Source organism: Halorubrum sp. Ea8 (assembly GCF_002252925.1).
Lineage (GTDB): Archaea > Halobacteriota > Halobacteria > Halobacteriales > Haloferacaceae > Halorubrum.
In genome coordinates this window covers 1-56,134 of record NZ_NHPF01000026.1, presented here as the reverse complement: position 1 = coordinate 56,134, position 56,134 = coordinate 1, and the positions used below count along the sequence as shown (strand labels likewise).

At 62.3% G+C, this 56,134-nt stretch carries 56 protein-coding genes and 1 tRNA gene (1 of these 57 cut by a window edge); 29 read left to right on the top strand and 28 right to left on the bottom strand.

From position 1 onward, the window contains the following. The 3 genes from DJ74_RS01800 to DJ74_RS01790 all read right to left on the bottom strand — a co-directional run. On the bottom strand, positions 1–95 hold the beginning of the coding sequence (locus DJ74_RS01800; RefSeq protein ID WP_094522080.1) for a basic amino acid ABC transporter substrate-binding protein. 709 nt of this gene lie to the left of the window's left edge; the window shows 95 of its 804 coding nt (coding positions 1–95); it begins with the start codon at positions 93–95; the stop codon falls past the left edge of the window. 146 nt (positions 96–241) lie between these two features. Beyond that, on the bottom strand, positions 242–1,078 hold the full coding sequence (locus DJ74_RS01795) for a COX15/CtaA family protein (RefSeq protein ID WP_094526138.1): 837 nt from the start codon (positions 1,076–1,078) through the stop codon (positions 242–244). 728 nt (positions 1,079–1,806) lie between these two features. Next, positions 1,807–2,262 carry a DUF5814 domain-containing protein gene (locus DJ74_RS01790; RefSeq protein WP_094526118.1) on the bottom strand — a complete coding sequence of 152 codons (456 nt, stop codon included), beginning with the start codon at positions 2,260–2,262 and terminating at the stop codon, positions 1,807–1,809. Positions 2,263–2,486: 224 nt separating this feature from the next. Here DJ74_RS01790 and DJ74_RS01785 point away from each other — a divergent pair. Together DJ74_RS01785 and DJ74_RS01780 are read left to right on the top strand one after the other, a co-directional pair. Continuing rightward, positions 2,487–2,559, top strand: a tRNA-His gene (locus DJ74_RS01785). A 55-nt stretch (positions 2,560–2,614) separates the two neighbouring features. Then, positions 2,615–3,721: a site-specific integrase gene (locus tag DJ74_RS01780; RefSeq protein ID WP_094526117.1), complete on the top strand. Its 1,107-nt coding sequence runs from the start codon at positions 2,615–2,617 to the stop codon at positions 3,719–3,721. A gap of 493 nt (positions 3,722–4,214) precedes the next feature. On the opposite strand, the gene DJ74_RS18530 is transcribed toward DJ74_RS01780, so the two are convergent. Both DJ74_RS18530 and DJ74_RS01775 read right to left on the bottom strand, forming a co-directional pair. Continuing rightward, positions 4,215–4,649, bottom strand: coding sequence for a hypothetical protein (locus tag DJ74_RS18530; RefSeq protein WP_141212651.1), 435 nt, complete (start codon positions 4,647–4,649; stop codon positions 4,215–4,217). Positions 4,650–4,742: 93 nt separating this feature from the next. Continuing rightward, positions 4,743–5,765: a metallophosphoesterase gene (locus tag DJ74_RS01775; RefSeq protein ID WP_141212650.1), complete on the bottom strand. Its 1,023-nt coding sequence runs from the start codon at positions 5,763–5,765 to the stop codon at positions 4,743–4,745. Between the two features lie 244 nt (positions 5,766–6,009). Between DJ74_RS01775 and DJ74_RS01770 the strand changes: the two genes are divergently transcribed. From DJ74_RS01770 to DJ74_RS01755, 9 genes are all read left to right on the top strand, one after another. Then, positions 6,010–7,011 carry a hypothetical protein gene (locus DJ74_RS01770; RefSeq protein ID WP_094526115.1) on the top strand — a complete coding sequence of 334 codons (1,002 nt, stop codon included), beginning with the start codon at positions 6,010–6,012 and terminating at the stop codon, positions 7,009–7,011. 336 nt (positions 7,012–7,347) lie between these two features. Continuing rightward, positions 7,348–7,764, top strand: coding sequence for a hypothetical protein (locus DJ74_RS18525; RefSeq protein WP_141212649.1), 417 nt, complete (start codon positions 7,348–7,350; stop codon positions 7,762–7,764). Next, a complete protein-coding gene (locus DJ74_RS18520; protein ID WP_141212648.1) occupies positions 7,764–8,039 on the top strand; it encodes a hypothetical protein in 276 nt (91 codons plus the stop codon). The genes DJ74_RS18525 and DJ74_RS18520 overlap by 1 nt, the downstream gene beginning before the upstream one ends. Before the next feature lie 814 nt (positions 8,040–8,853). Beyond that, a complete protein-coding gene (locus DJ74_RS01765) occupies positions 8,854–10,512 on the top strand; it encodes a hypothetical protein (RefSeq protein ID WP_217900308.1) in 1,659 nt (552 codons plus the stop codon). Between the two features lie 72 nt (positions 10,513–10,584). Continuing rightward, on the top strand, positions 10,585–11,970 hold the full coding sequence (locus DJ74_RS01760; RefSeq protein ID WP_094526114.1) for a hypothetical protein: 1,386 nt from the start codon (positions 10,585–10,587) through the stop codon (positions 11,968–11,970). 637 nt (positions 11,971–12,607) lie between these two features. Then, positions 12,608–13,294 (top strand): hypothetical protein, encoded by a 687-nt coding sequence (locus DJ74_RS18515; RefSeq protein WP_141212647.1) that lies wholly within the window; start codon positions 12,608–12,610, stop codon positions 13,292–13,294. Positions 13,295–13,458: 164 nt separating this feature from the next. Then, a complete protein-coding gene (locus DJ74_RS18510; protein WP_141212646.1) occupies positions 13,459–13,971 on the top strand; it encodes a hypothetical protein in 513 nt (170 codons plus the stop codon). 136 nt (positions 13,972–14,107) lie between these two features. Further along, complete coding sequence (locus tag DJ74_RS18505; protein WP_141212645.1) at positions 14,108–14,785, top strand: hypothetical protein; 678 nt, start codon at positions 14,108–14,110, stop codon at positions 14,783–14,785. A 91-nt stretch (positions 14,786–14,876) separates the two neighbouring features. Next, positions 14,877–15,425 carry a TATA-box-binding protein gene (locus DJ74_RS01755; protein WP_094526113.1) on the top strand — a complete coding sequence of 183 codons (549 nt, stop codon included), beginning with the start codon at positions 14,877–14,879 and terminating at the stop codon, positions 15,423–15,425. Here DJ74_RS01755 and DJ74_RS01750 read toward each other — a convergent pair whose 3' ends face one another. From DJ74_RS01750 to DJ74_RS18500, 5 genes are all read right to left on the bottom strand, one after another. Then, a complete protein-coding gene (locus tag DJ74_RS01750; RefSeq protein WP_094526112.1) occupies positions 15,426–16,148 on the bottom strand; it encodes a M48 family metallopeptidase in 723 nt (240 codons plus the stop codon). Continuing rightward, a complete protein-coding gene (locus DJ74_RS01745) occupies positions 16,141–19,107 on the bottom strand; it encodes a type I restriction endonuclease subunit R (RefSeq protein WP_094526111.1) in 2,967 nt (988 codons plus the stop codon). The genes DJ74_RS01750 and DJ74_RS01745 overlap by 8 nt, the downstream gene beginning before the upstream one ends. Continuing rightward, the gene (locus tag DJ74_RS01740) at positions 19,100–20,482 is read right to left on the bottom strand and encodes a restriction endonuclease subunit S (RefSeq protein WP_094526110.1); all 1,383 of its coding nucleotides are present in this window, start codon (positions 20,480–20,482) and stop codon (positions 19,100–19,102) included. Before DJ74_RS01740 ends, DJ74_RS01745 begins: the two co-directional genes overlap by 8 nt. After that, on the bottom strand, positions 20,475–21,980 hold the full coding sequence (locus tag DJ74_RS01735) for a class I SAM-dependent DNA methyltransferase (RefSeq protein ID WP_094526109.1): 1,506 nt from the start codon (positions 21,978–21,980) through the stop codon (positions 20,475–20,477). Before DJ74_RS01735 ends, DJ74_RS01740 begins: the two co-directional genes overlap by 8 nt. A 147-nt stretch (positions 21,981–22,127) precedes the next feature. Further along, positions 22,128–22,439, bottom strand: coding sequence for a hypothetical protein (locus tag DJ74_RS18500; RefSeq protein ID WP_141212644.1), 312 nt, complete (start codon positions 22,437–22,439; stop codon positions 22,128–22,130). Positions 22,440–22,608: 169 nt separating this feature from the next. On the opposite strand from DJ74_RS18500, the gene DJ74_RS18495 reads away from it, so the two are divergent. After that, complete coding sequence (locus tag DJ74_RS18495) at positions 22,609–23,370, top strand: C2H2-type zinc finger protein (protein ID WP_176451288.1); 762 nt, start codon at positions 22,609–22,611, stop codon at positions 23,368–23,370. A gap of 28 nt (positions 23,371–23,398) precedes the next feature. Here DJ74_RS18495 and DJ74_RS01730 read toward each other — a convergent pair whose 3' ends face one another. Next, on the bottom strand, positions 23,399–24,481 hold the full coding sequence (locus tag DJ74_RS01730) for a type I restriction endonuclease (RefSeq protein ID WP_094526108.1): 1,083 nt from the start codon (positions 24,479–24,481) through the stop codon (positions 23,399–23,401). Positions 24,482–24,890: 409 nt separating this feature from the next. Then, a complete protein-coding gene (locus DJ74_RS01725; protein ID WP_094526107.1) occupies positions 24,891–25,622 on the bottom strand; it encodes an MBL fold metallo-hydrolase in 732 nt (243 codons plus the stop codon). A 326-nt stretch (positions 25,623–25,948) separates the two neighbouring features. On the opposite strand from DJ74_RS01725, the gene DJ74_RS18985 reads away from it, so the two are divergent. Next, entirely contained in the window at positions 25,949–26,125 is a 177-nt protein-coding gene (locus tag DJ74_RS18985; RefSeq protein WP_176451287.1) for a hypothetical protein, read from the top strand. Positions 26,126–26,208: 83 nt separating this feature from the next. Then, a complete protein-coding gene (locus tag DJ74_RS01720) occupies positions 26,209–27,219 on the top strand; it encodes a hypothetical protein (RefSeq protein ID WP_254922122.1) in 1,011 nt (336 codons plus the stop codon). A 264-nt stretch (positions 27,220–27,483) separates the two neighbouring features. Here the strand turns inward: DJ74_RS01720 and DJ74_RS01715 are convergent, their stop codons facing one another. Continuing rightward, the gene (locus DJ74_RS01715) at positions 27,484–29,163 is read right to left on the bottom strand and encodes a Na+/H+ antiporter NhaC family protein (protein ID WP_094526105.1); all 1,680 of its coding nucleotides are present in this window, start codon (positions 29,161–29,163) and stop codon (positions 27,484–27,486) included. Positions 29,164–29,417: 254 nt separating this feature from the next. Between DJ74_RS01715 and asd the strand changes: the two genes are divergently transcribed. The 3 genes from asd (at position 29,418) to DJ74_RS01700 (ending at position 31,438) form a co-directional block, all read left to right on the top strand. Then, entirely contained in the window at positions 29,418–30,464 is a 1,047-nt protein-coding gene (gene asd, locus DJ74_RS01710) for an aspartate-semialdehyde dehydrogenase (RefSeq protein ID WP_094526104.1), read from the top strand. 56 nt (positions 30,465–30,520) lie between these two features. After that, complete coding sequence (locus DJ74_RS01705) at positions 30,521–30,733, top strand: hypothetical protein (protein WP_094522073.1); 213 nt, start codon at positions 30,521–30,523, stop codon at positions 30,731–30,733. A gap of 78 nt (positions 30,734–30,811) precedes the next feature. Next, positions 30,812–31,438, top strand: a complete 627-nt coding sequence (locus DJ74_RS01700; protein ID WP_094522072.1) for a class I SAM-dependent methyltransferase — start codon at positions 30,812–30,814, stop codon at positions 31,436–31,438. 17 nt (positions 31,439–31,455) lie between these two features. Here the strand turns inward: DJ74_RS01700 and DJ74_RS01695 are convergent, their stop codons facing one another. Further along, positions 31,456–33,447: a 3-hydroxyacyl-CoA dehydrogenase/enoyl-CoA hydratase family protein gene (locus tag DJ74_RS01695; RefSeq protein ID WP_094526103.1), complete on the bottom strand. Its 1,992-nt coding sequence runs from the start codon at positions 33,445–33,447 to the stop codon at positions 31,456–31,458. Between the two features lie 164 nt (positions 33,448–33,611). On the opposite strand from DJ74_RS01695, the gene DJ74_RS01690 reads away from it, so the two are divergent. After that, positions 33,612–34,208 carry a DNA-3-methyladenine glycosylase gene (locus DJ74_RS01690; protein WP_094526102.1) on the top strand — a complete coding sequence of 199 codons (597 nt, stop codon included), beginning with the start codon at positions 33,612–33,614 and terminating at the stop codon, positions 34,206–34,208. Positions 34,209–34,554: 346 nt separating this feature from the next. Here the strand turns inward: DJ74_RS01690 and DJ74_RS01685 are convergent, their stop codons facing one another. Next, positions 34,555–35,910 carry a RimK/LysX family protein gene (locus tag DJ74_RS01685; RefSeq protein ID WP_176451286.1) on the bottom strand — a complete coding sequence of 452 codons (1,356 nt, stop codon included), beginning with the start codon at positions 35,908–35,910 and terminating at the stop codon, positions 34,555–34,557. Between the two features lie 120 nt (positions 35,911–36,030). Here DJ74_RS01685 and DJ74_RS01680 point away from each other — a divergent pair, with 120 nt between their 5' ends. Then, a complete protein-coding gene (locus DJ74_RS01680; protein WP_094526101.1) occupies positions 36,031–37,299 on the top strand; it encodes a hypothetical protein in 1,269 nt (422 codons plus the stop codon). 73 nt (positions 37,300–37,372) lie between these two features. Continuing rightward, complete coding sequence (locus DJ74_RS01675) at positions 37,373–38,428, top strand: succinylglutamate desuccinylase/aspartoacylase family protein (RefSeq protein WP_094522068.1); 1,056 nt, start codon at positions 37,373–37,375, stop codon at positions 38,426–38,428. A gap of 101 nt (positions 38,429–38,529) precedes the next feature. On the opposite strand, the gene DJ74_RS01670 is transcribed toward DJ74_RS01675, so the two are convergent. Next, positions 38,530–39,048: a hypothetical protein gene (locus DJ74_RS01670; protein WP_094526100.1), complete on the bottom strand. Its 519-nt coding sequence runs from the start codon at positions 39,046–39,048 to the stop codon at positions 38,530–38,532. Positions 39,049–39,185: 137 nt separating this feature from the next. Here DJ74_RS01670 and DJ74_RS01665 point away from each other — a divergent pair, with 137 nt between their 5' ends. The 5 genes from DJ74_RS01665 (at position 39,186) to DJ74_RS01645 (ending at position 43,042) form a co-directional block, all read left to right on the top strand. Further along, positions 39,186–39,641, top strand: a complete 456-nt coding sequence (locus DJ74_RS01665; protein WP_094522066.1) for a YbhB/YbcL family Raf kinase inhibitor-like protein — start codon at positions 39,186–39,188, stop codon at positions 39,639–39,641. 76 nt (positions 39,642–39,717) lie between these two features. Next, positions 39,718–40,578: a TatD family hydrolase gene (locus tag DJ74_RS01660; RefSeq protein WP_094522065.1), complete on the top strand. Its 861-nt coding sequence runs from the start codon at positions 39,718–39,720 to the stop codon at positions 40,576–40,578. Then, a complete protein-coding gene (locus DJ74_RS01655) occupies positions 40,575–41,735 on the top strand; it encodes an SDR family oxidoreductase (protein ID WP_094526099.1) in 1,161 nt (386 codons plus the stop codon). Before DJ74_RS01660 ends, DJ74_RS01655 begins: the two co-directional genes overlap by 4 nt. Positions 41,736–41,911: 176 nt before the next feature. Continuing rightward, positions 41,912–42,493 carry a DUF2150 family protein gene (locus tag DJ74_RS01650; protein WP_094526098.1) on the top strand — a complete coding sequence of 194 codons (582 nt, stop codon included), beginning with the start codon at positions 41,912–41,914 and terminating at the stop codon, positions 42,491–42,493. Positions 42,494–42,559: 66 nt separating this feature from the next. Next, complete coding sequence (locus tag DJ74_RS01645) at positions 42,560–43,042, top strand: DUF456 domain-containing protein (protein WP_094526097.1); 483 nt, start codon at positions 42,560–42,562, stop codon at positions 43,040–43,042. Positions 43,043–43,107: 65 nt separating this feature from the next. On the opposite strand, the gene DJ74_RS01640 is transcribed toward DJ74_RS01645, so the two are convergent. The 5 genes from DJ74_RS01640 to DJ74_RS01620 all read right to left on the bottom strand — a co-directional run bounded on the left by DJ74_RS01640 (position 43,108) and on the right by DJ74_RS01620 (position 46,289). Then, complete coding sequence (locus DJ74_RS01640; protein ID WP_094526096.1) at positions 43,108–43,923, bottom strand: DUF63 family protein; 816 nt, start codon at positions 43,921–43,923, stop codon at positions 43,108–43,110. Continuing rightward, positions 43,923–44,372 carry a universal stress protein gene (locus DJ74_RS01635; protein WP_094526095.1) on the bottom strand — a complete coding sequence of 150 codons (450 nt, stop codon included), beginning with the start codon at positions 44,370–44,372 and terminating at the stop codon, positions 43,923–43,925. Before DJ74_RS01635 ends, DJ74_RS01640 begins: the two co-directional genes overlap by 1 nt. Before the next feature lie 86 nt (positions 44,373–44,458). Then, positions 44,459–45,379, bottom strand: coding sequence for a DNA adenine methylase (locus DJ74_RS01630; RefSeq protein WP_094526094.1), 921 nt, complete (start codon positions 45,377–45,379; stop codon positions 44,459–44,461). A 72-nt stretch (positions 45,380–45,451) separates the two neighbouring features. Then, positions 45,452–45,754, bottom strand: coding sequence for a hypothetical protein (locus tag DJ74_RS01625; protein ID WP_094523925.1), 303 nt, complete (start codon positions 45,752–45,754; stop codon positions 45,452–45,454). Positions 45,755–45,884: 130 nt separating this feature from the next. Next, entirely contained in the window at positions 45,885–46,289 is a 405-nt protein-coding gene (locus tag DJ74_RS01620; protein ID WP_094523926.1) for an abortive infection protein, read from the bottom strand. 263 nt (positions 46,290–46,552) lie between these two features. Here DJ74_RS01620 and DJ74_RS01615 point away from each other — a divergent pair, with 263 nt between their 5' ends. Next, positions 46,553–46,822, top strand: coding sequence for a hypothetical protein (locus DJ74_RS01615; RefSeq protein WP_170938215.1), 270 nt, complete (start codon positions 46,553–46,555; stop codon positions 46,820–46,822). 53 nt (positions 46,823–46,875) lie between these two features. Here the strand turns inward: DJ74_RS01615 and DJ74_RS01610 are convergent, their stop codons facing one another. The 3 genes from DJ74_RS01610 to DJ74_RS01600 form a co-directional block, all read right to left on the bottom strand. Continuing rightward, a complete protein-coding gene (locus DJ74_RS01610; RefSeq protein WP_094526093.1) occupies positions 46,876–47,913 on the bottom strand; it encodes an NAD(P)/FAD-dependent oxidoreductase in 1,038 nt (345 codons plus the stop codon). A gap of 102 nt (positions 47,914–48,015) precedes the next feature. After that, positions 48,016–48,594, bottom strand: a complete 579-nt coding sequence (locus tag DJ74_RS01605) for a universal stress protein (RefSeq protein WP_094526092.1) — start codon at positions 48,592–48,594, stop codon at positions 48,016–48,018. 160 nt (positions 48,595–48,754) lie between these two features. After that, a complete protein-coding gene (locus DJ74_RS01600; protein WP_141212642.1) occupies positions 48,755–48,985 on the bottom strand; it encodes a hypothetical protein in 231 nt (76 codons plus the stop codon). 132 nt (positions 48,986–49,117) lie between these two features. Here DJ74_RS01600 and DJ74_RS01595 point away from each other — a divergent pair, with 132 nt between their 5' ends. Further along, positions 49,118–50,527 carry an MFS transporter gene (locus DJ74_RS01595; protein ID WP_094526090.1) on the top strand — a complete coding sequence of 470 codons (1,410 nt, stop codon included), beginning with the start codon at positions 49,118–49,120 and terminating at the stop codon, positions 50,525–50,527. Positions 50,528–50,549: 22 nt separating this feature from the next. Here DJ74_RS01595 and DJ74_RS01590 read toward each other — a convergent pair whose 3' ends face one another. After that, a complete protein-coding gene (locus tag DJ74_RS01590; protein ID WP_094526089.1) occupies positions 50,550–51,170 on the bottom strand; it encodes a class I SAM-dependent methyltransferase in 621 nt (206 codons plus the stop codon). Between the two features lie 338 nt (positions 51,171–51,508). Here DJ74_RS01590 and DJ74_RS01585 point away from each other — a divergent pair, with 338 nt between their 5' ends. Next, positions 51,509–52,804, top strand: a complete 1,296-nt coding sequence (locus tag DJ74_RS01585; protein ID WP_254922121.1) for a putative manganese transporter — start codon at positions 51,509–51,511, stop codon at positions 52,802–52,804. A gap of 1 nt (position 52,805) precedes the next feature. Then, entirely contained in the window at positions 52,806–53,249 is a 444-nt protein-coding gene (locus DJ74_RS01580; RefSeq protein WP_176451101.1) for a universal stress protein, read from the top strand. A gap of 233 nt (positions 53,250–53,482) precedes the next feature. On the opposite strand, the gene DJ74_RS01575 is transcribed toward DJ74_RS01580, so the two are convergent. The 3 genes from DJ74_RS01575 to DJ74_RS01565 all read right to left on the bottom strand — a co-directional run. After that, complete coding sequence (locus DJ74_RS01575; protein ID WP_094526088.1) at positions 53,483–54,328, bottom strand: hypothetical protein; 846 nt, start codon at positions 54,326–54,328, stop codon at positions 53,483–53,485. Between the two features lie 103 nt (positions 54,329–54,431). Next, positions 54,432–54,788 carry a hypothetical protein gene (locus DJ74_RS01570; protein WP_094526087.1) on the bottom strand — a complete coding sequence of 119 codons (357 nt, stop codon included), beginning with the start codon at positions 54,786–54,788 and terminating at the stop codon, positions 54,432–54,434. Continuing rightward, positions 54,785–56,134, bottom strand: a 1,350-nt coding sequence (locus tag DJ74_RS01565) for a penicillin acylase family protein (protein ID WP_141212641.1), incomplete at its 5' end; no start/stop codon positions are given. The genes DJ74_RS01570 and DJ74_RS01565, both read right to left, overlap by 4 nt.

Below are 56,134 nucleotides of genomic sequence, written 5' to 3'. Positions count from 1 at the left end.
CACCCGGCGACGCCGGACAGCCCGACTGCGCTGGCGCCGCCGGTCAGCTTCAGATACGTCCGACGACTCACGTCGGTCTCCGTTCGATGTGACATACCGGTGTGAGAACGGGGACTGATTTCAACCTTTCCTCCGCGAGCGGGACGCCTCGTCCGCCGTCGGCCGAGTCCCGCCCGATCGATCGGGCGGGACTCGGCCGCGGAGGGGGGTCCGACGTCGGTCCGGTCAGTCGCCACCGCGGTCAGTCGCCGCCGATCGGTTCCGTCGCGGTGCCCGCGCCGTCGGCGCCGCGGGCGACCCACGCCGCGCCCGCCGCGAGCGCGACCGCGACGCCCAGCGCGGCGAGATTGATCCGCTCCCAGCCCGCGGTGTACAACACCAGGTCGCGCCCGAGGAGGAGCGTCGCGACGAGCGCGGCCATCGCTCCGGCGGCGAGGAGTCGGACCGTGGCGGCCGTGGACCGACTCACGCCCGCGTAGCCCGACCGGACCGCCTCGGTGGCGAACGCGACCGTCGCGACGAGTCCGAGATGCCCCGCGAGCCCGGTCGCGTAGAAGCCGGCCTGCGCGCCCGGCGAGTACGTCACGAACGGGACCGCCCGCGAGAACACCGCGCTGGCGACGATCCCGACGAGTCCGACGGTCGCCGCGATCCGGAGGAGCCGCGCCGACCCCCGGCCGCCGCCCCAGATGGTCGTCAGTCCGAGCAGCGTGAAGATCGTCAGCGCGACGATCAGGTGGGCCGCGTGCGTCGAGACGGTGTAGCCGCCCGGGACGAGACCGCCGACGGTGACGGTGATCGCGCCGACGGTGATCTGCAGCGGGAGGATGGCTACCGCGAGCGTCGCCGCGAGACGCGTCCGGCGGTCGAAGCTACCGAGCCACGTCCAGCCGGCGGTCCCGATGATGAGGAACCCGGTGATCATCGCCCACGCCCGGTGGAACCACTCGATGAAGTCCGGGTTGATCGTCAGCGCGGGGATGAGCTGGTCGGAGCAGAGCGGCCACTGGGCCTCGCACGCCAGCCCGGAGCCGGTCGCCGCGGTGTAGACGCCGAGCGCGAACAGCGTCAGCGTCATCCCCGTCGTCGCCGCCGCGTATCGTCTGAACGTCAGCCACGCGGGCCGAAGACTCATTGATCGAGTTCGGGCGCGAGCGCACTTAGACCGTTCGGAGGCTCCACGTGGACGGGAAGACGAATCGGCCGGAAGCCGGCGCCACGATTTATAAATAGGAACGCGGTGGCGCGTGCCGAGGAGCGCCCGGAGGGCGCGACTCGCTCGCGCGAGGGAGTCGGCCGCCCGAAGCAACGCGGAGGGCGGCCGACGAGGTTGGGGAGGCGTGAGGCGGCGGTGCGGTTGCGGTCCCGCGAGCGAAGCGAGCGGGAGCACGGAAGTCGCAGCACGCGCAGCGAACGGAGTGAGCGAGCAGGACCGTCTTCCGGCGGTCGGGTGGGGTTCAAAGCGGCAGTCGCGATTCTCGCGAGCAACGCGAGCGGGAAGACGGGAGACGAAGCCTCCCGGAAGGACGAAGCACGACGACGGAAGCAGCGTGGCGCTACGCGCCACGGGCAGCCGGCGGCGAAGCCGCCGGCGACACCACAGCGAGGGAGCGAGAGCGACCGAGCGAGGAGCGCAACGAGTCGCGCGAGTCCTCGCGGCTGGGGCTTTGGGGTGTCCACCGTTGATTCCAGATCAGTCGTTTATAAGTAAGCGGCTGGGGGTTCGGGAGCGTTCACCGCCCCACCGACGGAAACGATATATAAGTGAACGTTCGAACCGACGGAATCGCAGCTCCTCGTTTCGTCTTACCCCGACAGTTCTCGTTTCGCTCGCCGCGCCCGCTCGGACATCTCCTCGTTGCCCTCGACGTCGGCGAGGGTCTCGACGGCCTCCAGGTTCCGCACCGCGTCGTCGAGGAAGGAGAGCACGTCGCCGGTGTACGCGTACACCATGTAGTCGTCAGTCATCACGTCCACGATCGCCTGCGGGCCGAGCCCCTCGGCCCGAAGCTCCAGCACGTATCGCATGAACTTCTCCTCGGGACAGCCGCAGTAGGGGTTCGCCTGACAGTCGCAGTCGAGGAAGTCCTCGGCGAAGTCGAGGATGCGGTCGCGGGTCGTGGAGTCGAGCTTCGAGAGCCCGTCACCGGTGAACAGCATGTCGAGGGTCGCGCCGGCGAAGGCCCCCTTCGGGACGTTCGCCTCAAGCTGGGAGGCGAGCTGCCGGTGGTTCTTCACGTAGATCTTGTCGGTGAACGCCACGGTTATCGCGAGATACGCCGGCTGGCAGTAAAAACGGCGTGGTCGCCGTCGCCGTCGGTGAAACGGTCGTCCGAGGCCGAGCGCGGCCGGTCACCGACCCGGGTCGAGCGCGACCGATCACCGGCCCGGGCCGAGCGCGACCGATCGCCGAACGGCACCGGGTCACACGCCCGTCCGGGAGTCGTAACGGTTATTTATCAAAGCGGGGTAGATATCGACGCGTGTCCGGGTTAGGGTAGTGGACTATCCTTCAGCCTTGTGGAGGCTGAGACGCGGGTTCGATTCTCGCACCCGGACCTACACGGCGGAGCCGTGTGGCGTTTTCACCGGTTCTCAACACAACGAGAACCATATGTCTCAAGTCAAAAAGGCGGGTATCCGGGTGGTTCCCAAACCATCCGAAGCATACCTGTCACAACGTCAGTTGACCGACTACCGAGAACACCGAGAACGCCTCATCGGCTGGATGGTAAACATCGGGAAGGATCCCGACCACGGAGACGGATACGCCTACGACACCGCGAACGGACGAGCATACCGACTCGACGCCTTCTACCGGTTCGTGTGGGACGAAGAAGAACGCTATACTACCGAGATCACACACGACCACGCAGACGCCTACATGAGGAAGCTTGCCTACGGAGAGACTTCTCAGGAGAACAAAGCAAGCCATCTGAAAGCGGTCAAAATGCTGTTCCGCTGGCGCGCGCACACGCTTGACGGGGAAGAGTGGGAACCAGAGATCACGTTCACCACGAACACCGGGAACACCAATCCCAAAGACTTCCTCACCCGCGAAGAACGAAGTGCCGTCAGAGAGGCCGTGCTGGAACACGGGAGCGTCCCGAGCTACAACAACCTCACACCCGAACAGCGCGACCGATGGAAGATACACCTCGCACAGCGCTTTGAGAAGCCTAAGAGAGACGTTGGTCCCGACGAGTTCAAACAGGCCAACTCGTGGAAGATACCGAGCTTGTTCTGGACTGCGCTCGATACTGGCTTGCGTCCGGTAGAAGTCAAGCGGGCGAAAGTCGCGTGGGTGGACGTTAGGAACTCTCTCTTGCGGATTCCTAAAGAAGACTCTTCCAAGAACACCGACAATTGGACCGTCTCTCTCACGGACCGTACTGCGAACGCACTCGATAGATGGCTCACCGAGAGACAACAGTACGACAAGTATCTGGATTCGGATTCTCTGTGGCTCAATCGGTCGGGAAATCCGTACAAGTACTACTCTCTGAACCGTCTGTTTCGACAGATCTGCGAGACTGCGTGTATTCCCTCTGAGGGACGCACGTTCTATTCAATCCGTCACTCGACGGCGACCTACATGGCCCGAGAGGAAGACTTGGGAGCGGCACAGGCCCAACTCAGACACAAGAGCGCACAGACAACCATGCGATACGATCAGGCACCAGTAGAAGACCGACGGGACGCGCTGAACCGAATGGGATAGGAAGTGGCACCACCACTTTCAGGTTAATAGCAGACCCATGTATTTTCCAAATTATATAGTTAGTAAAAAATATCCATAAACGCTGGCTTTATATATTGATTCTAACTCGATATGATTGTATGTCAGATACATTCGCTCTGTCTGCTTCGCCACCGGATTGGGTTGGTGACTATCCGCGGGATGTAAGCAAACCGAAAGGAACTGCTACCGATGGGGTTGGGGTACTCCACGAAACCGATTCGACCGTTTTCCTGGAAAACTTTTGAAGTAGTTGAACTTGATGATGGATCAGAACAAATTCGATCAGGGTACTACACCAAATCTGGATGGAGAAACAAACCCCTGATGCTCCCAACTCAGGAATTTAACGATCTGGTCACGTTCGCTGAGGGTAGAATTCTATAAATAAACTTACGCGGACCAATATCGACACTGACTAAATTGGACATTTAAATTTTAAAATAGATAACAATAAAAGCATTAATTCCTGAGTTTATAGATCGCTCAAGTCAGCCATTAGATCAGAACTTCGCTCATTCCACTCATCTCGCTCTTCTGTCTCGCGCGCATCATCTTTAGCCTGATCTTGCGTATACTCATCCGGAAATTTGTAGTCATCTGGAACCTCTTCAAGCGAAACCGTGTAATCAAGGTCACTATCCCGGTATGTTAATTTTTTCTTGAATTTTTTGAATATAGTATCAAAGGATTCTGTAGTGTTCTTCCATTTACCCTTCAGAGTACCCGACGCTGGAATTAGTTCAACACAGATTACATCACCATCATCGCCCCGATGATATGCCGGATTGGATCCTCCGAAGAGTGGAATATTCCTGTCTGAATACACCTGTCCGGCGGGATTAGCCGGTTTTGAACTCCGACCACCGGTCAGTTTCACTAAGAGAACATCTCCCTTCTGTAATTCCATCTATATGTATTGTCTCAGGAGAATACAAAAGTGTACTTCTATCTCACCAATTTAAAATTATGATTTCTCTCCGAACTGATCTAATGAGCATAATCACAGATACAGTCTCTTTGAGCTGATTTGATCTCTTTGCACGGTAACTAACTCAGCACTCGGGTTGAGGTCATCATGTGATTCACCAACTTTCGCAGTTGCTCCTCCAGATAACGCTTGGAATCCATCATATTGGTGTTCCGAACGAGAATGTGTGTGTCCAGATATGATTAAGTCGAGCGCAACGTTGGAAGCCTCTAAGATACTATCGACTGAACAGTCCGGGTTGTTACTCGCTGTAAATGGAGCTATAGATTGGTGTACACAGAGTATTGTTTGAAAATCGCCTGTACCAGATTCAAGGTCAAAAACAAAATCACTCCAGTCAGACCGATAATCAACTCCGTAGACTGCCACAGCGTCATCGATTACTTCGTAACGCGGACCAAGATGTACAGCGAGACCATCATCAACGAACCGCTCCATAATCTGCCGGCCAGCTTGACGTTCGTGATTTCCGTAAATGAAATAGAATGGAATACCGTGCTCTGCCAACTTTATTAGACTTTCACGGCAGACTGCAACATCTTCATCCTCAATACCACTTCCAGGATTATGGAATATATCGCCACCATGGATAACGGCATTCACATTCTCCTGAATCGAACGCTCTATCGCAGTACGGAATCCATCTTCAGGGGATACCGGCCAACACGACCCACTATAGGTATGTTCTGATTTGCCAAGATGACTATCAGTCAAGTATAACAGATTCACTTGGCCACCGCTTTGGCGCATCCCAAGCTTCTCTATCCTAAGAGAAGAGGTACCATGAAGCACTTTTCCAGAGGGCCAATTGTTTATTGATACTCCACTCAGCCGATACCAGCAACCGTTCTGCCAATTGTAATTGCGTCCCTCCTCCGACTTCTCCCATACAATAAACGGGAACCGCGTCCCATTAGAGTCCTCTAAGCTCAGCTCAAACGCACGATTGTCTTCTTTTGCACGCGAGTAATCTCGAGCTCTAACAACGATTTCGTATTGATTGCCCTCCTCAAGATCTTCGTATAACGTTTCCACAACGATACTGTGTGGCACCGGGTGATAACCAGATTGATTACTGGACCAAATGAGTGATCAGTCGTTGCTATCGGCGTCTATCTGTTACGGGGTGAAAGTCAATGAGACCCAACAAGCCCTGTTGATGAGGAGATATATTTTGGTGTCAGACTCATACCCCGGAGTAATATCCTAATGTGTCTGTTTCAGATCGACACAACTGGATAGTTCGGAAGCAAGGAGAACGAACCGCTACGCGATCGACATGAAGAACCTGTCCGAGATGGACAGTCGTGCGTTCACTCTGACCCCGGATTCCTCGGAAGAGCAGACCCGCGCGATCAACATTCGTCAGGTGGAATTGCGAGACGGAACCTACGAACAACGTGTTGACGACAATCGGCTCGCAGAGATTAGAAGTTATTATCGTTCTATTCCGATCAAGAAATACACAGAGTCGGACGCCGGGGAGATTCTGAACCTTACGATGGCCGGGGTCCAAGAGCAAGAGCCTCTTCCCCCGAAGTTCGTGAAGGCTCGCCGGGACATTCCTCGTCTCATGGACTTCATCGACGCGGTGGCTCTGTTCCACCACGAGGATCGCATGGAAATCACGTCGGAGTACCCTCAGAAGCTCTTAGTGGCTCCGGCTGACGCTTGGTACGGGTTCAAAATCTTCGGGGAAGAGCTTGTTATGAGCGCGTTGAATCTCAAGCCCCTCGACCGGAAGATGCTCCACTTCCTCCGGGCACGAACCAACCAGAAGTATTCCGCAATGGATCTTCAAAAGGAAATGGGGCGGCCTGAGTACGGCGAGAACCGGGCTGTCTCCGAGATTCGTCAGTCCCTCGAAGACATGATCGAGAAGTTGTATGTCGAAAGACATGAAGAGAACCCGGTCGCGTATTCCGCGAGTCCCTTCGGACAGTCCATCGACGTGAGTGAGCAAGCAAAATTGGACTGGTCCAAGGTGGTTGAACGTGCCAAGGAGAAGGCGCGTGAGAACCTACCTCCGGATGAAGCTGAGAAGTACATTCAGGACCATTGCGAAGGCTCGGGTCTGATCGTCACCCATCCCATTTCCGGCGAGACGGTCAACATTCTGGAAGATACGGACTTCGAGGAAGAGCTTGAAGAGGCTCAAGAAGACGTTGACGAGGTAATGAACGAGCCCATGGACACCGATTGGAGAGATATAAGACACCTTGCGGACGACCAACCCAATCCAGCAACTACTGATGGAGGAGAAGCGACCAACAGAAAATAGACCGATGTTACCCGTAACTTGGAACTGGAGAACGAACACACAGTATAAACTGAGCCAAGTTTATCGTAGCTTCCCCTGATCCGACATATGATATATCGAGGCTCAAATGGAGATAATATGCAAGACAACACCCATGTCCGCTTGTAATAGAACGTTGAAATACGAAGGGTTATACGCGCTGGCAACCTTTGTAAAAGAGGGAGAGTCCTGACGGATGTTTTGCTCTGAGTAGTCAGATCTACGTTCAGCGATCAGCGATTACCAGTTCTAAGCTAATTCCGGAGAGAGTGCTGACTCTGGTGATCCTTCTTCAAGCGATAATTCCTCCGTAGCACGATGATTCAAAAAAGTATATTCGAATACGAGAACAGTCAGAAACCAGAATTTATAGATGAAGTATCAAATTTTGTTAGTATATTCACAGGCCAGAACGTCGGATACATTGCGCCAGATATTGGACGAGGTAAACAAAAGACAGGCTACTTAGCCAAGAGAAAGCGAACAAGCCGAAATAACCACTTCTCTAAGGATATAAACGGCTATCCTATCTCTGAAGAAGCTCTGGAGGCGTGTGAGTCGCACAACGCCACCGAGATATTCATTATCGAAGCGAAAACTGGCCGGGTACTTGAGTTCACTCTCAACGACTATCTACACGGTACCAAACTCGATGGAGACTCCGATAACAGCAAGCGATGTGTTCCCATCGAGACTCGCCGTCACAGCTGGAACGCAGACGAGATATTCCGATAATGATAGCAAGAGAAGACAGCGAACTATCGAGCCTTGAAAAAGAAGTCACGTTTCGTGTAAACAAGTCCGATCAAGTTGTGGTAGTTCATTCAGAAATCGGGAGCATCAACCGAGCATTACTCACTCGTGATGATTTCGAGCAAACAGCCAACCGGACAGATGACGACGGTGTGATCGTCGCACTAACTGGAACACTACCCATGGGGGCACTCAAGATCTCACAACATGCTCGAACAAGTGGCTCATTCAACTCCATCGTCTCGTCTCACGACTGACGTGTGATTCTCGCTCAATAACTGCCGTGCGAGCGCAGTCTTTAGAACTTGATAGCCGTACCTGACCCATGGGACGTTTAGAAATCAAATTTCACCAACGCCCCTGTGAGCCGACTCAGTGATTATCTACTGGACTTCCTCAGATCGGTAGCTCACTCTACAAACGTGTCTTCATAAACGGCTCACAAAGCAGTTCAACTGTACCAACCCACTATCGAATGTTCTGGATGAAATCACAGTCCATTCTAAGAGGCTTGCTGGACCCGTGGTGAAGCTCCCCCACCTTCTACGACCCATGGCCCACCTCAAATGAGAAATCGCTCAGGGTGGACGTGGGGACGGGGGGTGTGCTAATAGTCTCACAGGGGTCCCTTATGGAGTCCATTATGCTATCCCTGTTGAGTACATTACAGCAAAGTTGTTAGTAGAATCTTATAAGGAGAACACCCCGTATTAGAAACAGTTGTTAACAGCAACGACAGCTGTACCAGTAACAGAGTATAAGTAGAAAATGTACTGTCTACACAGGGTCCGTAGACGGGGTTCCTTCTCTCGTTAGAATACTTGGCCAGCTGATCTGATTGGTGAGTTGTTACTATGACCGTCTCTGCTGTTCAACCGTTCTTTCTCTTATTGTACCCCCACCAACCCTTACTGTGTTATGTTGCGAGAATCGCATGACAGTAGCGGGATAGTCTGATAGAAGTTCAGAAGAGTATATAAAAGAATTCTGCGGTGAGTCTGTATATCTGAGTTCAATAGAAACGAGAAGTCGTATCGACAAATTCGAGAAATATCTGAAATTATTACATTAATGTCAACTGATAATACAGCGATTGAACAGTCCAAGAATAGTGCGGCGAATAACGCAGTTCCTGAGAACTGGAACGATATACCGTGTGTTCAGTACGGATTTGCTGAAGGAGAAGGACCGAGACGGACTCCAACACTTCGGACGATCTTTGAGCGGATACCCGATGGTGCAGAGACAGCAAGTGCGGTCTACGTCCTCACTCGTGATCAGTATGAGCGCCAACAGAACCTCGAAAGCGGATACCAAATCGATGGAGAGTACACGTCGATCGCCACCGAACTCCAGGATGAATGCGAAGTAGACGATCGTGTTCTCTACCCTATCCATATTGAGAGCGACGAGCTACACAAAGTTGGCCCGGACAAGCTCATGGAATGGTTCGAGGAATTTGTCGAAGGATATCTTGAAATACCGTTTCAAACGTGCAAACGGTATTTCTCTGGTAACCGTTCGATCCACATTCATGTTCCTCGCTTCGTAAAGGAACATGGCCGAGGAGAGCTGAAAGAATTGGCCGAATCGTATTGTAAAGAAACTGGTGCAGAGTTTGATTGCGGGATCTATTCTTCCAAACCACTGTTCCGAATTCCGGGTGTGGAACACTCAAAAACGGGAGTCAGAAAAATAGAATTTGAAGGAGAATGGGATAAGGCCGTTCTCGCTGGTAAAGTTCAATCGGGTTCGGATGACACGCCCGAATCGTATGCAGACGTGCTTCGAGACGTATTCCTCTCCCAACCATCCCTAACGGTGAATTCAAGCCAGACAGTTCACAACGATCGGTATCGCTTGTTTCAGAACCTTGATGATGAGAAGTCGGTTCTCTCGTTCGAGACAGCTGAACCATGTATCGAGACTCCACTAATAGAGAAGGAAGAGTATCCAGACCAGAACAGGAACGTCCCAAAGTGGGCCCAATATAACGACAAAGAGTTCTCGCCGTATGCGCTTGCCACAGGTGGTTCTCGGAGTGTTGCAGTCGTGGAAGTCAAAGGATCTCCGTTTGCTCGACGAGACAAAACTATTGGAAACGGTAGCGAGCCAATCCACGCTCTGATTCCGGCTTACTTCTACGGAGCCAGAGGATGTGCCGGTAGAGAATTCACCAAAGAAAACGAACACGCACCACTTCAGCTCTCGAGATACGACTACAAAAATTGGGACTACGAACCAGGAGATCGTGTAGTGATTATCGGCGGGAAGAGCAAGCGATCAATCATCTTCAGTGTAGACTCGTTCCAAGCCTCCGACCTTGGTAACTCTCTTACCGGAGAAGACGGAACCCGTCAATCCGCGCTTGATTACCTGAAAAATGAGGGGTTCGATACTGGAAAGGCTGGCAAAAGCGAATCGAAGTCTTTCACAGAAAACAACCGACGACAAACATACTCTCAATCACAATCAAGCGGAAAGTCTGAGACGAAAGCCGCACGACTACAACGTCTGGCCGAGGATGACGGAATTCAACTCTTAGGCTATACGGAAGTCGCAAACGTGGCGAACCGCCTTCTCCTGATTGGAGGTTGGACTCTCGCATGGGACTGGCTTGAAGAACAGTATGGAGCGCAATTCAAACCGAAGAGGACATGGGAAAACCTGAAAGAGATTATTGAGTACTATGATAACATACATGTCTCAATTCCACCGAAGCCGAACTGAGTCTGGAATTCAATTACCTCGATGAGATGAATATGATAATAGCTTATCCGTACAATCTTTAATTACTGACTGATGGACAGAGCGACCAAGCGTGAGTTGTGGGATGAGTGGGTTTCTGAGACGATACTCTCCGACATTACCTCACCAGCCACACCGGATCCGGTTCCCATGGTTGACGAGTCCGGATCTCAACTGGAGATGACGGATGAATACGACACGTACCGATTGGGACGGGGGAACGGAGATTATCTGTACCTCTTGTATCTCCTTGACGAGCCCGTGAGCGGCCCGTCTGATATTATCCCGGTCTACATCGGAGAAACGAGTCAGGTCTCCAGTAGACTACTGGATCACTTCAGAAAGCTCCGTGACGCTCTCCCAACTTCTGAATGGGAGGGTGATGGCTCGTGGGGAAGTTACGGAAAATACGATCATATCGCGACGGTATTCGAGAAAGCAAATTCACCTCTGTATGCGTGGGTCGTCGATGTGAATGAGATCGAGACGGGGCCGTACGGATATTCCACATATCGACAGGAGCTTGAGGCAAAGACCGTCGGTCTTGTCCACTCACATCCCCAATTCAATCGGGTTTTCGCAAACCGGGATTTTGTTCCAAACAGAGTCGCCCACGAGATGGGGAAGGTTGGCCCCAAGTGGGTTGATTTAGAAAGCGATTCACCGAACGAAGAGGCGATGATGGTCGCTGATAGTGCGGGAGACGGCGTCAGCGGCAAAAGTAAAGCAGATCTCTGGCACGAGTGGGCTGAACAAACTATCCACAAAGAGATACATGACCCCGAAGAGGAGGATCCAATACCACTCTTCGAGACGGACGACGATCTCGTTGTTGAACTCACGGAGGTCGGTTCTTCTACGGTTCTCAAGCGTTCCGAAGCTATTGACACGCGGATTCGTCAAGAGGGGAAGCGTTGTGTTCACAGGACCGGGGTGAAGGATGGTCCAAATGGATTACTCTATGTTATGTATCAGCTTGAATCTGACACGCCTTCTCCCGAGCAGATTATCCCTCGATATATCGGCAAAGCAGAAGCGTACGGGAAAAAGAACGAGCTGAGTGCGAACTTCGAAGAGATCGCGAAGGACCGAAGTGGAACACGGAGCTTCGCTCGATGGGGTGACGGGAGTTACTGGCACGTCGGCGAGCTTTCGGATACCGTATTTGGCGTGGATTCGAAGAAACTCAGTTGGGCCAGCGAGTTATTTGAACAGGAAACACACCAACTCAAAGAGCAAACCTATTTGTGGATACGAGCGTGGGATCCTGAGAAGTACACGGGGCCGTACGGCTATTCAGCCTACTTAGCTGAAGTCGAGGCGTTGTTGATCGGGTTAGCCTACCAAACGCATCCTCATCAGTTACTCAACCATAATGAGGTTCCAAATGAGGCACCCGCGAACCAGAAGCAGTTCGAGTTTAACCCATCTTCCAGGTAACTCCAGCTCTCTTGGTACACCCGTCTACGGTATTGCTCGGTGAACCCCGAATGGGATACTGCTATGAGTATTGATTGACCATCTCGTCTGTACTTGTTATTGTACTACCCCCACAACCCTTCTGTGTTATGTTGCGAGAACCGCAACACGGCAACGGTACGAACGAATACGGCATCTATTATGCTTATAAAAGAAATCTACGGATCTACAACTTAGTGAGTGGTTTGAGTCAGAGACCAATCTATACCTCTCGTGCACACGCACCCATGCACAGGCGGCGTGTGTGCGCGACGTAGACAGCTTAGTCTATGAGACACAGTCTGGTCCAGAGATCTGTGAAACGCTCGCCAGAGAGTCGTGAGTCCCACGTGTGAGGCAAGGGATGGATAAGACACAAACAACGCCTCCATAGAAGTTTTATCGAAGAATACTCTTTATATACTCTCTTGATTCTTGTAGAACCTGTCGTAGCCTCGTCCGGCGTTTTTCGCACCATCACACAGAGTGGGTGGTGGGGGTAAGGAACAACACAAACAGAAGTACATACCGAACATAGACAAACACCGACAGGGTGACTTACCGTCTTATCAGTCGCCAAGTATACTTTAAGTAAATACGGGGGGAGTGAACGAATATTATGGAAGAACAAGAGATCGACCGATATAATCACGTCATGTATGCGTCGAAGTCGCATATCAATCAGTTCTTCACGGAGAACGTTTCTGAATCAGAGCGGATAGTAGTCTCAGAGTCAGAGAGTTCTGGTTCAACGTTTGAGATTGGTTTGGACTCACTTGTGAAATTGAACTCAGAATTCTCTGGAGAGATTGGTAGAGAGGAAGTGCATGAGATCAATTTCAATAACTCGTTTCTCCAAGTAAAGAAGGCAATCAATATGCTCTCAAAATCTGACGGGGTATATCCTATTTCGGCTCTCAAAGAGGCAGAACCGTCTCCGACAGGACTGTATCATTTTGACTGCCCCCTCCAGTTGTTGCCCAAAGAAGATGCATTCGACGATAGAATGTACGTAGAAGTGGTTGGACTGCAAGACGATGTGGAGTTTAGAGGAACAACATCTTGGGACAATTGGGGTTCGAGAAGCCACGCAACGAGAGCGATAGAAACGGAGGATCCATATCCGTTCAAGGGAGTTCTAAAGCCACTACATATCGAAGAAAAAGGACTTGAGACGATCACATACTCTGTTCAATATCTCTATATTCTTGCTCCGGATATAGACAAGAACAAAGAATGGAGAGAATATCAGCAGTTGTTAGATCTCCATCCGGGTCAGGATGATGACCAAGAAGCCGATTTGTAGCCTGTTCTCCTAAACAAAGTGAGGACGCCCCCATATACTATTCCGCATAAGAGAGACATCCGGAGTTCAGAGTTACCAGCTCTGGATTGTGAAAACAGCAGAGCAGTCTCCAGATACAAGCTATCCAACAAACAAGTTATTACACACAGTCATAGATTGGGTATATGGATCCTCTCGATAAAACTGTGCGATCCGTTTTGACTGATTTTGCGGATGAGGAATTAGACGGTTCTTGGAACGGCAGGAGAGAGCGAGAGGCTGTCAGTCTCTTCGCCTTCGGTCATCTGGTAGAACAGGCACGTTCTGGAGGAACAATAACGGATTCAAAACAGATTGGACTTGAGGTTCCAGTTCCACAGGTTACGATGGACCGCGAGAACGGCGATAATAAAAAGAATCAGGTTTGTAAGGATGTGGTCATTTGGCCTGAGCCTCGTATGACTTGTTGGGACGAGAATCAGGAGCCAACGGTTCCGCCCATGTCGATTATTGAATGGAAATTCGACCGAGCCAGTATCTATCGCGGTGATGTAGAGTGGTTAGAAACATTTACTCAAGAATATCCTGACTGTATCGGTTACGCTGTATCAGCAAATCAGTCAAAATCAAGATTCACTCTTTCCTGTACGAGGGTATCAAACCATCAAACACAATCGGAATGGTTGTTTATTCCCTGATAGCTCAGTATATTCGGAGACAAATCTAAAAAATTAGACTGTCCACGCCTACCTACTCATCACACAAAGAATAGGACTCAATTAGAATTAACCGGCGACCGACAGAATTGTATGTGTCTCTATGATGAGGTGTAGTATGATAGAAGATAGGTTGACAAACGCACTTATCAAGAAGTCTCGTCCATCTGACAATCATCCCGTTATGGATGGCCCGGAGATATATCCAGAAGCCCACTACCACCACTATGGAAATAGCGGAGTGGCAGATCTGTATGTATATTACAATAACTCGCAAGGTGCTCCCAAACGAGGACACGTCTTTGAGATCAAATCTGAATCAGCAGTCCGCAATGCGACTGGCGCAAATGAAATAATCCGACAATTCAATCAACTGAGGGAGTTCTTCTTTTTAGGTAGTGAGTATGAGGTTCCCAATAGAATTGATTTCGAGTTATGCTTTCTTCCAACTCAATATAATATTAAACATATACTCAAAAATGAAGCCATGTACGCCACTACGGTCCACCACGAGCGTAGTCGAGAGAACTCACCGGATACCTCTTTTATCGATAGTGTACCCGTTGATCCCGATAATGTCAAACTGAAAGCACAGGTTACAATTCGTCCCCCTGACTCTGAAAGCGTTCATCCTTGTTATTTATTCAAGGGAAGTCGAAACTACCTGAATAATCCATTTGCATACAACTCTGAGGGTACTCCAGTAGAGTTTGACTCATATACGGAATATGTTAAGCATCAAAATGAGGCGCTGTACAGAAACTACTATGATGCTATCCAGTTGTTAGATCGGTAGATGAGAGTCGAGATTCGAATTTAGTGTTGAATGGACATAGGATCGTATGAGAAACCTCCACCTTTTGTACGTCTCCGTTGACGACTAATCTGTGCCGTCTGTCGAGATCGTCAATGTTGTCGGGATGATTACATACCGTCAGGAGTTAGATCTCCAAGCCTTAGCTGAGACATTTTCTGAGCGCGATGAAATTGCAGACCTTACATACGAACCAGCCGACAATCACTGGTTACAGACTCGATTTAATCCAGACGATTCGTATGTTGCCTTCTATCGGTCTGGCCGATGTTCTGTCGCTGGTGCGGATTCAGTTGAGCATTTCCACGAGATAGCAAACAGAGTGACAGCTGTCATGCGAGATCTGTTGGAATTTGATTACGAACCAGAGCTGGAAGTGAGTAATATCGTTGCGACGGCTGAGCTTGATCTAACAGTCTCATTAGAGATTTTGGCGGTTCACCTCGGGATGGAATCCGTTGAATACGAACCAGAGCAATTCCCCGCGCTGTTGTTCCGCGGTTCGGATCACACTATACTCTTATTCTCAAGTGGAAAGGTGGTCTGTACTGGTCTTACTGAGATCTCAGATGTATCGAATGCAATAGCTGAAATGGCTTCACGGATCGAATCAGTCCAGTAATTAGAGGTCGTCTTTAGAAAAGACCAGCTGTGTTCCGTTGTCCTCTAACCAGTGAGCGTGTTGTTGATACTCCGGATCATATTTTTCGACGAGTGACCAGAACTCGTCAGTATGGTTTTGCTCACGGAGATGGGCCAACTCGTGAATGACAATATAATCTACAACGTTTGAAGGGGCCATCATCAACCGCCAATTCAAACCGAGAGTTCCAGTAGTAGAACACGACCCCCATTTCGTCCGTTGATTTCTGACCTCGATCTTGTCGTACTCGACTCCCATCTCCTCGGCGAAGTGATTGGCCCGGTCCTCAAAGAGTTCCCGAGCTTTCCGCCGATAAAGAGTCTCCAAAGCCCGCTTGATAGAAGTCTGTTCCACATGGTGCTTTGCCAGCCGAAATTCGTTCTCTACAATTTGTGAAGCTGGCCGCTGTTCCACGACAATCTCGTACTTTTCCCCGAGATACGGAAATCGTTCTCCTTCTTCAAATTCCCGATCAGGGATTTGCTCACGATAGGTGTCGTACTTTCGCTTCTTTTCCAGAACCCACACGGCGTTCTCCTTGAGAAGCTCCTCGGGGTCCGTGGTAGAGTCTTCTGGAAGAACCACCCGAACCCCATGTAAATCCACATCAATCCGTGGTTGCGTTGCCTCGTCGCTCTGGCGCACCTCATAGGCGACGTTCTCCCCTTGAAGTGTGACCTTCCGGGGTGCCGTTTCAGGCATAGTTGTTCACGAGATAATTCCGGATCGCGTCTACGAGTGGGTCGTCAATGAGGTCGGGCCGGTTGTACTCAAGCGCGACCACATCGAGGATCAGCTCCTCTACATCTTGTTCGGTCGCCTTGTTCGTCTCCCACCCTGAATAGCCACGATCCACGCGATCCTCAAACTGATCGACAATAGAATCTGCTATGTCGGCGGCCTTCCCCCGTTCAAATTCCTCGTCAAGCTCCTCTGTTATGTGATTCTCAATAGCATATTTGGCACGTTCATCGGCGTCGTCTCCGGCTTCTTTCTCGACTTCAATGACTTCTTCTTCAACTGATTTGAGTGCCTCTACAGCCTCCGGATCAGCCACGTCACCGCCTTGCCAACGTTCAACAATTTCTGTCACCCGTTCGCTTAAACGCTGATAGCGCGGGTTCTGACCCGTTCTCGGATGAAGATGATCCTGAGTGGCGTGAGCGATTTGGGAGGCTTTCACGCCGGGATTGTCCAGCCCTTCTACGTCTTCGAGAAATTCCTCACCGAGCTTGTACGTAGGGAAGTCGTCGCGAATCTCCCCTACGTCCACGTTTTCGTTGATTATCTGGCGTGTCTTCTCCCGCATATCGTCTTCGGGGGCTTCCTTCCCCGAGGTCGTCCGTTCAAAGGCCACCTGAATACGGCTTAACCACTTGTACTGATCCTGAATCCCTTCCTCAATCAGCCGACCATCGGGGGCGACAGATTCGTAGAGGTTCTGGAGCCGGCGGAAGCCCTGTTTGAATTCGCGGCGTTCGGGGTGCTTGCTGATCCGTGAGACGGCGGCGTTCGTAGCCTCTTGGGAATCGTCTTTCGGGATCCCGTCGAAAATGTCCATAACCGTCGCTAACTGGTCAACGAGATCGTCGAATAGCTCTTCCTCGTCACGGGCCGCGTATGCCTTCGTCTCGGCGTCGTAGTCGAGGGCGTCGTCAATGTTCTCAAAGACCCCTTGGAAGTCCACGATCTCCCCGTTCTGTTTCCCATCCGCTGGCCGATTTGTCCGGGCAATCGCTTGGAGGAGATTGTGGTCTTTCAGGTTCCGGTCCAAATACATCGTCTTCAGGATCGGAGCGTCGAAGCCCGTTAGGAGCATATTGTGAACGACGAGAAGGCTCGGATCCTCGTCGGGTTCTTTGAAGCTTTCAACGATACTGTCGCGCTCCTCGGGGTCCGTGTGGAACTTCCGAATGAGTTCGGGATCGTCGTTGGTGGATGTATAGAGAACTTCGACGGCGTCCTCTCCCCGACGCTCTCGCAAGCGCTCGCCATACATCGCCGCTGATCGCCGGCTCGGAGTGACAACCATCCCCTTCCAGCCGTTTGGCGCGACCTTCTCCTGATAATGGGCGTCAATCTCTTCGACGGCCCGATCAACCCGAGGTTCGAGTTCGGCCATGGTCCGGCTGGTGACGTTATCCGAAATGAACTCTCGCTTCTCCTCGGTCGTCATCCCACGGAATTCCTGTTCGAACTTCTCATCAAGGGCGTCTTCCGAGACCTCCCACTCCATCTCGTGCCGGAGGGTGAAGTAGACCGGGAGAATGAGGCCGTCTTCGATCCCCTGTTTGACCGAGTACCGATGGAGATAGTCCTCGCCTTCGGGACTGAACTCGGTGAACGTGTTCCGGTCCTTCTCTCGCTCCCCTTCCCGCACCGGGGTTCCGGTGAAACCGAAGTGCGAACTGTTGGGGAGTGCGGCGTCGAGACGGCTTCCGAGGTCGGCCTCCATGAATCGGTGGGCCTCGTCGGACATGACGATCACCTCGTCGTTCCCTTGGGTATTCGGCTCCACATCTTGGAACTTCTGAATAGTCGTGAGAACCAGTTGGCTACTTCCTTCTTCGATCAGTTCTTGGAGGTGATCGATAGATTTGGCCTCTGTCCATTTAGCCAGCGAGAGGTTCGAAAGCTGGTCCCGCATTTGGCTGTTGAGCTTGTCCGTATCGACGATGATGAAGACTTGCGGGTTGCGGGCTACCTCGCTCCGAGAGAGAAGGTTCTCGGCGGCATAGAGCATTGTAAATGATTTGCCACTTCCTTGCGTGTGCCATATGAGTCCCCGGTCGTGGACACCCTCACGGACTCTGTCGAGGATCCTGTTGACCGCGTAGTATTGGGTGTATCTCGGAATGATCTTGGCGTCGCCACCGGCCCGCTTCTCGAAAAAGACGAAGTTCTTGAGGACGTCTACAAGAGTCGCGGGATTACAAAGGGCTTGGACGGCCTGTTTCATCGGATTGTCCTCGTCGGCGTACTGTTCGGGGGCCTCGTTCCACAGCTCGTAGAATTCGTCAGGGGCACCCACAGAGCCGTACCGGAACTCCATGGTGTCGGCGGCGACGTTGAACAGTCCGGGTATGAACATCCGGGGAACGTCTTCCTCGTACTGATGGAGGTCGCTGATGGCGTCGTAGTAGTCGTTGTCCTGAGCTACCGACTTCAATTCCATCGTGACGAGGGGGATCCCGTTGACGAAGAGAGTCACGTCCGGGCGAATGGTTGCTCCTCGGGAGACAGAGAACTGATTGACAGCGTGGAATCGGTTTGATTCTAAGAAGTCGTCCGGATCGAAGTCAATTAAGTCAACGTAGACCGTGTCGTTGCCGCCGCGGGCGTTCTCGATTCCAAATGTCTTGCCCTTACTGAGCAGTTCGTGGAAGTTCTGATTGCCTTCCAGTAGGTTCTCGTAGTCAAGCTCCCGACGGAGCGAGTTGAGGAACCGATCGACGTTGTCCTCGGTGATCTCCTCGTTGATTTCGATTATTTGCTCTTTCAGTAGGTTCCAGTAAATGACCTCGTTACTCCGGCGGTCGTACTTTCCGTCGAGAACGTTCGCACCTCGGCTTCCGTCTTGGCCATGTACTTCCCAACCGACGGCGTCAAGCCATGAAAGGAGGGACCGTTCGACGCCGCCTTCGTTGGGGACGCTAACCATGTTGGGCGATTTCGTCGGGCACCTCTATGTTATTGTCGGTTGTTCTGACTTTTCCAGAGAGAAGATCCTGTTGGAGGCCGCGTTTTAGACGGATGAGTTGGTCGTGATATTCTCTCTCTTTCTGAATCTGTTCGGTATGTGAATCGAGAATCTTGACGATTCGATTCTGTTCCTCACGAGAGGGTAAGTGGACTGGAACTTTTTGGAGATCCTCAAGATTTATTCCCTGTACAGCTTGACCTTTTGTATGGCGCTGGAAATAGTTATGCGGTGTTGAGCTTTCAAGGTAATACCGTATGAATTCCGGATCTGCTCCATCTACTCTTATCCGAGCAGTATCCTGAGTGAGGTTCCCGCCTTCTAACTCTGCTGGCACAAAGCCCATTCGTCCTACCGTACCGCGAATAGTAAAGAGTAGATCCCCTTCATTGAGTTCTGCTCTGTCATACTTTTCATGTATTTCAGGATCTGTATGAAGTAGATCGTCTGTCTGTACCTCCCCATTAGTAATGTTCTCTACCTTGACCACCGGTACTCCTCCGGGATAGTGGTCACCCGGTTTCACTATTCCATAAGTGATTGAGGCGTCGTCCGCGACAATATCTTCTAAGGGGAGAACATTCCATCCTTTCGGGGCCGACCCATACTTTGTTTCTTGATAGGTATTGTCTCCAGTCGATCGGAGTTGGCCGTCAGAATCTACACCATAGCGGAAAATATCCTGTATTAAGCCGCTTTTGACTTCCTCTCTCTTGGAAATGATTTCCTTAGTCTTCTCAATCGCCCGGTCAACCGTGTAGAGTACGGTGACGATCTTGCGCTGTTCAGAGAATGGCGGAAGAGAAATATCTAATTCGCGTCGAAATACACTAAACGGAACACGCTGGCGTCCAGTTGAACCACGCATTCGTGAGACAGCATAGTTGTGAACTGGATACGATTTGGCAAGATAGTACAGGAACCAAGGATTGATTTGATCCGTTTTTGGGGAGAGTACGGCGTATTCTGTTGATCCGATCCCAACTGTAGTGTCCATCCTCGGAACAAACGCCGCTTTACCGTTTTCTGTACACGGAGTAATTCGAGCGAATAGTGTATCGCCAGTTGTGAACGTCTTCCCACTATACTCGGAAGCATTTCTTTTTCCGAAGTATTCGGGCCATGGAAGCTCTGTGTCGAGAGCGTCCATTTCTATGTAGGTGTTCGGTTCTGAGTCCGGTTTCGGGTTCGGATTCACGTCGTACACATCGGAACCATTGATAAGTTCCCATCCTTCCGGCACCTCACCCCAAAACCGACTCTCTCTAATCTCTATTTCCTCGCTCTCCGCGTCGGTAGACTCAGCAAATTCGTCCAACGTAGCTTCTTCACTCATAATCCAATACCTCCATGTGTTGGCTTATTTGAGACTCAATCTCACCTCGTTCTGCCTGTAGCTCTCTCAACCTCGCCAGTTCTTCCTTAACGTCTATCTCTTCTTCAGGCTCGGTCGTATCGACGTACAGAGCAATATTGAGGTTGTGGTCGTTCTCCCGAATCTCATCCAACGAAACAGTTCGACTCACACGTTCCTCGGTTGTCCACCCACGGAAGTTCTCAACAATGTGGTCAAGCCCATCCTCCGTTAGTTCATTCTGGTTTGAGAGTTCCTTGTAGAAATCCTCATCGGCGGCGTGGATGAACTGGACCTCGTTCTCCCGTTCCTCTGGCTTTTCCGTATTCAACACGAGAACGGCTGACGGGATCGAATTGTTCTGGAACAGGTTCTCGGGGAGTCCGACAATTGCCTCCACCATATCGTTCTCCAACATTGCCTTTCGATAGCGGCTCTCGTGTTTTCGGAATAGGACCCCATGTGGGACAACAATAGCCGCCTTGCCTCCGGATCCATCTTTTTCAGGAACCTTGAGTTGTTTTGCGATGTGTTGAATGAATGCGTAGTCACCACGATCTGCTCGGGGAAGCTTCTCGTGCCAGTCGAACCGGTTATAGGGATCGTCCTGTAGCTCGTCTTTCGCCCAATCCGCCGAGAAGGGGAAGTTAGCAAGAACCCGATCGAACCGAGTGAGTTCGTTTTCGTCCTCATTAGTGAACGCTGGCTTCGAGAGTGAGTCCTCACGTTCGATGGTTCCGTTTAGCCCGTGAATGGAGAGATTCATCTTCGCGATCGCGGCAATGTCCGGGTTAATCTCTTGTCCGGAGAATCGGAGTTTCTCGGGGTCGCCACTTTGCTCCTCACGGTAGTAGCGGGCCACCTCAATGAGCATTCCCCCGGATCCGACCGTTGGGTCGTGGAACGTTTGACCGTCCTCAAAGTCGTCTACGAGCCGCACACAGAGGTTGACGATATGCGGGGGTGTGAAGAACTGGCCGCCCGATTTCCCTTCTTCTTCGGCAAACTGACGAACGAGGTCCATGTACGCTTCTCCGAGCATATCCGGAGGGATACTGTCCCGGTCGAGGTCGTGTGTGGAGAGGTGTTCGACCAGCTTCCCAAGTCGATCGTCGTCAAGGGCGTCGGCGTCGATATAGTCGGCTCGGAAGACACCTTGTAGCTCGGGGTTCGCGTCGGTGACGGCGTCGAAAGCCTCGTTCAGCGCTTGGTCAACGTTGTCGCTGACGCTCCGGAGGTCGTCCCACAGATAGCCTTCGGGAACAACGGGAACGTCGTAGAGCTTCGGGCGTCGGGCGAGGTCTTCGTCACCGTACTTCTCGACGTTCTTTTCGTATTGCTTCTCGTATTCGTCCGAGATCGCCTTGTAGTAGACGAGCGGGAGAATGAACTCTTTGTAGTCAGTCGGATCGACGGCGTCTCGAATTATGTCGGCACATTTGAAGAGGTGAGAATCGAGGTCGGGGAGTGACAGCGACATAGAGGAGTAGTATGTTCAGGGGGTCATATCTCCTGTGGTGTAGTTGAGAGTAAGGTAGGTAGATAGTCGAAAAATTAGGACAGGGAGAATAAATCAGAGAGTAACTGTTAGGTAGCGGTATACGTTTAAAATATACTAATGAACAGATTACTTCCAAAACTTCTCTGGATCGGAGGATACAATTACATCTTTGCTGTCAATTGATCCAATACTAAAATTTTGTTTGGGGGTATTTATTTCTCTTAGACTAATAGATCTGTCTGAAAACCCAACAGGACGGATCTCCGTTGTAATGTTATCGCACTTGAAATACTGTGTATCTGAATCGGATGTTCCACCTTTGCGACTTCTAAGATAGAATCTGTTTCCATTTTGCCACTCTCTTAACCACCGCTCATCGTAGTAGACACGCTCCATTTCACTTGCTTCCTTAAGCCTGTCAAGCAGTTTTGAATCCATAACTCCCATTCTATAATAACAATTAATTAATTTTACCCAACAGTATCTTATAGATAATATCGAATCTCATACATTCCGCCACGGTGCGCTTTTCAGGTTCGAGTAGCCGTATTATAGTCGGATTTGCTCGCTCCAAACTTTTATTGTCAATACATATCTATGAATGCGTATGCCTTACCTCCAGAAGAGTACTGACCCAACAACCTTGATCAATAAAGAAAATAAGCCGAATCTGAGCTGTTCGGTTCCCTTTCGGCATGTGATCGAATCATTTCCAGAGCAGTTCCCAATTCCGGCCTCAATCATCAAACTTGGGTTACTGACAAGGCACTTAGAGGCTGAATCAGAGAGATATGAAGTTGATACCATGAATATAGATATTGAGTCTACCTCAACTACCGTTGTCCCACCACAGACATTGGCGCGGATAAGATGGTTATTATCTAATTATACTTCAGATTTGACTGACCCTGAAAAGGATAGAATCGGTGATCTGTGTTCAGCGTCCGGACTAAATCGACCACCAGAGATGGGATCTGATGATATACAAGAGATCAAGGCTACTTCAAAGACTGCTATTGATAGTGCCATATTCGACCTACAGAGTTCGAAAAATTTCGAATGTGAATACTGTGGAGATGAGTATGACTCTATAGCGGCATTAAATGGTCATCTCGCAAATTGTGATGATTATGAGAAGGAATACACCTGTAGCAAGTGCGGTGAGTCATTTTCAACAAAGCGTGGATTGAAAAAGCATAAAAAAGAGGATTGCGAGGAGAACCAATCATCTGAAAGCTCATCTAAAAAACGACCTTCGTTTGGTAAAGAAATTAGAAAAGATAGGGGTTCTGAACGTGTTTCTGGACGAAGCCCATTCGCAGATCCGAAGAAACTGAAGGATACCGGCCTCCATCAGGGAGGGGGATAATTGTCTACCGTTAGGAATGAACCTCTCACTACCACCCTCCCTCAAATTGAATCGTAAATTCGTATTGCTGTAATAATCGCTTGAGTTCTCGCTGTTTTTGTCCAGAGCTTAGGTTGACCTCAAGATAATACCCTCCAGCAATTTTCCGAGGTTGCTTCATCTGCTTCCCTTCAAAGCCGGTCTCTTCATGGATGATAGGACGTGTCTTTCCCGGTATGTACGGAAGTGGTTCAATTTTAGAAATGAGATTGTGATTTTCCATTAGATAATTAACGGCTTCAATAAACGCGTCAACCTGTTTTGACGCACCGAACTCCGCAAGCTCCTTCTCCCCATCAAAGACTGTAATCTGGTAAGACGCGTTGGAGTCCGTACCATTTTCTTCAACTATAGCTTGAGGTGGTTCTTCTAAGCCGTCTCGGTCAGGTGAATCTCCGTCACTATTGATTTCATTCTCAATATCACCGATTAGACGGTCAATCATCTCCTTTGCTTGAGACTCCGTCTGGGGAGTGATCTTCCCCGAAACCCGTTCAGAGAACAGTTCCGCAACTTCCGTCGCTAAATCATCCTTCTCTCTTTCAAGTGTCGTCCGTGCTTCGCGGAGTTCCTTGATTCGGTTGAGAATCTTTTCCCACTCGTTGCTCTGGATTGCGTCCTTGGTGAATGCTCTTAGTGTTGTGACCCTCTCAGGAAGACTCTGGAGGCCCGTTCTTCCGAGCGTATTCACGTTGACTTTGGTTTCAATCACTTCTCGCCGGTAGAACTCGTATTCTTTTCCGTTCGTGAGGATACCCAAATTCACGTCTTCGTTCTTGAGATAGGCTTCTAACTGCTCTCTGTGCTTGTCCGTAAGCGACGTGTCTACGCCTTTGGCTTCGAGGAAGGCAACGGGAGTGCCGTCCAGTATCAGAGCGTAATCGACCTTGTAGGTCTTCCCAAAGGCTTCTACAGAGTATTCCAGTTGGGTGTTATCGGGGATCGTCCAGTCGAGAAGGTCGAGAAAGTCACGTAGAACGGCGGCTTTCGTATTGGCCTCATCCATCTGTGGGGCCGCCTCAATAGTCGCTTGAGCGTGATCGACGTAGTCTTTCACCGCGTCCTCATCCATAGATGGTCGTAGTTCAGACGGTTATCATATCAAAGTATTCGATAGGAGGTGGAAAACTCTCTGAACCTTCGGTGACCCTTGCGGCACAAAGGCGCTGTTTTATATCGGGTGGTATCCTGTGTATTAGGTGAGAACCGGTATAGGTCCCATCCTTCAGTTCGCGCCCGAAGATCGCAATTGGGTCTGAGGGCGCTTGTGGAGGCTGAGACGCGGGTTCGATTCTCGCACCCGGACCTTCTCACGACGACCGCAGGGAGGAGTGACAAGGCCGGAAGGCGAAATTGAATCACGCGAGACGAGCGGAGCGAGTCTCGCCTCGGGTTCGATTCTCGCACCCGGACCTTCTGGCGGCGAGCGACACTCCGAGCCGCGAGGCTTCGCGGAGAACCGAAGCGGAGAGGTCGCCTGGCTAGAACGCGACGCGCTCGCCGTCTTCGGGGACCGCCACGCCCTCCGTCTCCGACCGGAGCTCCTCGCGCGAGAGCAGACAGTGGTTGATCGCCTCCATGTGGACCACGGCGACCGCCGCGTCGGTGGCCTCGCGGACGGCGGCGACGTCGTCGACGCCCATCGTGATCGGCGGCCCCTGATTGAACCGCGCCTCGCCGCCGTTGAGCACGACGGCGTCCGGCTCGAACCGGTCCAGCGTCTCCGCGACGGGCTCGTACCAGACCGTGTCGCCGGCGACGTACAGCGTCTCGTCGCCGTCGAGGACGAAGCCGGAGACGGGACCCATCTTCTCGGCCAGTTCCCCGTGGCCGTGGCGACCGGGGGTCCGGTGGAGGTCGACGCCCGCGAACGACGCCGCGTCCTCGACGGGTCGCACGTCGGTGAACCCCTCGTCGACGAACGCGTCGGCCTCGCTCGGCTGGCAGAACACCGGGACGTCCGGATCGAGCGCCTCCGTCGCCGCGTCGTCGAAGTGGTCCGGGTGGCGGTGGGTGACGATCACCGCGTCGTGCGACAGGTCGACGTCGGGCATCGGGACGAGCGGGTTCGCGCGGTCGTTCGGCGTGTCGTCGATGGGCGGCAGCGCGCCCCGAGACGCGAACAGCGGGTCGACGAGGAAGGTGCTCCCGTTCACGGTCGCGAGGACGGTGGCGTTGCGGACGAGAGTGACGCTGAGGTCGGGGGCGGACATACGGGTCCGTTCGGCGAGCGCGCGGTTGTGGCTTGCGGCGGGACAACGCCCCCGCGGCGGCGCTCGAAGGTCCGGAGAAGCCCGAGCGCCAACCGGGCCGGCTCTGAGCGGACGGAGATGGCGCCCTCGGAGCGGGAGAACCGTCGGCCTAGCCACCGCGACGCGACCGTCAGCACCACGTGGCCGTCGGCCGGAGTGGCGGTTCGATAGGCCGCGCCAAAATCCGTTCACGGCGCCGGAGTCGCCCGAACTGTTCGCGTAACGCACCGTGTATTTATGTGCCGGACGGGCGTCGTGTCCCCCGTCATGTACGGACGTGAGTCGCCGTGAGACGCCGGAATCGTATCCGAGCGGGAACCGGGGCCGACGCGGGCGGTCTCGCGGGCCGCAGGCGGCGCGACGGACCGCCGCTCAAGGAGGGGTTCGAGCACGACATGGGCGACCGGGAGGCGGACGCGACTCACTGCGTCTCTGGCTCGTCGGTGCGCGACGAGGCCCGATGACCGCCGAACGCGACGCGGACGGCGGCGGCACCGGCGAGGCCGCCGCCGATCGACCCGACACCGGCGACGACGACACCGACACGATGCGCGGGCGGGCCGGCGAGAGCCGGGTGAAGCTGTGGCTCCTGTTGCGCGCGGACCGGATCGTCGTCGCCGGGGTTCTGACAGTCCTCGTCTTCGCCGCGACGGTCGCGATCGCCGCGGGGATCTCGCCGTCGCTCGCCGGGAAGGTCGAGGCGAAGGACCCGATCGAGACGCTGTTCTCGGCGATGATCACGGCGATCGTCACCGGGGCGACGCTCGTCGTCACGATCGGCCAGCTCGTGCTCACGCAGGAGAACGGGCCGCTCGGCGACCAGCGCGACCGAATGGACGGCTCGCTCGCCGTCCGGGACAGCGTGGCGGCGCTCCTCGGTTCGCCGGCGCCGACGGACCCTGCCGCGTTCCTCGACGCGCTTCTCGGCGCCGCGTCGGACCGCGCCGACGCACTTCGGGAGTCTGTACGCGACCGCGGCGCGGACGGGTCCGGCGAGGCCGACCGCCGCGACGAGCCCGCCCTCCGGGAGGATGTCGACGGACTGGCGTCGTCGGTCGGCGAGAGCGCCGACGCCGTGCGCGACCGGCTCGACGGCGCTCGGTTCGGCTCGTTCGACGTGGTGTTCGCCGCCCTCGACTTCCCGTACGGCCGCGAGATATCGCGCGCGGAGCGCGTCGCCGCCGACCACGGCGAGTCGCTCACCGCCGACGAGCGCGACCTCCTCGGGGACCTGACGGAGGCCCTGTCGCTGTTCGGTCCCGCCCGCGAGCACGTGAAGACGCTGTACTTCCAGTGGGCCCTGATCGACCTCTCGCGACTGATCCTGTACGCCGCGGTGCCGGCGCTGGTCGTCGCGGGCGCCATGGTCGCGGTCGTCGACGTCGGGACGTTCCCGGGGCGCACGCTCGGGGTCGACCACCTCACGCTGGTCGTCGCGGGCGCGTTCGCGGTCACGCTGCTCCCGTTCTCGCTGTTCGTCTCCTACGTGGTCCGCGTCCTCACCCTCGCGAAGCGGACGCTCGCCATCGGACCGCTGGTGCTGCGGGACACGGAGTAGGCGAGCGCGGCCGCTCTCCGGGGGAGGAATGTCGCCCGCAACACTAACGACCGGTCTCATCTCCGGCGGCGTGCCGCGTCGACCGGGAAACCCTCGTGGCGGGCGGTCGCCTGCGCGGCGACGGGCGGGTCGCGTCAGCGACCGGATGTGACGCGCCTGGGTTCTCCGCGCTGTCATCGCTCCCATCGGGGAGTACTCGGGCGGGGACTGAGGGCGCGCGTCCGACGATAGCCGGCGGACGCGTTTAAAAGGTCCGCCGCGCGCTCAGTCGTCCTGCTCGGTGCCGGCGACGATCACGGCGCCGCTCTCGTCGTCCTGCCGCTCCGACACGGAGACCGGGTCGATCCCGCGCCGGGAGGCGTCGAACTCCGAGAGCAGGTAGACGAGGCCGGCGAGCAGGAGCGCGCCGAACGGGAGCAGGGCGAGCGGCGTTACCCGGGTGACCCCCCAGACGACGAGCAGGAGGACGACCACGGCCGCGACCGTGACCGCGTAGTAGATCTGCGTGCGGACGTGGTCGATCAGGTCGGCGCCGGTGAACGTCGCCGAGAGGACGGTCGTGTCGGAGATCGGCGAGCTGTGGTCGCCGAAGATGGCGCCCGAGAAGATGACGCCGACCATCGCCGCCACGAGCGTGTGGCCCGCCGCGCCGCCGCCGCTGATCTCCCACGCGATCGGGATCGCGATCGGGGTGACGATCCCCATCGTCCCCCACGAGGTGCCGGTCGAGAACGCGATGAGGCCGGCGACGACGAACACGAGCGCCGGCAGGAGGGAGGCCGAGACGGAGCCCACGGCGACGTTCGCGACGTAGGCGCCGGTGCCGAGCGCGTCGATCGCCTCGCCGATCCCCCACGCGAGCACGAGGATGGAGGCCGCGGTGAGCATGATCCCGAACCCGTCGATCGTGTACTCGGTCGCGTCGCCGACCCCGAAGATGTCGTAGGCCCGTCCGAGGACGAACCCGCTGGCGACCATCGCGAACGAGCCGATCATCAGCGCGACCTCGTAGGAGGCGTTGAGCGCGGCGTCCCACAGCCGCCCGCCGGCCGCGCCGAACTCGCCGGCGAGGAGGTCGCCGCCGAAGCCGACCGGCGAGAACTCGCCGGACCACAGCGCGGTCCCGATCGTCACGGCGATCAGCACCGCGACGGGCACGAAGAAGTTGGCGAGCCGCGGCGTCGACGCCGGGGGATCGCCGAGCTCGCCGGCGACGTCCTGCATCGGCACCGCCTCGTCTCGGGTCACCTTCCCGGCGGTCCACGACCGGTGTTCGGCCGTGAGCATCTCGCCGTAGTCGCGGCCCGAGCCGACGATCAGGAGGACCATTACGATCGCGAGGATGGCGTACATATTGAACGGGATCGAGGAGACGAACACCTCGAAGGTGCCGGGCCGGTTCGCCGCCGCGACCCCGGCGGAGTCGTACCCCTCGGCGATGAGCGAGAGTTGGAACGCGACCCACGAGGAGATCCCCAGCGTCGCCACCGGCGCGGCGGTGGAGTCGACGATGTACGAGAGCTTCTCGCGGGAGATCCGGAGGCGGTCGGAGACGTCCTTCATCGCCGACCCCACGATCGCGGTGTTCGCGTAGTCGTCGAAGAAGAGGACGATCCCGAGCCCCCAGGCGACGAGCCCGGCCTGTCGCTGGGAGTCGAGGCGGTCGAGCGCCCAGTCGCGGACCGCGGCGGTGCCGCCGAGGTTCCACACCATGGCGACGCCGGAGCCGAGAAGCAGGGTGAACACGAGGATCGTCGCCTGAAACTCGTCGGAGACCGCCGCGACGATCCACTCGAACGTCTGGACGATCCCGAGCCCGCCGGTGACGATGACGGCCCCGGACCAGATGCCGAGGAACAGCGAGAGCACCGCCTTCCGGGTGATCACCGCGAGGACGATCGCGAGCAACGGCGGGGCGACGGACAGCGCTCCGAAGTCGGTCATGGCCACCACCACTCACGCGAGAGTATTTAATACCTCCCCGACACGAGAGTTGACGTATCACCGGAAATATAACTTATAGGCGAATTTACATAGCTGTATATTGGCTGTGAGCGACCGTTCGTCGATCTGTGATCGCTCTCGACGATGGATCGTCGACCGGCTCGGTCGACGCTACGACGGCGGTCACCGCCCGCGACCGGCGGAATCGGCGCGTATCCGAACGCACTTACGTCCCTGTGACCGACCCACGCGCAATGTCTGTACGAGTCGGCATCCTCGGCGCCACCGGCGCCGTGGGTCAGCGGTTCATCCAGTTGCTCGACGATCACCCGACGTTCGACCTCGCGGCCGTCACCGCGAGCGCGGACAGCGCCGGGAAGACGTACCGCGAGGCCGCCAAGTGGCGCGTTGACACGCCCATCCCGGAGAGCGTCGCGGAGATGACGGTGACGGAGACGACGCCCGCGGGGATCGCGGACGACGACGTCGACCTCCTGTTCTCCTCGCTCCCCTCGGGAGTCGCCGCCGAAGTCGAGCCCGCCTTCCTGGAGGAGGGGTACGTCGTCTCCTCGAACTCCTCGAACGACCGCATGGCGGCGGACGTCCCGCTCACGATCCCGGAGATCAACCCCGGCCACCTCGACCTGATCGAGGTCCAGCGCGACGAGCGGGGCTGGGACGGCGCCCTCGTGAAGAACCCGAACTGCTCGACGATCACGATGGTGCCCACCCTCGCGGCGATCGACCGGTTCGGCCTAGAGAGCGTCCGCGTCTCCACGCTACAGGCGGTCTCAGGCGCGGGCTACTCCGGCGTCACCTCGATGGAGATCCTCGACAACGCCATCCCGCACATCGGCGGCGAGGAAAACAAGATGGAGACGGAGTCGCGGAAGCTCCTCGGCGAGTTCGACGGCGCGGAGGTCAACCTCCACGAGGCCGACGTCGCCGCCTCCTGTAACCGGATCCCCACCCTCGACGGTCACTTGGAGAACGTCTTCGCCGAGTTCGCCGAGGACCCCTCGGCCGCGGACCTCCGCGAGGCGATGCGCTCGTTCGAGGGCGTCGGCTCGCTCCCGAGCTCCCCGGACCAGCTCATCAAGGTGTTCGGCGAGGACGAGCCGGAGCGCCCGCAGCCCCGCCTCGACCGCACGTACGCGGACGGGATGGGCATCGTCGCCGGCGGCGTCCAGTCGACCGACGCCGGCGCGAAGTACAACTGCCTCGCACACAACACGATCCGCGGCGCGGCGGGCGCCTCGCTGCTGAACGGCGAGCTGCTCGTCGAGGAAGGGTACGTCTAAGCGAGCCGACCCGCGACCGTCAGAAACTTACTTCTCCGCGTTCCGCTCCCGACGCTATGTCAGAGACGACCCTCGAACGGTCCCTCCGCAGGGGCGTCGCCGTGCTCCTCGTCCCGCTGTCCGGCGCGACGACCCTCCCCGAATTCGTCGAGTCCGCGCTGCCCGGAATCTCGAACGTCCTCGGCGCCGCGCTGTTCGTCGCGGCCGTCGCGTACCTCGTCGTCAGCGTCGGCGGACAAGTGGTCTCGGCGGCCGACACCCCGCTGTAGTCGAACGGCGAAGCGAGGGACCGGCGGTCGCCTCCGGCGACCGAAGGCTTCAACAGCCGCGTCTCGGATTCGGCTCACATGGTGGACAAAGACGTCGTTCGTCGGGGCTACGACGCGCTCGCGGAGACGTACGCCGCCGACCGCGGTCGGGAGGGTCGCGGGAGAGCGATCCTCGCTCGGTTCCGCCGGTCGCTGCCCGAGTCGGCGCGCGTCCTCGACGCGGGGTGCGGGCAGGGAGCACCCGTGTTGCGCGACCTGAGCGCGTCTGCGACCGCGACCGGGCTGGACGTCTCCCGAACGCAGTTGGAGTTGGCCGCCGAGAGCGTTCCGGACGCGTCGCTCGTGCAGGGCGACGTGGCCGCGCTCCCCTTTCGCGCCGATTCCTTCGACGCGGTGACGGCGTACCACTCGCTGATCCACGTCCCGCGGGACCAGCGCCGACGGGTCCTCGAGGAGTTCGCTCGCGTGCTCGTCGACGGCGGACGGCTGCTCCTCTCGGAGGGAACGGACGAGTGGGCGGGGACGAACCCGGACTGGCTCGACACCGGCGTCGAGATGCAGTGGTACATCGCCGGGGCCGCCCGGACCCGCGAACACCTTCGAGAAGCGGGCTTCACCGTCGAGGCCGAGCGGGAGGCCGCCGACTCTCTAGACGACGGGAACGAGGGGCGGTGGACGTTCTTCGCCGCGGAGCTGGGGAGGTAGGCGGAGCGAACGGAACCTCACTTCCCTTCGAACTCCGGCTCGCCGTCGCCCATGAACGCCGTGACGCCCTCCATGAGGTCGTCCGTGTTCATCACGTGGCCGAAGCCCATCGCCTCCACCTCCAAGCCCGCCTCGCCGTCGGTGCGGCCGGCGTGCATCGCGCGCTTCGTATACTTCTGGGCGATCGGCGGGCCGGCGGCGAGCGACTCGGCCAGCTCGCGCCCGCGCTCGGCGAGTTCCTCGCCGGGGACGACCTCGTTGACGAAGCCGTAGTCGGCCAGCGTCTCGGCCTCGTAGCGCTCGGCGGTGAAGATGATCTCCTTCGCGCGCCCCTCGCCGACGATCCGGGCGAGGCGCTGCGTACCACCCCAGCCCGGGAGGAGCCCGAGGTCGTGCTCGGGCTGGCCGAGCTCGGAGCGGTCGGAGGCGATCCGCATGTCGGCCGCGGTGGCGAGCTCCATCCCGCCGCCGAGGCAGTAGCCGTCGATGGCGGCGACGACGGGGCTGTCCGACGCCTCTAGCTTCCCGAACGTCTGCTGCCCCTGCCGCGAGAGCTCGACGGCGCTTATCGGCTCCGCGCCGCCGGCGGCCATGCTCTGGACGTCGGCGCCGGCCGAGAAGGCGCGGTCGCCGGCGCCGGAGAGGAGGATCGCCCGTACCTCGTCGTGCTCGTCGAGCCGGTCGATCGCGTCCGCGAACTCGTCGAGCAGCTCCCCGCTGATCGTGTTCATTCGGTGCGGGCGGTCGATCTCGACGTGACCGACCCGGTTCTCGACGGCGACGTTGAGCGTGTCGTAGTCCGCGAGCGCGTCGTCGCCCTCGGCGTCTTCCCCGTCGTCGGTCCCGCCGTGGAACCCGCCCGCCTCGGCGGCCTCGCGCAGGTAGTCGGTCGCCTCGTAGCGCGCCTCGCCGGTCTCCTCGCGGAGGTCGTCGAGGACGTCGACCAGCTCGTCGAGCCCCTCGCCGTCGGCCAGCTTCGCGGGGCCGTCGGGGAAGCCGGCACCGAGCATCACGGCGCGGTCGATGGCGGGCGCGTCGGCGACGTCGTTCCCGATCAGCCCGGCGACCTCGTTGGCCATCACGGCGAGGAGCCGCTTCCGGACGTCCCCGTCGATCGCGTCCGAGGGGATCTGCGCGCCCTCGCCGTCCTCGTAGTCGTAGAAGCCCGAGCCGGTCTTCTTCCCGAGCGTCTCCGCCTCGACCTTCTCGACGAGCAGCGGGCAGGGGCGGTACGCCTCGCCGAGGGTCTCGTGCATGTAATCCAGCACGTGGTACCCCACGTCGATCCCGACCTGGTCGGCGAGCTCGAACGAGCCCATCGGGAGCCCCATGTCGAACTTCGTCGTGGAGTCGACCGCCTCCATCGTGGCGTCGCCGGACTCGACGATCCACGCCGCCTCGTTCATCAGCGGGACGAGGATTCGGTTGACGATGAAGCCGGGGCTGTCCTTCCGGACGCGGACGGGGGTCTTCCCCATCGACTCCGCGAGCCCCTCGATCAGTTCGAGGGTGTCCTCCGAGGTGTGCTTCCCGGAGATGACCTCGACGAGGTCCATCCGGACCGGCGGGTTGAAGAAGTGCATCCCGCAGAAGCGCTCGGGCCGGTCGGTGACCTCGGAGAGCTCGGTGATCGAGAGGCTGGAGGTGTTGGTGACGAAGACGGCCTCTTCGGGCGCGTACTCGACGACCTCGTCGTACACGTCCTTCTTGATGGCCATCTTCTCGGGGACGACCTCGACCACCACGTCGGCCTCGGCCAGCGACTCCTCGAGGTCGACGTACGCCTCGACGCGGTCGAGCGCCGCCTCGGCCTCGTCGTCGCCGATGCGGTCCTTCTCGGCGAGCTTGCCGAGCGACCACTCGATCTGGTCGTAGCCGTCCTGGACGAACTCCTCTTCGATGTCCCGCAGCGCCACGTCGTAGCCGGCGAGGGCGGCGACCTCCGCGATGCCGTGGCCCATATTTCCGGCACCGAGCACCGTCACGTGCTGGACGTCTTCCAGTTGCATACGGCAACGGTCGGAACCGTCATGGTTGAACGTTTCCATCTTCCAAACGGGAAACCCAAGGTAAGTTTATATCGGGTCCGACCCGCGGGCCGACGGGGTCGTCGAGAGCGTAACCGCGGCCGCGACCGAAACGGTCGGGTGGCTCCGGCCCGAACCCCGGACCGATGGACGACCGAGTCGCGGCGACCCTGCGGGAGGACCCGACGATGGCGGCGCTTATCGACCGACACGGTCGGCTCGCGATCGAGCCCGCGGCCGACGAGTTCGCGCGCCTCTGCACCTCGATCGTGAACCAGCAGCTCTCGACGGCCTCCGCGGCGGCCATCCGCGAGCGGTTCCTGGACGTCCTCGGCGGCGACCCGACGCCGGACCGCGTGCTCGCGGCCGACGAGGGCGCCCTGCGCGAGGCCGGGCTCAGCGGGACGAAGGTCGAGTACCTGCGCGCGACGGCCGAGGCGTTCCGCGACGGCGACCCCGACCTGACCCGCGAGGGGCTGGCCGACGCGAGCGACGAGGCGGCCGTGGGCCGGCTCACCCAGATCCGCGGCGTCGGCGAGTGGACCGCGCGGATGTACCTGATCTTCGCGCTCGGACGCGAGGACGTGCTCCCGCTCGGCGACCTCGCGGTGCGGAAGGGGATCGAACAAGTGTACAACGATGGGGCGGAGCTGACTCGGGGAGAAATGCGGGAGATCGCCGAGGCGTGGCGCCCGTACCAGAGCTACGGGACGCGGTACGTCTGGGCCGAGTACGAGTCGTGAGCTGTTGCCCCCGGTTCGACGGTGGATCGTTCAAACGTCCCAGCCGCTCGCTTATAAATAGGTGATTGCGGAGTAACGGTGAACACTTCCAAAGTCCCAGCCGTGAGGACTCGCGGGACCGCCGGAAGACGGTCCTGCTCGCTCACTTCGTTCGCTGCGCGTGCTGCGACTTCCGTGCTCCCGCTCGCTTCGCTCGCGGGACCGCGACCGCCCCGCACCTCACGCCTCCCCAGCCTCGTCGGTCGCCTGCGGCGACCGACTCCCTCGCGGTCTCCTCGCGGTCGCCGGTGGCGACCGCTCGGAGGCGCACCACCGTGATTCCTTAAATAGTCGACCGCGAACCCGTCTACTCCTCCTCTTCGAGGATCTCGCCGGCCTCGGTGCGCTCCGTCTCGTCGGTGTCGGCGCGCCGTCGGACGTCGACGCGGTAGTCCGTGAGGATGTCGCGGCCGAGGAGGAGCGGGTACTCCATGTGGCCGCGGTCCTCGACGCTGGCGGTGACGGTGTGCTGGTTCCCGCCGATACCGATCACGAGGTCGACGACGGGGCGGGCCTTCCCGCCCTTCACGCTGCCCGACTTCACGCGCGTCATGCTCTTGATCGGGCCGGCGCCGATCTCGGCGGCGAGCTGGGTGTCGATGCTCGTCCGGGTCGCGCCCGTGTCGGACTTCGCGAGCGCCTGCGTGGAGCCGGAGGTGCCGGTGACGACGACCTCCTCGATGTAGCCGATGTCGGGCTGTTCGGTCGGGCTCGGCTTCGGGGCGGGCGCGCAGGAGGGCCGCGAGTCGTCGAGCGTGGCCGCGATGCGCTCGACCTCGTCGTCGTCGACCTCGCCGCCGACCGTCTCGATAGCGAGCCGCGCGATGTGGGGGGCGGGGCTCGTGCCGGTCGCCTCGTAGAGCCCTTTGAACCCGGCCGTCGGGTTCACTTCGAGGACGTACCAGCCGTCGTACCCCTCGACGAGGTCGACCCCGGCGTAGTCGAGGTCCATCACGTCGGCCGCGTACAGCGCGGTCTCGGCGGCCTCCTCGGGCATGTCGTCGGTGGCGTCCTCGACCGCGCCGCCGAGCGCGACGTTGGTGCGCCAGTCGCCCTCGGGCGCGTAGCGGTACATCGAGCCGACGATCTCGTCGCCGACGATGTACACGCGCAGGTCGCGGTGCTCCTCGTCGTCGCGGTCGATGAGCTTCTGGAGGAACGCCTGCCGGTTCCCCACCTTCGGGTTCACCCGCTCGGTGAGGTCGACCTTCCACGTGCCGCCGCCGTGCGTCCCGATCGCGGTCTTGTAGACGCCGACCTCGCCGAAGCGCTCGCGCCCCTCGTTGAGCCGGTCGTTCGAGAGTGCGAGCAGCGCGTCGGGCACGCGGATGTTCCAGTCCGCGAGCGTCGCCGCCGTCGCGAACTTGTGGATCGACGCGAGCACGGCGTTCGGCTCGTTCAGCATCGGCCTGATGCGCTCGAACGTCGTCGCCAGCCCGAGCAGTTCGGCGGGCTGGTCGGTGTTCGACAACAGCAGGCGGTTCGCGATGACATCGACGGCGGGCTCCACCGAGACGTCGCCGTCCTCGACGCTGATCGCGGCGTTTTCCTCGCGGAGCCAGACGGGCTCGTGCCCCAGGTCTTCGACCGCGTTGCAGATCGCCTTCGTTTCCTTGCTGTTGTGCAGCGACAGCACTCCCACCCGGACCGGGTCCGAACTCATGCCCACACCTGCGTGGCCCCGGGTAAAAGGTCGCCCGATCGGTGAGGGTCGGCGGCGACAGGGCGAAGACATCGACCGGGGACGCGCACGGTTATTGCTCCGGCGACCGAACGCGGACGCGTGACCGCTATCGTCAGGGCGTTCGCTCGACGCCGCGCGAGGGTGTTCTGCACCGCACGTCGCGCCGACGGCGGTGGGACCGCCGACGCGCTCGAGGCCCTCGTCGGCGAGGTGCGCGCGGACGAGACCGACCCGGCGGAGAGCGCGCGACGCGTGCTCCGAGGGGCGGCCCCGAGCGGCGGCTTCGAACTCGTCCGCGGCGGCGAACCGCTGTCGGTCTCGGACGGGGCGACCGACCGGACCGTGTACCCGTTCCTGTTCGAGGGCGCCGGCGGCGCGGGCGACGACGCGGCGGCCGACCCGATGGCCGTCGACGGCGAGTGGCTGTCGCCGACGGCGTTCCTCACGCGCGAGGCGGCGCCGCGGCTGTGGGAGAGCTACCGCCGCGTCGCGCCCGACGTCGACCTGCTCCGGACCGACGAGACGCACGGCGCCGCGTGGCTCTCCGTCCGGGCGCTGGAGGTGGTCCGCGACACGGCCGGCGCGGTCGCGTTCGGCGCCCTGGACGGCGGGGTCGAGCGGATCGCGGACCGCGCTCGCGCGCTCCGCCGCGCCCGCCCGAGCATGGTCGTCGTTCGGAACCGGGTCGACCGGGCGATGATCGGCTCGGACCGGACCCCCGAAGCGATCCACGACCGCGCCGTCGACGCGCTCGACGACGCGCTCGACGCGGACCGCGAAGCCGCGGAGCGGGCCGCGGCCGCCCTCGCGGACGCGTCCGGGAAGACGGCGACGCTGTCGCGGTCCGGAACCGTCGCGCACACGCTGCGTCGGGTCGGGCGCCCGGTCGTCGTCGGCGAGTCCCGACCGAGCCGCGAGGGGGTGGCCGCCGCGGAGGGCCTCGCCGCCGCCGGCGTCGACGTCACGCTCGCGACCGACGCCGCGCTCCCCGGTCTCGTTCGTGAGAGTGAGGTGGGGTGCGTCCTGCTCGGCGCCGACCGGGTCCTGCCCGGCGGCGACGTCGCGAACAAGGTCGGGTCGTACCCGCTCGCGCTGGCGGCGGCCGAGGCCGCGGTCCCGGTGTACGTCGTCGCCGCCGCCGACAAGATCGCGACGGCCGACGAGGTCGTTCGGGAGTCGGGCGACGCGGCGACGGTGTACGACGGCGACCGCCCGATCGGCGTCGCGAACCCGATCTTCGAGCGCGTTCCGGGGGATCTGTTGACCGGGGTGATAACCGAGGACGGCCCGCTGGATCGGGCGGCGATCGCGGAGCGGGCGCGGGAGCACGCGTCGCGGGCCGAGTGGGTGACCCGACGGGATCCATGACCGGAGACCGCCGGTCCGGCCGCGGGGCGACCGGGTCGTCATATATATACCCCCCGCCCTGCTCCCTCGTGACATGAGCGACGATCGGATGTTCACGTACAACGGCGGCGCGGTGCCGCCGGGCGAGACGCAGAACATCCGCTACGGGATCAGCGAGACCTACCTCGGCGACCCGGTTCGGATCCCAGTGACGATCGTCAACGGCGAGCGCGACGGGCCGACGGTGTTCCTCACGGCGGCCGCGCACGGCGACGAGCTCAACGGGATCGAAGTGGTGCGCGAGGTCGCACACGACTGGGACCTCTCGTCGCTGTGCGGCACCCTCGTCTGCCTCCCCGTCCTCAACGTCCCCGGATTCATCGCACAGCAGCGGTACCTCCCGGTGTACGACCGGGACCTCAACCGCTCGTTCCCTGGCGAGCCCGGCTCGACGAGCTCGAAGCGGATGGCGAACCAGATATACTCCAACTTCATCGAGCCCTGCGACTTCGGGCTCGACTTCCACACCTCCACGCGGGGCCGGACCAACATGCTCCACGTCCGCGCGGACATGGCCGACGCCGGCGTGCACCGCCTCGCGATGGCGTTCGGCTCGAAGGTGATCATCGACAGCGACGGGCCGACCGGCACCCTCCGCGGCGAGGCGACGGCCGCCGAGATCCCCACGATCACGATCGAGATGGGCGAGGCCCACCGCTTCCAGCGCCCGCTCATCGACGACGCCCTCGACGGCGTGCGCTCCGTCTTCGCCGAGTACGGACTGCTCGAGACCGACACGGTGCGGTGGCCCGGCTGGCGGACCATCGTCGCCGGCGCGGGCGAGAAGACGTGGCTCCGCGCCGACTCCGGCGGCATCGTCGACACCCACTTCGAGAGCGGGTCGCTCGTCCGCGAGGGCGACCGGATAGCGACGATCACCAACCCGTTCAAGGAGGACGCGGTCGGGGTCGAAGCCCCCTTCACCGGACTCCTCATCGGACTCTTGGAGAACCCCGTCGTCTACCCCGGCAACCCCCTCTGCCACCTCGTCGAGATCGACGAGGCGGTCCGCCGCGCGATCGAGACCGGGGACTCGCCGACCCCGGTGGGGCAGCCGGAGTCGTCTGAGCCGTCGGAGCCGGCGGACTGAACCGTCGGAGCCGAGGGAGCCGGCGGACTGAACCGTCGGAGCCGAGGGAGCCGGCGGACTGAACCGTCTGAATCAGCGGACTGGGCCGCCTGACGACGCGGTCACGTCACGGTTGTCCCACCGAGCCGTCCGCGGTACGCGACCGCGACGGCGGCGACGACCGCGAAGAAGCCCGCGAGGAACGCGACCGGCTGGAGGAGGACCCGCTGGGCGACCACCGCCCCCGGCTCGCGCGCGACGGTCCGCGTCCAGAACTCGTAGCGCTCGCCTCGGTAGTCGACGATCACCAGCCCGTCGCCGAGCGTCGGCTCAGCGGGGTACGACAGCGAGTCGACGCGGGCGTCCGGTTCCCCGACGCCGAACCCGCCCTCGGCCTCGCGAGCGCGGTCGAACGCCTCTCGGGCCTCGGGGGTGAGGTCGCCGTAGTCGACGACGTCGCCGTCGCTCAGCCCCTCGGCGTCCACCCCGGAATCGGCCACCGACGACCCGCCTTGGACCGGCTGCACCGTATGGGTGTACGCCGGATCGGGTTCGCCGACGGCCACAGGGAGGTACAGCGGGTTCGCCATCAGGAGGACGCCGACCGCGAGGAGGCCGGCGGCCGCGAGGCGGGATACCATTCGGGACTCCCTTCGGCCGGGCCGGGCTTGAGGGTTTCCGCGCTCGCCGTCCGTCGGAACGGCGGATCCGCGGGAACGCTTTTGCCGTCGACGTGACAATCGCAACGTGTCCGGACCAGATCCGGACGGGTGATCACATGAGCGAGCTCAGACTATCGAGTACGGCGTTCGGTGACGGCGAGCGCATCCCCGAGGAGTACGGCTACGCGGAGCGGAACGTGAACCCGCCGCTGCGGATAGACGGCGTCCCCGACGAAGCGGCGGCGCTCGTGCTCATCGTCGACGACCCGGACGCGAAGGAGCCGGCGGGAACGGTGTGGGACCACTGGCTGGTCTGGGACATCGACCCCGGTCGCGAGGCGATCCCCGAAGGCTGGTCGCCGACGGCGGCGACCGAGGGGCAGAACGATTTCGGCGAGCACGGCTACGGCGGGCCGAATCCACCGGACCGCGAGCACACCTACCGGTTCCGGCTCTACGCGGTCGACGAGCCGATCGGCCTCCCGCCGTCCGCCGACAGGGAGGACCTCATCGACGCGATGACCGGGCGGATCGTCGCCAAGGCCCGGATCGAGGGGACGTATCCGCCGTGACGGGCGACGGCGGGCGTCGGAGCCGCAGCGACCTCGCGACCGAGTCCTATATTCCGTCGCGGGCGAACCACCGACCATGACCGAGGACCTCGACACGCCGGTGCTGGACAACCACCTCCACCTCGACCCGCGCCACGGGCGCGGGATCGACGCCGTCGAGGACTTCGTCCGGCTCGGCGGCACCCACCTGCTCGTCGTGAACAAACCCTCGTGGCACCTCGGCGTCGAGCCCGACGAGCCGGCCGACTTCCGGCCCGTCTTCGAGGAGACGCTCGACGCGGTCGCGGCCGCGACCGAGGTCCTCCCGGGCCGCGCCTGGCCCGTCCTCGGCGTCCATCCGGGCCTGATCAGCCGGTTGGTCGACGAACGCGGCTTCGCGCCCGAGGCGGCCCGCGACCTCATGCAGGGCGGCCTGGAGGTCGCGAGCGAGTTCGTCGCCGACGGGCGGGCGCTCGCGCTGAAGTCGGGCCGCCCGCACTACGACGTGAGCGACGCGGTCTGGGACGCCTCGAACGCGGTCACCCGCCGCGCGTTCGAACTCGGCGCCGCGCTCGACTGCGCCGTGCAGCTCCACACCGAGGCCAGCGAGGACCTCACCGACCTGGCCGCCGTCGCCGAGGAGTCCGGACTCGACCCGACGAACGTCGTGAAACACTACGCCGAAGGGCGACTCGCGGGCCCGACTCCGAGCGTGATGAGCGAGAAGGACCGGCTGGAGCGCGCCGCCGACTCCGGCGAGCCGTTCCTGATGGAGACCGACTTCGTCGACGACCCCGAGAAGCCGGGGATGGTGATGGGCCCGAAGACCGTCCCGCGCCGCGTCCGCTGGATGTTAGGGGAGGGGTACGACGAGGCGGTCCGCCGCGCGCACGTCGAGACGCCCGAGGCGGTGTACGGGATCGACACCGAGGCGACCCTAGAGGGACCGACGCCGTGAGCGACGCCGCCGCGGCCGCCCGCGCCGCGCCGCCCGAAGTCCTGTTCACTGGCTTCCCCGGGTTCCTCGGGTCGGCGCTCCTCGAGCGGGTCCTCGCCCGCGGCGACGGCCCGGTCGCCTGTCTGATCCAGCCGCGGTACCGCGACCTCGCCGAGCGGCGCGCCCGGGAGATCGTCGCTGCGGTCGGCGGCGACGCGCCCGGGAACGACGACGTGCCCGGCAGCGACCCCCGCGCCTCGGCCGTCCACCTCTACGAGGGCGACCTCACGGAGCCGAACCTCGGGCTCGGGTCGGCGCTCGACGACCCGGAGCTGCTGGGTGGCGTCGACGAGCTGTACCACCTCGCGGCCGTCTACGACCTGAGCGTCGACGCCGACCTCGCCGAGGCCGTGAACGTCCGCGGGACCGAGCGCGTCCTCGACGCGGCCGAGCGGCTCGACGTCGACCGTCTCCACTACGTGAGCACGTGTTACGTCAGCGGCCGGTACGACGGCGTCTTCACCGCCGACCGCCTCCGCGAGGGCCAGTCGTTCAACAACCACTACGAGGCGTCGAAGTACCGGGCGGAAGTCGCGGTGCGCGAGCGGATGGGCGACGGGCTCCCGGCGACCGTCTACCGCCCGGCGATAGCGGTCGGCGACAGCGAGACCGGCGAGACCGACAAGCTCGACGGGCCGTACAACCTCCTCCGACTGCTCTTCGCGCAGCCGAAACGGCTCGCGGTCGCGTTCTCGGTTCCGGGCGCGGCCGAGACCGAACTGAACGTCGTGCCGCGCGACTACGTCGTCGACGCGATCGCGGCGCTGAGCGCCCGACCGGAGACGGTCGGCGAGACGTTCCAGCTCTGCGACCCGGACCCGCTGACGGTCCCGGCGTTCGTCGCGGCGCTGAGCGACGCCGCCGACCGCCGGACGGTGAGCGTCCCGATCCCGAAGCGGGCGGCGAAGGCCGCGGCCCGCCTGCTCTCGGCCGCGGGGGTCGCCGTCGAGCCGGCGGCGATCGACTACCTCGACCACCCGACCCGCTACCGCTGTCCGAACGCCGAAGAGGCGCTGGCCGGGACCGGAGTTTCGGTCCCGCCGTTCGAGTCGTACGTCGACCGCCTCGTGGCGTTCGCCCGGGAGAACCCGTCGGTCGGCGACGATCCGATGACGTGACGGGCACGTCGAGCGCTCCGCACCAGAGAGCGCGAGCCGCTGGCGCGGCCGGGACGCGACCCGAACGCGGGACGGGAGCGCCGATCCCCCGAATCCCGCCGCCGAGCGGGTGAGACGCCCTCTCTCGCGGCGATCGATAGGAAAGGCATTTGAGTAGTCCGGGCGACGTACCGCACATGACCGACGACGACGCCGTCGAAACGTTCTATACCGACGACCGCTGGCAGAACTGGCTCGACCGGCTGGAGGAGGAGGACCTCGACCCCGAGAACGAGGACTCTGCGCGGCTCCTGTTGAACCTCCAAGACGACGCGGCGATCGCCGTCGTGAAGGTGCTCGCGGCGCTCGACGAGGACCGCATCGACGAGGACCGCGCGGTCGAGGAGATCCGGGGCGTGCGCGACATCGTCCTCGCCGACGTCGACTTCGACGACGAGGACAAGGTGATGCTGATCGACGGCGTCCAGACCTCGCTCGTCCCCGTCTTCTACGCGGCCGAGGAGTACGTCGTCGGCGGCGTCGTCGAGGGCGACGTGACCGAGTTCGTTCGCGCCGCGGCCGAGGCCGAGGCCGAGGACGACCTCGACGCCGCGCTCGGCTACGTCGTGCAGGCCGGCACCCGCGTCATCGACGGCGAGACGCTCGACATCGACGTCGTCGAGGACCTGGAGTACGGTCTCGTCTCCGAGTGGGTCAACGGGCTCGACTCCCTGCAGTCCGCGATCGAGGACCCGGAAGTCGTCGAGGAAGAGGACTGAGCTCGGCGGCGGACGACGGCCCCGTCCGAGATGAACCGTTTTGAACCCGCGCGACGTTAGCGAGGTATGGCGCTCCCCGCGGCCGATATCGCGATCGTCCTGCTCGTGATCTGGACGGTCAGCTCGTTCCTCCCGCTCGTGCCGAGCGGCGTCCTCGCGGCGCTGACCGTCGTCGGCTACGCGTACACCACCGGCTTCGCCGAGCCGGGGCTCGGCGTTCTCCTCGGGCTCGTCCTCGTCTCGCTCCTGGCCTCCGCGGTGGAGCTCGTCTCGGGGATGGTCTCGGGACGGCTCGGCGGCGCGTCGACGCGGACCATCGCCCTCGGCACGGCGGTCGGCGTCGTGTTGCTGTTCGTGATGGGCCCGATCGGCCTCGTCGTCGGGCTGGGCGGCACCGTCTTCCTCGACGGCCTCTACGAGCACCCCGGCGAGACCCGCGTCGCCGTTCGGCGGTCGGCCTACGCGGTGATCGGCGTCTTCGCCGGCCCCTTCGTACAGGCGGTCATGCTGGCCGGCGTCACCGCGGCGTTCGCGCTCTCGGTCCTCTGAGAGCGGCCCGGAACGGGGTCGCGAGGCGCCGCGCCGTCACCCGGCGGTCTCGGGCCGCCCGCCCCTCACGCCGCGATCGCGAACAGCAGCAGGTTGTGCGCCGCCGGCCCGAGCCCGACGGCGGCGACGAAGCCGAGCAGGAGGTATCCCTCCGACGGGCGGTCTCGAACGTACTCCGCGAACAGCCAGACCACGGCGCTCGCGACCGCGAGCTTCACCAGCAGGAACACCCACCCCTCGCCGAGCACCGGGACCGGCGGGATCCCGCCGAGTTCGAGGAGTATCCGGGAGACGGGCGTGCGTTCGCCGAAGCCGAGTTGGGTCGTGCCCACCGCGGTCGAGACGCCGTCGAGCGCGTGGCCGAACACCGCGAGCGCGCCGACCGCGCCGGTGACCGTTGTCTCGGGGCGCAGGCGCGTCAGACCGACCCAGACCGCGGCGGCGATCGGGACGGTCGCCGCCAGCGAGACGGTCGACCACCGCGCGCCGGCCGGGGATACTCCGGTCGCGAGCGCGGCCCCGACGACCGGAGCGAGGAGGAGCGCGCCCGCGGCGGCGAGGAGCGTCGGGACGCGTCCGGGCTGGGCGGTCGCCAGCGCGAGCCACGTCGCGCCCGCGAGCGACCCCACCGTGAGGTAGACGGTCGGGGAGCCGGCGAGCGGCGCGAGCACGCGCGGGAGCGCGCCGACGACGTAGAGCACGTGGGCCGCGGAGCCGAGCGCCATCCACGGCGCGAGCGCGAGCACGTGGCGCCCGGTGACTCGCGGGGGGCGCCGCCGGAGCGCGACGCCGACCGCGCCGGCCGCGAGCAGGACGGCGACGAGGTACGGGAGCGGTGGGAGGGTCGTGCCCGCGGGGAGGAACGGGATCGCGCCGGCCATCAGACGGACAGGACCGGCTGGCTCGCGTAGAGGAGGACGTACTCGGCGGCCTTCCCCAGCACCTCGCCCGGGTCGCCGGAGACGGGCTCGCGCGGGACGACGATGAAGTCGGACTCCAGCTCCTCGGCGGTGTCGAGGACGACGCTGCCGGGGTGAACCGTCTTCACCGACGTCGAGAAGCCGGCCGCGACGGAGTTGCTGTGGGGCACCCCGGCGGACTCCGCGCGCCGCGCGACGGAGTCCGTGAACGCCTCGGTGTCGTCGGCGACGTCGCTCTCGTCGATGACGCCGTGGTCGATCGCGCGGACCACGTCCTCGTCTAACACGTACAGGGCGTGGACGCTCGCGCCGTACTCGGCGGCGACCGCGATCGCGTAGTCGACCGCCTCGTGGGACTCCTCGCTCCCGTCGACGGGAACGAGGACGAGGTCGATATCGAGATCGGTCATACGCGGGACGTCGTCGGGGGAGTTCAAAAAGCCAGCCCCATGCGGTCGGCGCGCCGGAGCCGACGACGGCGTCGGCGGAGCGGGGCTCAGAAGCCGGAGAGCTCGCGCTGCGGCGCCTCGCGCCGCTCGTCCGGGGGCACGTTCGTCGCGACGATCTCGTCGACCGCGTCCCGGTTGTCCGCGTCGCTGTTGATCGCGCGGGTCGCGTCCTCCAGCTCGACGCGGAACCCCGCGTCGGCGTACGGCCCCTCCATCACGCCGCTGTTGCTCACCACGACCCGGACCCCCGCCTCGTCCAGTTCGCTCGCGACGTCGAGAAGCCGGCGCTGGTCCTCGCGGTCGAACCCCTCGGCGCTGTACTCGTTGAAGCTCGCGGTCGCGCTCATCGGCTCGTACGGCGGGTCGAAGTAGACGAGGTCGCCGGGATCGGCGACGTCGAGGACGTAGGCGAAGTCGCCGTTGCGGAGCGTCGCGTCCGCGAGCACGTCGCTCGCGCGGCGGATCCGGTCCCGCTGGACCCAGTCCGGATTCGCGTACCGACCGATCGGGACGTTGAAGCCGCCGTCGGCGTTCTCGCGGTAAAGGCCGTTGTAGCAGGTCCGGTTGAGGTACAGCAGGAGGGCGGCCTCCTCCAGCGGGTCGAACGACCCCTCGTAGGGGCGCCGGTTGAACCGCGCTCGCTGCTGGTAGTAGTAGCACTCCACGTCGTGACCGCGTGGAGTCTCCTCTGCGAACGGGAGCGACGGGTCCGGGTCGGCCTCTGGGTCGTCGAACGACTCCAGCCGCTCGATCAGCGCCTCCGGTTCGTCGCGCACCCGCTCGTAGAAGTTGATCAGCCGCGGGTTCGCGTCGTTAATCGTCGCGTCATCGGGCTCCAGGTCGAAGAAGAGCGCGCCGCCGCCGACGAACGGCTCGTGGTAGCGGCCGTACGAGGCCGGGAACCGAGCGTACAGCTCGTCGAGCAGCTGGCGCTTGCCGCCGGCCCACTTCAGGATCGGCTCGGCCATGCGATGTCGAGACTCCCCCGCGGCGGCGTATAAACGTCTCGGGCTCGGTCGTCGGGGTACTCGCCGCCGGATTCAGTCGTCGGCGGGCTCGACGTCGGGGTTCGGGAGGTCGGCGACGTGGGCGGCGGCCTCCTCGAAGTTCGGCCCCGGGGCGATCGTTCCGGCCTCGCGGTCCCACTCGATGTACCCGGCCTCCTCCAACGCTGGGAGGTGGCTCTCGACGAGCTCGTCGGCGATCTCGTCCGACCGGCCGCGGACGCGGAGGTCCGCGACCGTCGCGACAGTTCCGTCGAAGAGCCCGGCGATCGTCCGCCGCGCCTGCGCCGCGTCGAGCACCGTCGGCCGACCAGAGGAGGTATCGTGTGTCGTTGACATCGCTGTTCGTATCTGTAGATGAACGCGAGGCGAAATAAAAGTACGGGCGGTGGGGCGACAGGCGAGGGAGGCGAACGACGGAGACCGGGCCGGAGACCCGTCTCGGAGGGTGGAGAGCCGGCCCCGTGACCTACCGCACCCGCAGGGTCCGGTGCAGCGTGTAGCCGGCGATCACGAGGAACACGAACGGGCGCCCCGTGAGCGGGTGCGCCAGCAGCGACCCGGTCGCGAGGACGAGGTACCCCTTGCCCGGCGGCGACCACGGGGTCCGGTCCCGCATCGCCGCCAGTTCGGCGGCGAACGCGTAGAGGAAGCCGCCCGCGACGGGGATCCACAGCGCCGCCGCCAGGAGGGTCCCGAGCGACGTGCCCGCGACCGCGCCGACCGAGCGGGGCAGCCACCCGACCGCGGTCGCGTACTCCGGGTCCGTGAGCCCGCGGGCGACGACCGACGCCGGCAGGTACAGCGCCGCGACCGCGACCGTCGTCCAGAAGGGGACGTTCGAGCGCGACCGCGAGGCCGGCGATTTGACCATACGGAACCGCGGGGACCGCACGGGAGAAACCCTCCGGTTCCGGGCGCGGACCGAGCGTCACCGCCGCACCGACCGACCCGTTTCGGGTGGAAACGTTCCAGTTTCGATAGAGGTATACGAAACTGTGGCATGGTACTCGTTACACGGCGTTAACAATCGTTTGAAACGCTCTAAGCGAATGACCCGTGGTACCAATACTCAGAAACTATACGTAATATGAAAGGTTTTTACTCCCGCGCGACCAACGGGTAGATATGCAACCGATGAACGGCGGATACACGGCGCGAGCGGTGATGGCCGGATCCGACAGCCCGCCCAACGGGGGCCTCGTCGTCTCGCTCGCGTTCCTGGCGCTGGTCGCGCTTCCGCTGGTGGTGGCCTCCTACCCGCTCGTCTCCGCGGGGCTGCTCGCCGGCGTCGTCGCGCTCGTCGCGCTGGGGCGCTCGCTCTCCCGCCACGTCGACCGCGGAACCGTCCGAACGATCAGCCTCCCCGGACTCGGCACGGTCGAGTACCGATTCACGCGAAGCTAACTCGGTCGCCCCCGCTGTTTTCCCCCCTCCAACTGTTCGGTCGAACGCCGACGCTACAGCCCGTACACGACGCGTTCACCCGTGTCCAGCCCGTTCGCGAGCGCGGCGTGGATCCGCCCCTCGCCGGCGACCCAGTCGCCGAGGAGGAACAGGTCCTCCCGCCGGGCGGAGTCGATCGGCCCGCGGTCGACGCCCGCCTCCGGGAGCGCGTAGCGCCACCCCTGGTGGTCGGTCCACGCCGGGTCGGCCAGCCGCTCGTCGCCAACGACTGAGGCGGCGTGCTCGGCGAGGTCGGCGACGTTCGCCGCGGGGTCGTCGTCGTAGCGCTCGGCGGACCACTCCGGACCCGCCTGAACGACCAGCAGCGTCTCGCCGTCCGGGACGTGCCCCGCCTTGCACTCCTCGCGTGAGATCCAGCCGACAGGGTGCTCTTTGTCCGTGTTGACGAGCCCGTAGTAGGGGACGTCGATCGCGAACGGGTAGTGGAGCACGGCGGACCACACCGACCGGTACGCCACGTCGCCCACGGCGTCGACGAGCGCCTCGCGGACCGGCGACTCCCACTCGGCGTCGCGGAGCAGCTCCGCGGTCTGCGGCGCCGGGGGATTGAGTAGCAGGACGTCGAACGGGCCCCACGTCTCCCCGTCGGCGTCGTCGACCTCCCAGCGGTCGTCGGCCCGTCGGACGGTCTCGACGCGCGTCCGGCGATGGACCGTCGCATCAGTTCGGCCGAAGAGCCGCTTGGCGATCTGGGTGAGGCCGCGTCGGTAGCTCCACTTGTGATCGTCGGCGTCGCGGCCGGGCGAGACCTCGCCGTCCGCGTCGAAGGTGTACACCGGCTCGGTGATGTCGACGAGCCCCTCGTCGTCGAGCCTCTCCGTCATCAGTTCGACGACGCGTTCGTCGTCGGACTTCAGATAGTTCGCGCCGTAGTCGTAGGTCAGGTCGTCGTGGCGACGTGTCGCCGCGCGGCCGCAGATGCCGCCGGACTTCTCGAGCACGGTCACGTCCGCGTCGGGCGCCGCTTCGTCGACGACGAACGCCGCGGCCGCCGCGCCCGCACCGGCGCCGACGATACCGATATCAGTCATAACAGTTGTAGGGGACGCGGTCACTTAACCCGTCGTCTCGCGGACCCGCGGGCGGAGCGCAGGGAATCGGGCCGAAAAGGGGAACGGCGAGAACGGGCGCGGTCAGTCGTCGGCGCCGACGACCATCACGGGCGCGGCGGCGCCGCGCTGGACCCGAGTGGGGAGCGTCTCCGGGTGGACGAGCCGGTCGAGCCCAGTGCGGCGCGCGGAGCCGACCACGATCAGGTCGGCGTCGTGGGCGGCGGCGAAGTCGAGCACCTCCTCGTGTGCCGTCCCGTACCGGAACCGCTTCTCGACGTCGACGCCGGCCGCCTCGCCGCGGGCCGCGGCGTCTTCGACGAGCGCCTCGCCCGTGCGCTCGCGGCGCTCGACGACCACGTCCCAGTGCTCTGTGGTGTCGACGACGTAGAGGGCGTCGACGGTCGCGCCGTGCGCGGCCGCGACGTCGAGGCCCGCGTCGACCGCGGCGCGGCCGGCCTCGTCGTCGCCGGTGACGACGAGCACGCGCTCGAAGAGGGACCCTCCCCGTGCAGTCCCTTCGGCGGTCGGAGCGGCGGGGTCGTCGGTGGCGGTCGGAGCGGCGGTGCCTGCGGCGTCGACGTCGGTGGAATCGATGTCGGCGGGGTCGGCGGCGTCGACGTCGGCGGTGTCGATGTCGGCGGTGTCGATGTCGGCGGACATGGTGGTGGTGCCGGATTTGCCCTTTCGGAGGCTCCGGTCGTGTTCGTGTTCACCTTGGAGCGTCCTTCTCTTAACAATTTTCGACAGTATAGACGATTATCATTATCTATCCGGTGACGAACTCCAAAGAGGATCCCGATTCGCGATGATCGATCCGGATTTATTCGACGTGCGTCCAAGTAATCGACGGCGAGTCGAAGCGGTTCACCGCGTCGGACCCCGCCGCGCTCCCAGACGCCTTCTCGCCGGACCTGACCTCGCTCCCAGACGCCTTCGCACCGACCTCGACCTCGCTCCCAGACGCCTTCGCACCGACCTCGACCTCGCTCCCAGACGCCTTCGCACCGACCTCGATCTCCCTCCGTAGTCGACCCGGCAAGGACGGCTCCAACGACGCGTTTTAATCGGTCAGTCCGAACAGTACCGGTACGCACGCGAGCGGCGCGAGGCACCGACCCCGCGGCGCGACCCGAGGCACACCACATGACACCGAACACCACCACGCGGCCGACGGACAGCAACGATGGGTGAGGACGGCGGCAACGGAGGCGGCGGGGCCGCCGACGGGGGTCCGGTCGACGACGACGCGGACGCCCCGGCCGACGCCGCGGCGGATCCCGTCGGCGACGACCCCGCGGTCGACGAGGCGACGGGCGAGGTCGACTACGCCGGCCGGGCGTCGTCGATCCTCGGGTTCTCCCGCTGGTGGCAGATCGTCGCCGCCGCGGGGATGATGGCCGCCGTGAGCCCGTACCAGTACGTCTGGTCGTCGATCGAGCAGCCGCTCGCCCAGGGCCTCGACATCGCGTTGCCGGCGCTCGGCGCGGTGTTCTCCTTTTACGTCGTCTTCCAGTCACTCTCGCAGTTCCCCGCCGGAAAGTGGCGGGACAGCCGCGGGCCGGGCGCGCTCACCTTCCTCGCGGCGCTGCTGGCCGGGGGCGGGTACATCGGGCTGGCGTACGCGACGGCCGTCTGGCAGCTGTACCTGCTCTACTCGCTCGGCGCGGTCGGCGTGGGGATCGTGTACACGGTCGCGGTGAACACCGCCGTCAAGTGGTTCCCGGACCGCACGGGACTCACGACCGGTATCGGCACGATGGCGTTCGCGGGGGGGAGCGCCCTCGTGGTGCCGTACGTGCGCGCGAACGCGACCGTCGCGGCGTACGGCGACGTGCTCCGGAACGTCGGGCTCGCCATCCTCGTCGTCACCCTCGTCGGCGCGTACCTCCTGCGGGACCCGCCGGACGACTGGCTCGGACTGGACGACGACGAGGACGGGAACGGCGACGGACTCGCGGCCTCGCTCCGCGGTCGCGCGTACACGACCAGAGAGATGCTGTCGACGTGGCAGTTCTGGCTGCTGTACGCGATGTTCGTCGCGATGGCCGGCGCGGACCTGATCGTCATCGCCAACGTCGTGCGGTTCGCCGAGCAGTTCGGGCTGGCGGCGGTCGTCGCGACCGCGGCGGCGACCCTGCTGCCCGTCGCCGCCGGCGTCTCGCGGATGATCCTCGGCGAGGCGTCGGACCGCTTCGACCGGAAGAAGGTGATGGCCGTCTCCTTCGTGCTCGCCGGGGTGTTCCGGCTCGCGCTGATCGCCGCCGGGCGCGCCGAGGCCGGGGTCGCCTTCGTCGCGCTGGTGATGGCGGCGATGTTCTTCTCCTCGCCGCTGTTCGTCTACTTCCCGTCGGTCATCGCCGACTACTACGGCGCCCGGAACTCCTCCGGGAACTACGCCGTCCTCTACACCGCGAAGGTCGGCGGCGGCGTCTTCGCCGGGACCGTCACCGGCTACCTCGTCGCCGCGTTCGGCTGGGTCCCCACGTTCGCGCTCGGCGGCGGCCTGGCGGTCGCCGCCGGACTGGCGGCGCTCCTCCTCCGCCCGCCGAGCGGCTCCGGACTGGAGTCCGAGGCGGCGACGCCGGCGGACTGACGCCGGGGCGCAGTCGCCCGAATCAGTCGCCGCCCGGCGGCTTCCGTCCGACGACCGCGTAGAAGGGGTCGGTCCCCGGGCTCTCCGCGATCCGATTCTCCACCGCGAGGCCGCCCGCTTTTAAGTAACGCTCGACGAGGTCGGCGCGCTCGTCTATCGAGGCGGCCCGCCACGCCCGGACGGCCTTCGTCGGGAACATCCGGTTCGAGAAGCTCACGACGAGGACGCCGCCGGGTGCGAGGACGCGCGCGAACTCCGCGAACACGTCGCCCGGGTACTGGAGGTACTGGACGGACAGGGCACAGCAGACGGCGTCGAAGGCGCCGTCGTCGAACGGGAGCGTCGGGTCGGCGTTGAGGTCTCGGACGACGAACCCGTCGAGCCGGTCGTTCGCGGCGAGCTCGGCCTCGTTGAGGCCGTGGCCGACGACCCGGTCGAACTCGGTCGGCGGGAGGTGCGACACCCAGCTGCTCATCGCGTCGAGGACGCGGTCGCCCGGCTCGAACAGTTCGCCGTACAGCGCCGTCAGCCGGTCGAGGAACGCGTCGTCGGCGTGGGTGACGAACCGCGGCTCCTGATAAAACGTCTCGTCGGGGCGGTCGTCGCGCTTCAGCCGGTCGCGGTCGGAGAGGACGGTCGTCACGGGAGCAGAACTCCGTGCCGCGAACAAAAGAGGCCGTCGCCGGCGACGGCTCGTGAGACGCGCGAGCGGCGGTCTCACGGTTTCCTCCGGTTCGTTTTCGGTCGACCAACCGGCCGCGTGTACGACAGCACCGGAAACAGAATTAGATGAGACTAATTTTCTTATTAGTCCGCCAGTTTTTTATTATTCAACTCTTCACAGATAGTCGATCAACGACTCATGACGCGTTCAGAAGACACGATATCTTCCCGAGTCGACGCTCCGCGTCGGCTCCGGTCGCTTCGCGTTCGCGTGAGTACGCGTCTCGGAGCGGGAGCAACGACGCTGAGGGCGGGCCGATGATGCTGCTCCAGCTATCTGCGGAGCTGGTCGGCTCACCGCTTCGAGAGGTTCTCAACATCTTCATCGGCGCTTGGCGCGAGGGCTTCGTCCAGGTCTCGGGGTTCGTCGGTGCGACCATTCTCCTCTTCAGTCTCGTCCAGTATCGGTTCGACGGCCGGATCACCTCGTGGCTGGAGGAGAACGATCGCGCCCAGCCGCTCGCAGGTGCGCTGCTCGGCGTGACCCCCGGCTGCGGCGGCGCCATCATCGCGATGCCGCTGTACATCCGCGGGACGGTCAGCTTCGGAACCGTCGTCGCCGCGCTGGCGGCAACCGCGGGCGACTCCGCGTTCGTCATCCTCGCGCTGGCTCCCGAAGCGGCGCTGTACGCCTACGGGCTGGCGTTCGTCTCGGCGATCCTGTTCGGCTACGCGATCGATTTCGGTGGCCTCGGCGTCGGCAAGGTCGACGCCGCGGTCGAGCAGATGGGTCGCCCGCTGACCGACGGCGGGTTCGCCACCGAGAACGTCGCCGCCGGCGGGCCGAGCCTCCCCGACTACGAGCAGCCGGACGGTCACGAGGGGGACCACGAACACGGCCACAGCCGCGACCACGGGAGCGCCCTCCCGAGCTACCTGCCGGAGTCCCGGCTCCTCGAGCGCGTCAGCCACGCCGTACACGTGCTCTGGTGGGTCGTCCTCGCCGGCGCGCTCGTCGCTGGCGTCCTGTACCTCGCGCGCGGAGCGGCGGAGCCGGCGTGGGCCGTCACCGCGACGTACGACGGGCTGTTCACGCTCAGCGGACTGATCGGCACGACGCTGTCGTTCTACCTCTACTTCGTCGGCCGCCACTACATCGGCCAGAGCGAGGCCGGTCGCGTTCGGGACACGTTCGGCAGCCTGTACAACACCTTCCAACACGCCGCGATGGAGACCGCGATGGTCACCGTCTGGGTCATCGCCGGCTACCTCCTCTACGAATACGGCCTCCTGATCACCGGGGTTGACATCCAGGGCCTCGCGGCGGCGGCCGGTGCGGCGGCGCCGATGGCGGGCGCCCTGCTCGGCCTGATACCCGGCTGTGCGGCGCACATCGTGTTCGCTCAGCTCTACGCCGTCGAAGAGGCCATCCCGTTCTCGGCGCTCGTCGCGAACGCCATCAGCCAGGACGGCGACGCGCTGTTCCCGCTGATGGCCATCGACATGAAGGCCGCCATCGTCGCGACGATATACACGACGATTCCGGGCGTGATCACCGGCGTGCTCGTCTACTACTTCTGGCCGTACGCCCAGTTCGGCTTCGGGGTGCTCTGAGGTGTACGACGACATCCTCGTTCCCGTCGACGGGAGCGACCACTCGATGGCCGCCGCTCGGCAGGCCCTCGGCCTCGCCGAGACGTACGGGGCGACCGTCCACGCGCTGTACGTCGTCGACACCGAAACGAGCTGGCTCGCGGTCTCGAAGCGCGACGTGCAGAACAGCCTTCGCGACCTCGGGCAGAGCGCCGGCGAGGAGGCGCTGGCCTCATTCGAGCGCCTCGCGTCCGACTACGACGCGACCATCGACACAGAGATCCTCGAGGGGAGCGTCGACGTCGCCATACTCGGCCACGCTCGCGACCACGACGTCGACCTCGTCGTGTTGGGGACTCACGGCCGGAGCGGTGTCGCGCGGCGAGTCGTCGGCAGCGTCGCCGAACGCGTCGTCCGCGGTGCGACGATGCCGGTGATGACCGTCCCAGCCGACTCGGCGCGGTAGCTCCGCGCAGTCGGACGCGGCCGCGCCACCGAGGCGCCCGCGCGAGGAGTTCAGTCCGAGGAGCCCCCCACAGAGATCGACCGCCACCATCGCCGTTAACGGTTTGAACAATCCGACGAGCGCGGCGGGAATCGCGATCCCGTTGGAGAGAAAGGCGAGACGGAGGTCCTGCCCGGCTCGGCGGTGTGCCGCGTCCGCGATCCCGGCGCGCTCGCTCTTTTAACTTCGCTCGGTCACCGGGCGCGCGTCATCGCCCGCTCGATCCGTCGCGTGAGGTCGTCGAGGCGGTCGCCGATCGATCCGACCGCCGAGAGGACGGGGTACCTCGCGGTCGTCGACTGGTAGAGGTACGTCGGGAGGTCGGCGACGTCGTCGCCGAGCCGGAGGTCGCGCCCGTGCTCCGCGATCACTCGCTGACGGCGCGCGGCGATCCGGTCGCAGTCCTCGACGAGGACGCCGGCGCGGGCCCGGCACGCGTCGAGCGCGCCGAACCCGCCCTCCGGGACGGCCGCGTCGAGCGTCGCGATCTCTCGCCGGATCGCGGCGAGCCGCGACCCCGCCCGATCGATCGAGTCGGCCTCGACCTCGAGCCGCTCCACGAGGCGGTCGCGCTCCTCGATCGCGGATTCGACCGCGTCGATCAGGGCCGGCTCGTACTCGGGGTGGTACCCCGCGCTCCGCGTGAGCGCGTACGCCAGTTCGGGACCGAACTCCGCGGCGACGCTCCGCTCGTAGGTGTCGTCGTACTCCTCCTCGTAGTGCGGGACCGACATCACCGTCTCGGCGTACGCGTCCCTGACGGCCGCGAGACCGGATCCGGGCGGTCCCGCCGGACCGCCGGCGCCCGCGTCGGCCGCGGCGCCGGAGCCGCTCGCGGGGCCCGCGACCCCCCGAAACCCCGCCGCCGCTGACGATCCGTCGGGTGAGGTCGCCTCCGTCGAGACCGATTCGACCCGGCCGCGGAACGTCCGAAACGCCTCGCGCTCGTCGATCACGCGGCGCCGCTCGATCCGGAGCGCTTCCCGCGCGTCCTCCAGGGCGGCGCGGGACCCGTCCACAGCATCGTCAGTCGCTGTCATACCGCACGCCTCGCGAGTCGTCCTCGTAAACGCTTATATGAGGGGTATCCGGCGCCGTAGAGCGCTCCCGAGCGCTCAATAGCGCTCCCGAGGCGCCGGCTTTTTAAATAATTCCTCTCGCCAGCGACCCGAGCAGGGGCAGGCCGAGCGCGGCTGCGGCCGCGACGTAGATCACGGGCCGCATCTCGGGCAGTGCCCCGGCCGCCGGCCCGAGCGAGACGGCGAACGCGCCGAGCGCCAGCAGGCCGGCCCCGAGCGCGTACGCGACGCCCCGTCGGAACGTGGGCGCGACGAGCGACGCGGCGACGCCGGCCGCGACGAGCCCGATCCAGTGGACCGACGCCAGCGCGAGGCCGAGGGCGACCGCGCCCGCGAAGGCGACGAGGCGGAGCCGAGGGTCGCCCCGAATCCGGGCGAGCGGCGACGGCGACCCGGCCGACTCGCCGAGGCGGTCGCTCACGACGACTCACCTCCGAACGAGACCGTCTCGCCCGCCTCGCTGTCGGGGTCGAGCGACATCGGCTTCTGGTCGTTGGCCAGCCAGTCGCGGAGTTGGTCGCCGTAGTGCTCGGAGAAGTAGTCGCCCGAGTTGCCGCCGGGGAGCACCGCCGTGGCGCCCTCGCCGGGGCGAACCACCATCCGCCAGCTCGACCCGACCGCGTCGTCGACGCGGTAGTTCATCACGGTCGCCGGCGAGCCGTCGGCGGGGAGCGTCGGGTAGTTCAGGAACGGCGCCTCGCCGCCGAGCGGGTGCGCGATCGCCGCCGTCGTGTTCCGGTCGCCGTACGTCTCCCACCCCGCCTCGTCGATCTCGTCGAGCGCCGCCGAGAGCGCCGCGACCATCGTCGCCTCGCGCGAGCGGTCGGCGAACAGCGGGTCGTCGGCCGGGAGCCGCGCGAGCACCCAGTCGTTCGGGTAGTACGCCTCGCCGAGGTCGGCGTCGTCGAAGGCGGGGGCGAAGACGAGGTCGCGGAACCGGTCGAGCCACCGGTCGAACACGAGCGCGCCGCGGGAGTCGGCCGCCATCCGCCGGTCCCAGTCGCCGAGCGTCGCGGCGGCCGCGGCGAGGCGGTCCGAGCCGTCGGCGGCGTCGCGCTCCGCCACCGCCGCCACGAGGTCCGGCACGAGCCGGTCGGCCCGCCCGTCGCGCACGTCGCGCTGGAGTTCGCGGTGGAAGGCGGGATCGACCGGATCCTCTCCCGCGACCCCCGCGTCGAGGCGCTCGGCGATGCGCGCGCCGCGGTAGGGGGCCGCGTAGTCGACGCCCACGTAGTGGGTCGGGTCGTCGATCACGCGCTGGTTGGCCGTCGAGAGGACCTCCGGGTCGATCGCGTGCGGCTTCTCTTCGAAGGGGACGAACCCCTCCCACGTCGAGCGGCCGAACGGCTCGAACCCAGCCCACTCGCCCTCGCCGGCCGATCCGTCGAAGACGCGGTCGCCGGCGACGGCTTCGCCGTCGACCCGCCGGATCGGGAGCTGGCCCGTCGCGTAGTACATCGTCCGCCCGTCGGCGTCGGCGTACACGAGGTTCTGCGTCGGGAGGTCGAACTTCCGAGTCGCCGCCAGCGCGTCGTCGAACCCGTCGGCGCGGCCCAGCTCGTCGATGGCGAGCGTCGTGCGCGTCGCGGCGTGGCCGGTCCACGCCACGCCGACGTGCCGGCCCTCGCGCTCGATGAAGGGACCGTGGACGGTGCGCCTCGTCTCCAAGATGCGGTCCTCGCCGCCGGAGACGGGGATCTCGCGCGACTCGGTCTCGAACTCGCGCCACTCCCCCTCGTAGCGGTAGCGCTCGCCGGCGTCGTCGAC

Excerpts from the sequence above, each read along its gene's own strand:
- DJ74_RS01605 (WP_094526092.1), bottom strand. The coding sequence starts at position 48,594 with ATGTCCGCCGACATCGACACCGCCGACATCGACACCGCCGACGTCGAC.
- DJ74_RS01780 (WP_094526117.1), top strand. The coding sequence starts at position 2,615 with ATGTCTCAAGTCAAAAAGGCGGGTATCCGGGTGGTTCCCAAACCATCC.
- DJ74_RS01635 (WP_094526095.1), bottom strand. The coding sequence starts at position 44,372 with ATGACCGATCTCGATATCGACCTCGTCCTCGTTCCCGTCGACGGGAGC.
- DJ74_RS01620 (WP_094523926.1), bottom strand. The coding sequence starts at position 46,289 with ATGGTCAAATCGCCGGCCTCGCGGTCGCGCTCGAACGTCCCCTTCTGG.
- DJ74_RS01585 (WP_254922121.1), top strand. The coding sequence starts at position 51,509 with ATGATGCTGCTCCAGCTATCTGCGGAGCTGGTCGGCTCACCGCTTCGA.
- DJ74_RS01730 (WP_094526108.1), bottom strand. The coding sequence starts at position 24,481 with ATGGATGAGGACGCGGTGAAAGACTACGTCGATCACGCTCAAGCGACT.
- DJ74_RS01595 (WP_094526090.1), top strand. The coding sequence starts at position 49,118 with ATGGGTGAGGACGGCGGCAACGGAGGCGGCGGGGCCGCCGACGGGGGT.
- DJ74_RS01575 (WP_094526088.1), bottom strand. The coding sequence starts at position 54,328 with ATGACAGCGACTGACGATGCTGTGGACGGGTCCCGCGCCGCCCTGGAG.
- DJ74_RS01735 (WP_094526109.1), bottom strand. The coding sequence starts at position 21,980 with ATGTCGCTGTCACTCCCCGACCTCGATTCTCACCTCTTCAAATGTGCC.
- DJ74_RS01720 (WP_254922122.1), top strand. The coding sequence starts at position 26,209 with ATGCGCGGGCGGGCCGGCGAGAGCCGGGTGAAGCTGTGGCTCCTGTTG.
- asd (WP_094526104.1), top strand. The coding sequence starts at position 29,418 with ATGTCTGTACGAGTCGGCATCCTCGGCGCCACCGGCGCCGTGGGTCAG.
- DJ74_RS18495 (WP_176451288.1), top strand. The coding sequence starts at position 22,609 with ATGCCTTACCTCCAGAAGAGTACTGACCCAACAACCTTGATCAATAAA.
- DJ74_RS01665 (WP_094522066.1), top strand. The coding sequence starts at position 39,186 with ATGAGCGAGCTCAGACTATCGAGTACGGCGTTCGGTGACGGCGAGCGC.
- DJ74_RS01700 (WP_094522072.1), top strand. The coding sequence starts at position 30,812 with ATGGTGGACAAAGACGTCGTTCGTCGGGGCTACGACGCGCTCGCGGAG.
- DJ74_RS01750 (WP_094526112.1), bottom strand. The coding sequence starts at position 16,148 with ATGCCTGAAACGGCACCCCGGAAGGTCACACTTCAAGGGGAGAACGTC.
- DJ74_RS01795 (WP_094526138.1), bottom strand. The coding sequence starts at position 1,078 with ATGACGCTGACGCTGTTCGCGCTCGGCGTCTACACCGCGGCGACCGGC.
- DJ74_RS01760 (WP_094526114.1), top strand. The coding sequence starts at position 10,585 with ATGGACAGAGCGACCAAGCGTGAGTTGTGGGATGAGTGGGTTTCTGAG.
- DJ74_RS18505 (WP_141212645.1), top strand. The coding sequence starts at position 14,108 with ATGATAGAAGATAGGTTGACAAACGCACTTATCAAGAAGTCTCGTCCA.
- DJ74_RS01705 (WP_094522073.1), top strand. The coding sequence starts at position 30,521 with ATGTCAGAGACGACCCTCGAACGGTCCCTCCGCAGGGGCGTCGCCGTG.
- DJ74_RS18530 (WP_141212651.1), bottom strand. The coding sequence starts at position 4,649 with ATGGAATTACAGAAGGGAGATGTTCTCTTAGTGAAACTGACCGGTGGT.
- DJ74_RS01725 (WP_094526107.1), bottom strand. The coding sequence starts at position 25,622 with ATGTCCGCCCCCGACCTCAGCGTCACTCTCGTCCGCAACGCCACCGTC.
- DJ74_RS18515 (WP_141212647.1), top strand. The coding sequence starts at position 12,608 with ATGGAAGAACAAGAGATCGACCGATATAATCACGTCATGTATGCGTCG.
- DJ74_RS01685 (WP_176451286.1), bottom strand. The coding sequence starts at position 35,910 with ATGAGTTCGGACCCGGTCCGGGTGGGAGTGCTGTCGCTGCACAACAGC.
- DJ74_RS01715 (WP_094526105.1), bottom strand. The coding sequence starts at position 29,163 with ATGACCGACTTCGGAGCGCTGTCCGTCGCCCCGCCGTTGCTCGCGATC.
- DJ74_RS01615 (WP_170938215.1), top strand. The coding sequence starts at position 46,553 with ATGAACGGCGGATACACGGCGCGAGCGGTGATGGCCGGATCCGACAGC.
- DJ74_RS01660 (WP_094522065.1), top strand. The coding sequence starts at position 39,718 with ATGACCGAGGACCTCGACACGCCGGTGCTGGACAACCACCTCCACCTC.
- DJ74_RS01625 (WP_094523925.1), bottom strand. The coding sequence starts at position 45,754 with ATGTCAACGACACACGATACCTCCTCTGGTCGGCCGACGGTGCTCGAC.
- DJ74_RS18525 (WP_141212649.1), top strand. The coding sequence starts at position 7,348 with ATGATTCAAAAAAGTATATTCGAATACGAGAACAGTCAGAAACCAGAA.
- DJ74_RS18500 (WP_141212644.1), bottom strand. The coding sequence starts at position 22,439 with ATGGATTCAAAACTGCTTGACAGGCTTAAGGAAGCAAGTGAAATGGAG.
- DJ74_RS01740 (WP_094526110.1), bottom strand. The coding sequence starts at position 20,482 with ATGAGTGAAGAAGCTACGTTGGACGAATTTGCTGAGTCTACCGACGCG.
- DJ74_RS01610 (WP_094526093.1), bottom strand. The coding sequence starts at position 47,913 with ATGACTGATATCGGTATCGTCGGCGCCGGTGCGGGCGCGGCGGCCGCG.
- DJ74_RS01765 (WP_217900308.1), top strand. The coding sequence starts at position 8,854 with ATGTCAACTGATAATACAGCGATTGAACAGTCCAAGAATAGTGCGGCG.
- DJ74_RS01650 (WP_094526098.1), top strand. The coding sequence starts at position 41,912 with ATGACCGACGACGACGCCGTCGAAACGTTCTATACCGACGACCGCTGG.
- DJ74_RS01670 (WP_094526100.1), bottom strand. The coding sequence starts at position 39,048 with ATGGTATCCCGCCTCGCGGCCGCCGGCCTCCTCGCGGTCGGCGTCCTC.
- DJ74_RS01695 (WP_094526103.1), bottom strand. The coding sequence starts at position 33,447 with ATGCAACTGGAAGACGTCCAGCACGTGACGGTGCTCGGTGCCGGAAAT.
- DJ74_RS18510 (WP_141212646.1), top strand. The coding sequence starts at position 13,459 with ATGGATCCTCTCGATAAAACTGTGCGATCCGTTTTGACTGATTTTGCG.
- DJ74_RS01640 (WP_094526096.1), bottom strand. The coding sequence starts at position 43,923 with ATGGCCGGCGCGATCCCGTTCCTCCCCGCGGGCACGACCCTCCCACCG.
- DJ74_RS01645 (WP_094526097.1), top strand. The coding sequence starts at position 42,560 with ATGGCGCTCCCCGCGGCCGATATCGCGATCGTCCTGCTCGTGATCTGG.
- DJ74_RS01630 (WP_094526094.1), bottom strand. The coding sequence starts at position 45,379 with ATGGCCGAGCCGATCCTGAAGTGGGCCGGCGGCAAGCGCCAGCTGCTC.
- DJ74_RS01690 (WP_094526102.1), top strand. The coding sequence starts at position 33,612 with ATGGACGACCGAGTCGCGGCGACCCTGCGGGAGGACCCGACGATGGCG.
- DJ74_RS18520 (WP_141212648.1), top strand. The coding sequence starts at position 7,764 with ATGATAGCAAGAGAAGACAGCGAACTATCGAGCCTTGAAAAAGAAGTC.
- DJ74_RS01675 (WP_094522068.1), top strand. The coding sequence starts at position 37,373 with ATGAGCGACGATCGGATGTTCACGTACAACGGCGGCGCGGTGCCGCCG.
- DJ74_RS01745 (WP_094526111.1), bottom strand. The coding sequence starts at position 19,107 with ATGGTTAGCGTCCCCAACGAAGGCGGCGTCGAACGGTCCCTCCTTTCA.
- DJ74_RS01770 (WP_094526115.1), top strand. The coding sequence starts at position 6,010 with ATGAAGAACCTGTCCGAGATGGACAGTCGTGCGTTCACTCTGACCCCG.